Source organism: Dokdonella immobilis (assembly GCF_900115085.1).
In the GTDB taxonomy this organism is placed as follows: Bacteria; Pseudomonadota; Gammaproteobacteria; order Xanthomonadales; family Rhodanobacteraceae; genus Dokdonella; species Dokdonella immobilis.
This window is the reverse complement of record NZ_FOVF01000019.1, coordinates 35,669-81,547: the sequence shown is the minus strand read 5'-3', so window position 1 is coordinate 81,547 and position 45,879 is coordinate 35,669. Positions and strand designations below refer to the sequence as shown.

Annotated in this window: 41 protein-coding genes; 20 read left to right on the top strand and 21 right to left on the bottom strand. The window is 66.3% G+C overall.

Annotation, left to right across the window (positions count from 1 at the left end; all coding sequences use genetic code 11):
- The 6 genes from BM125_RS20455 to BM125_RS13135 form a co-directional block, all read left to right on the top strand.
- Positions 1-326 (top strand): hypothetical protein (locus BM125_RS20455; RefSeq protein WP_217647871.1); only part of this gene is annotated, 326 nt, incomplete at its 5' end.
- A 128-nt stretch (positions 327-454) separates the two neighbouring features.
- On the top strand, positions 455-1,000 hold the full coding sequence (locus BM125_RS13155; RefSeq protein WP_092408700.1) for an ester cyclase: 546 nt from the start codon (positions 455-457) through the stop codon (positions 998-1,000).
- Between the two features lie 48 nt (positions 1,001-1,048).
- On the top strand, positions 1,049-2,101 hold the full coding sequence (locus BM125_RS13150; RefSeq protein WP_092408698.1) for a sensor histidine kinase: 1,053 nt from the start codon (positions 1,049-1,051) through the stop codon (positions 2,099-2,101).
- Entirely contained in the window at positions 2,098-2,859 is a 762-nt protein-coding gene (locus BM125_RS13145) for a LytR/AlgR family response regulator transcription factor (protein ID WP_092408696.1), read from the top strand. The genes BM125_RS13150 and BM125_RS13145 overlap by 4 nt, the downstream gene beginning before the upstream one ends.
- A gap of 163 nt (positions 2,860-3,022) precedes the next feature.
- Positions 3,023-3,475, top strand: coding sequence for an energy transducer TonB (locus tag BM125_RS13140; RefSeq protein WP_092408694.1), 453 nt, complete (start codon positions 3,023-3,025; stop codon positions 3,473-3,475).
- A 178-nt stretch (positions 3,476-3,653) separates the two neighbouring features.
- Positions 3,654-4,664: a class I fructose-bisphosphate aldolase gene (locus tag BM125_RS13135; RefSeq protein ID WP_092408692.1), complete on the top strand. Its 1,011-nt coding sequence runs from the start codon at positions 3,654-3,656 to the stop codon at positions 4,662-4,664.
- 94 nt (positions 4,665-4,758) lie between these two features.
- Here BM125_RS13135 and BM125_RS13130 read toward each other — a convergent pair whose 3' ends face one another.
- The 8 genes from BM125_RS13130 to cysG form a co-directional block, all read right to left on the bottom strand.
- On the bottom strand, positions 4,759-6,150 hold the full coding sequence (locus BM125_RS13130; protein ID WP_092408690.1) for an aminotransferase class V-fold PLP-dependent enzyme: 1,392 nt from the start codon (positions 6,148-6,150) through the stop codon (positions 4,759-4,761).
- Positions 6,147-6,764, bottom strand: coding sequence for a rhodanese-like domain-containing protein (locus BM125_RS13125; protein WP_092408688.1), 618 nt, complete (start codon positions 6,762-6,764; stop codon positions 6,147-6,149). Before BM125_RS13125 ends, BM125_RS13130 begins: the two co-directional genes overlap by 4 nt.
- Positions 6,761-7,303: a YeeE/YedE thiosulfate transporter family protein gene (locus tag BM125_RS13120; protein ID WP_092408686.1), complete on the bottom strand. Its 543-nt coding sequence runs from the start codon at positions 7,301-7,303 to the stop codon at positions 6,761-6,763. The genes BM125_RS13125 and BM125_RS13120 overlap by 4 nt, the downstream gene beginning before the upstream one ends.
- On the bottom strand, positions 7,300-7,806 hold the full coding sequence (locus tag BM125_RS13115; RefSeq protein ID WP_217647870.1) for a YeeE/YedE thiosulfate transporter family protein: 507 nt from the start codon (positions 7,804-7,806) through the stop codon (positions 7,300-7,302). The genes BM125_RS13120 and BM125_RS13115 overlap by 4 nt, the downstream gene beginning before the upstream one ends.
- 1 nt (position 7,807) lies before the next feature.
- The gene (locus BM125_RS13110; protein ID WP_092408684.1) at positions 7,808-8,752 is read right to left on the bottom strand and encodes a sulfurtransferase; all 945 of its coding nucleotides are present in this window, start codon (positions 8,750-8,752) and stop codon (positions 7,808-7,810) included.
- 204 nt (positions 8,753-8,956) lie between these two features.
- Entirely contained in the window at positions 8,957-9,949 is a 993-nt protein-coding gene (locus tag BM125_RS13105; RefSeq protein ID WP_217647869.1) for a GlxA family transcriptional regulator, read from the bottom strand.
- 412 nt (positions 9,950-10,361) lie between these two features.
- Positions 10,362-11,318: a cysteine synthase A gene (cysK, locus tag BM125_RS13100; RefSeq protein ID WP_092408682.1), complete on the bottom strand. Its 957-nt coding sequence runs from the start codon at positions 11,316-11,318 to the stop codon at positions 10,362-10,364.
- Positions 11,319-11,340: 22 nt separating this feature from the next.
- Entirely contained in the window at positions 11,341-12,771 is a 1,431-nt protein-coding gene (gene cysG, locus BM125_RS13095; protein ID WP_092408681.1) for a siroheme synthase CysG, read from the bottom strand.
- 242 nt (positions 12,772-13,013) lie between these two features.
- Here cysG and BM125_RS13090 point away from each other — a divergent pair, with 242 nt between their 5' ends.
- The gene (locus BM125_RS13090; RefSeq protein WP_092408714.1) at positions 13,014-14,012 is read left to right on the top strand and encodes a LysR substrate-binding domain-containing protein; all 999 of its coding nucleotides are present in this window, start codon (positions 13,014-13,016) and stop codon (positions 14,010-14,012) included.
- 132 nt (positions 14,013-14,144) lie between these two features.
- Here the strand turns inward: BM125_RS13090 and BM125_RS13085 are convergent, their stop codons facing one another.
- The 4 genes from BM125_RS13085 to BM125_RS13070 all read right to left on the bottom strand — a co-directional run bounded on the left by BM125_RS13085 (position 14,145) and on the right by BM125_RS13070 (position 20,248).
- Positions 14,145-15,908, bottom strand: coding sequence for a bifunctional sulfate adenylyltransferase/adenylylsulfate kinase (locus BM125_RS13085; RefSeq protein ID WP_092408679.1), 1,764 nt, complete (start codon positions 15,906-15,908; stop codon positions 14,145-14,147).
- Between the two features lie 93 nt (positions 15,909-16,001).
- Complete coding sequence (locus BM125_RS13080; RefSeq protein ID WP_092408676.1) at positions 16,002-16,727, bottom strand: phosphoadenylyl-sulfate reductase; 726 nt, start codon at positions 16,725-16,727, stop codon at positions 16,002-16,004.
- Positions 16,724-18,415, bottom strand: a complete 1,692-nt coding sequence (cysI, locus tag BM125_RS13075) for an assimilatory sulfite reductase (NADPH) hemoprotein subunit (protein WP_092408674.1) — start codon at positions 18,413-18,415, stop codon at positions 16,724-16,726. Before cysI ends, BM125_RS13080 begins: the two co-directional genes overlap by 4 nt.
- Positions 18,416-18,448: 33 nt before the next feature.
- Entirely contained in the window at positions 18,449-20,248 is a 1,800-nt protein-coding gene (locus BM125_RS13070; protein WP_092408672.1) for an assimilatory sulfite reductase (NADPH) flavoprotein subunit, read from the bottom strand.
- A gap of 191 nt (positions 20,249-20,439) precedes the next feature.
- Between BM125_RS13070 and BM125_RS13065 the strand changes: the two genes are divergently transcribed.
- Positions 20,440-21,192: an NYN domain-containing protein gene (locus BM125_RS13065; RefSeq protein WP_092408670.1), complete on the top strand. Its 753-nt coding sequence runs from the start codon at positions 20,440-20,442 to the stop codon at positions 21,190-21,192.
- Positions 21,193-21,206: 14 nt separating this feature from the next.
- Here BM125_RS13065 and BM125_RS13060 read toward each other — a convergent pair whose 3' ends face one another.
- A complete protein-coding gene (locus BM125_RS13060) occupies positions 21,207-21,728 on the bottom strand; it encodes an O-acetyl-ADP-ribose deacetylase (RefSeq protein WP_092408668.1) in 522 nt (173 codons plus the stop codon).
- A gap of 147 nt (positions 21,729-21,875) precedes the next feature.
- Between BM125_RS13060 and BM125_RS13055 the strand changes: the two genes are divergently transcribed.
- The 7 genes from BM125_RS13055 (at position 21,876) to BM125_RS13025 (ending at position 30,901) form a co-directional block, all read left to right on the top strand.
- Positions 21,876-22,334, top strand: coding sequence for a MarR family winged helix-turn-helix transcriptional regulator (locus tag BM125_RS13055; protein ID WP_092408666.1), 459 nt, complete (start codon positions 21,876-21,878; stop codon positions 22,332-22,334).
- A gap of 13 nt (positions 22,335-22,347) precedes the next feature.
- The gene (locus BM125_RS13050) at positions 22,348-23,472 is read left to right on the top strand and encodes an HlyD family secretion protein (RefSeq protein WP_092408664.1); all 1,125 of its coding nucleotides are present in this window, start codon (positions 22,348-22,350) and stop codon (positions 23,470-23,472) included.
- Positions 23,473-23,635: 163 nt separating this feature from the next.
- Positions 23,636-25,168: a DHA2 family efflux MFS transporter permease subunit gene (locus BM125_RS13045; protein WP_217647868.1), complete on the top strand. Its 1,533-nt coding sequence runs from the start codon at positions 23,636-23,638 to the stop codon at positions 25,166-25,168.
- A 144-nt stretch (positions 25,169-25,312) separates the two neighbouring features.
- Positions 25,313-26,365 carry an efflux RND transporter periplasmic adaptor subunit gene (locus BM125_RS13040; protein ID WP_092408662.1) on the top strand — a complete coding sequence of 351 codons (1,053 nt, stop codon included), beginning with the start codon at positions 25,313-25,315 and terminating at the stop codon, positions 26,363-26,365.
- Positions 26,362-29,484, top strand: coding sequence for an efflux RND transporter permease subunit (locus BM125_RS13035; RefSeq protein ID WP_092408660.1), 3,123 nt, complete (start codon positions 26,362-26,364; stop codon positions 29,482-29,484). The genes BM125_RS13040 and BM125_RS13035 overlap by 4 nt, the downstream gene beginning before the upstream one ends.
- Positions 29,481-30,041: a GNAT family N-acetyltransferase gene (locus BM125_RS13030; RefSeq protein WP_092408658.1), complete on the top strand. Its 561-nt coding sequence runs from the start codon at positions 29,481-29,483 to the stop codon at positions 30,039-30,041. The genes BM125_RS13035 and BM125_RS13030 overlap by 4 nt, the downstream gene beginning before the upstream one ends.
- Positions 30,038-30,901 (top strand): TrmH family RNA methyltransferase, encoded by an 864-nt coding sequence (locus BM125_RS13025; RefSeq protein ID WP_245778918.1) that lies wholly within the window; start codon positions 30,038-30,040, stop codon positions 30,899-30,901. Before BM125_RS13030 ends, BM125_RS13025 begins: the two co-directional genes overlap by 4 nt.
- A gap of 59 nt (positions 30,902-30,960) precedes the next feature.
- Here BM125_RS13025 and BM125_RS13020 read toward each other — a convergent pair whose 3' ends face one another.
- The 8 genes from BM125_RS13020 to BM125_RS12985 all read right to left on the bottom strand — a co-directional run bounded on the left by BM125_RS13020 (position 30,961) and on the right by BM125_RS12985 (position 41,003).
- On the bottom strand, positions 30,961-33,864 hold the full coding sequence (locus tag BM125_RS13020; RefSeq protein WP_092408656.1) for a bifunctional diguanylate cyclase/phosphodiesterase: 2,904 nt from the start codon (positions 33,862-33,864) through the stop codon (positions 30,961-30,963).
- Positions 33,865-34,295: 431 nt separating this feature from the next.
- Entirely contained in the window at positions 34,296-35,738 is a 1,443-nt protein-coding gene (locus BM125_RS13015; RefSeq protein WP_092408654.1) for a M28 family peptidase, read from the bottom strand.
- A gap of 147 nt (positions 35,739-35,885) precedes the next feature.
- Positions 35,886-37,580 (bottom strand): flotillin family protein, encoded by a 1,695-nt coding sequence (locus BM125_RS13010; RefSeq protein WP_217647867.1) that lies wholly within the window; start codon positions 37,578-37,580, stop codon positions 35,886-35,888.
- An 8-nt stretch (positions 37,581-37,588) separates the two neighbouring features.
- A complete protein-coding gene (locus BM125_RS13005; protein ID WP_092408652.1) occupies positions 37,589-38,296 on the bottom strand; it encodes a YqiJ family protein in 708 nt (235 codons plus the stop codon).
- Positions 38,296-38,970, bottom strand: a complete 675-nt coding sequence (locus tag BM125_RS13000; protein ID WP_092408650.1) for a PspA/IM30 family protein — start codon at positions 38,968-38,970, stop codon at positions 38,296-38,298. Before BM125_RS13000 ends, BM125_RS13005 begins: the two co-directional genes overlap by 1 nt.
- Entirely contained in the window at positions 38,967-39,494 is a 528-nt protein-coding gene (locus BM125_RS12995; RefSeq protein ID WP_092408648.1) for a hypothetical protein, read from the bottom strand. The genes BM125_RS13000 and BM125_RS12995 overlap by 4 nt, the downstream gene beginning before the upstream one ends.
- Before the next feature lie 157 nt (positions 39,495-39,651).
- Positions 39,652-40,062, bottom strand: a complete 411-nt coding sequence (mscL, locus tag BM125_RS12990) for a large-conductance mechanosensitive channel protein MscL (RefSeq protein ID WP_092408646.1) — start codon at positions 40,060-40,062, stop codon at positions 39,652-39,654.
- A 254-nt stretch (positions 40,063-40,316) separates the two neighbouring features.
- Complete coding sequence (locus BM125_RS12985) at positions 40,317-41,003, bottom strand: fumarylacetoacetate hydrolase family protein (protein WP_092408644.1); 687 nt, start codon at positions 41,001-41,003, stop codon at positions 40,317-40,319.
- Positions 41,004-41,077: 74 nt separating this feature from the next.
- Here BM125_RS12985 and BM125_RS20255 point away from each other — a divergent pair, with 74 nt between their 5' ends.
- From BM125_RS20255 to BM125_RS12960, 5 genes are all read left to right on the top strand, one after another.
- Entirely contained in the window at positions 41,078-41,251 is a 174-nt protein-coding gene (locus BM125_RS20255) for a hypothetical protein (RefSeq protein ID WP_175498074.1), read from the top strand.
- A gap of 103 nt (positions 41,252-41,354) precedes the next feature.
- Positions 41,355-42,581, top strand: coding sequence for an efflux RND transporter periplasmic adaptor subunit (locus tag BM125_RS12975; RefSeq protein WP_092408640.1), 1,227 nt, complete (start codon positions 41,355-41,357; stop codon positions 42,579-42,581).
- 49 nt (positions 42,582-42,630) lie between these two features.
- The gene (locus BM125_RS12970) at positions 42,631-43,317 is read left to right on the top strand and encodes an ABC transporter ATP-binding protein (RefSeq protein WP_092408638.1); all 687 of its coding nucleotides are present in this window, start codon (positions 42,631-42,633) and stop codon (positions 43,315-43,317) included.
- Between the two features lie 16 nt (positions 43,318-43,333).
- Positions 43,334-44,497 (top strand): ABC transporter permease, encoded by a 1,164-nt coding sequence (locus BM125_RS12965; protein ID WP_092408636.1) that lies wholly within the window; start codon positions 43,334-43,336, stop codon positions 44,495-44,497.
- Between the two features lie 10 nt (positions 44,498-44,507).
- Positions 44,508-45,824 (top strand): ABC transporter permease, encoded by a 1,317-nt coding sequence (locus BM125_RS12960; RefSeq protein ID WP_092408706.1) that lies wholly within the window; start codon positions 44,508-44,510, stop codon positions 45,822-45,824.
- Positions 45,825-45,879 lie beyond the last annotated feature (55 nt).

Below are 45,879 nucleotides of genomic sequence, written 5' to 3'. Positions count from 1 at the left end.
CCGGGCTACGGGGGTTCGCTGACAGCACCTCCGTGTGCTGGCAGCGAACTGGGCGCAATCCATTGCGCCCACCCTGCGGGCCTTTCCTTCGCCCGTCCGCCACCGCTTACGGGGCCCGGGTAGCGCGCATCCTGCGCGCCAGAACGAAAAGCAATGGACAAGGCAACAGCCGGAGCAACAGCCAGGGCAACAGCCAGGGCAACGGCCAGGGCAACAGCCAGGGCAACAGCCAGGGCAACAGCCAGGGCCAGGGCCACTCGAATTTCGCCTGGATGGCGACTTTGTGGGAAACGACGTGTGCAGTGATGTCGCGCCCTGATGCCTGATCACGTTCGAGAAGCTGTTTACCCCGGCGATCTCTCCAGTCGTCACATTTCAATCGTGCACAGGGTGGCTTCGAGCCCAGGATGCGTCGCGAAGGAAGTCGGTGACTTTCAAAACGAGAGGCAAGTTCATGTTGGCGCAACTTCGAAACGCGGCCATTGCCGCCGGCCTGCTGGTGGCGTTACTCCCGATTGCGTGGGCGGCCCATGCCGCGCGTGAGTCGTCCTTGCCGGTGCGTTCGAACGAGGACGAATCCGGTCGCAACAAGCTGGTGGCACGACAGGTCTTTGAAGAAGGCTTGAGTCAGGGGCGTTTCAACGTACCCTATACCGATGATTTCGTCGGCCACGGTGGTGGAACGAAGACCTTCACGCACGATGCGGGCATGGCCGAGGCCCGGGGTTGGCGCATGGCGTTTCCCGATCTGAAGGTGAGTGTCGACCTGATCGTCGCCGAGCATGATCTGGTAGCGGTTCGCTGGACCGCGCGCGGCACCAATTCGGGCGTCGGGAACGGTATCCCCGCTACCGGAAAGCAGGTCCAAACCAGCGGAACGGCGATATTCCGTTTCGTGGATGGGGCGATTGCTGAAGAATGGACAGCCGGTGATTCATTGGGGTTGCTCAAACAGCTGGGACTGATGCCGCCACCTTCCGGCGCATCCCAGAACCGATAGGGTGGAAATGCGGTGTCTGCCAGAGTAGAGCGATCCCTTGGAAGCCGCGTGGCGCTGGTTCTCGTCGCGTGGATGCTTGCTGGCCTTCTGTTGGCGATACAGGCATGGGTATCGGGGGCACTGCGCGAAGAACCGGTTGCCTTGTCGCGGGCGACAGTGATCTGGCTCACGTGGGCGGGCCTTTGGGCGTTGCTGACGCCCATCGTGATCGCACTTGCCGCACGGTTCCCGTTCGAACGTCGACGGACTCTTCGTGCCGCCGTGATCCACCTGGCGTTCGGCGCCGCGCTGGCGGCGCTCAATCTGGCGGCCTTCTCCGCATTGGCTCCCTACATCGGCGCGATCAGCGCCGGGCAGACCTGGCTCGAAACCTTCGTGCGCCTGGTGCGAAGTGCGTTTCTGCTGAATGTCCCGGTGTACGGGCTGATCGTGGGTGCCGCACAGGCCCTGCGCCTCACCCGATCGGCTCGCGAGCGCGAGTTGCGCGCACTCCAATTGGAGGCGCAACTTGCCGACGCGCGGCTGCTGGCGTTGCGTGCGCAGCTGCAACCGCATTTCCTGTTCAACTCGCTCAACACGATCGCGGTGTTGATGCGGGAAGATGTCGATGCAGCCGAGCGTGTGCTGGTATTGCTCAGCAACCTGTTGCGAAGGGCCCTCGAGATCTCCGCCTCGCAGGAGGTGGAATTGGGTGAGGAGCTTGCCTTCCTGGAGGCCTACCTGGGCATCGAGAAGGCCCGATTCCCCGACCGTTTGACCTACTCGCTGGACGTCGACCCGAAACTGCTCGATGTGAAAGTCCCAAGCCTGATCCTGCAGCCCTTCGTCGAGAACGCGGTGCGGCATGGGTTGGCGACCTTGGGGCGAGCGGGGCGAATCGAGATCTCTGCCACGAGGTTCGGCGACATGCTTCGCCTGAGTGTGCTCGATAACGGCATCGGCATGGACCGGATGGCCGGTGAGGGTGTCGGACTTTCAAATACCCGGTCACGGCTTGCCCTGCTCCATGGCAACCGCCACTCATTGGTCCTGGCCAACGCGCCCGGGGGCGGTTTGCAGGCATCCATCACGATCCCGATCGGATCTCCGGAGGCTCGGTGAGCATTCGTACACTTCTTGTCGACGATGAGCCAGCCGCCCTTCGCGGGCTTGCAAAGCGCCTGCAGGGCGAAGCCGACGTCGAAATCATTGGCCATTGCGGGGATGGTGCCGCCGCCGTGGCCGCCATCACCCAGAACCAGCCGGATCTCGTTTTCCTCGATATCCAGATGCCCGAAATCAGCGGCTTCGATGTCGTGGAATCCGTTGGCCTCGAGCAGATGCCCGCGGTGATCTTCGTCACGGCCTTCGACCAGTTTGCCGTGCGTGCGTTCGACGTCCATGCGGTCGACTATGTGCTCAAGCCGATCGACAGCGAGCGACTTCGACTCGCGCTGGACAGGGCGCGCCGGCATCTCGGGGAATCGCGCGAGGAACCCAGGGATTCCCTCGCGGCTGCGCTCGAGGACCTCGGCCTGCGCGTATCACGTCGCTGGTCCCGTCGCCTGGCCGTCAAGCAGAACGGGCGCATCCTGTTGATCGACGTGAACGACGTGGACAAGGTGGAGTCCTCCGGAAACTACGTCGAAGTCTTCGCAGGCTCGCGCAAGCACGTGTTGCGGGAGACGCTCACCGGCCTGATGAGCCGCCTCGATCCCGCGCGGTTCGCGCAGGTGTCACGCTCATCCGCGGTCAACATCGAGCGCGTGAAGGAATTGCATCCGATGTTCAACGGAGATTTCGTGGTCGTGCTGCGCGACGGCACCGAAGTATCTGGATCCCGCCGCTATCGAAAGGCCTTCGAGCGCCTGCTGGAGTAAAAGGACCTGCCTGGCAGACAGTCGAGTCGACCGATTCGAACTGCCCCGGTTGCTCGGACAGTCGCTCCGCAATCCTTGGGCCGACGCGCCGCCACCCATCGAACGAAGACCCGCCGTTCCGGATTCGGTATCCTGAAGCATCCGCCAAACCGGAGTTCGAGCCATGGCCCTGCGCACGCTCTCGCTATTGATCACCTGCCTCGTGCTGACTTCGCTCGCTTTCGCGCAGAAGGTCCCGCGCTCGGTCAAGCCCGAGGATCTCGAGAAGTACTGGGTGATGATGAAGTCCTCGGTCGAGGGCAATGCGCCGCTCGGCGGCAAGAACATGGAACAGTCCGGATGCGCGGCGGTGTCGTTCATCGTCGAAGGCAATGGCCGGACCAGCAACATCACGATCGAGAAGGTCGAGCCGCCCGGTGGTCTCGGTGAGCTGGCGGCGAGCATCGCGTCCCACCTCGAATTCGAGCCGACCATCATCAACGCCGGCCGGGATCGCGTGTTCAGCTCGCTGATCTTCCCGTTCAACCTGCCGCCGGATCCCGAGGCGCGCAAGACGATCATGCAACGTTGCGTGATACCGGCGCGCAAGTGGGGCGCAAAAAGGCCTGCAAAATAACGGGTTGCGTCATTTTTCGCCGCTGGAGCGGGCTGCTTGGCCCGCCCCGGGGGCGACCAACGGCGGACTGCAGTCGCGCCCGAACTGGCCTATACTCCGCGCCCCTGAGCCTCCCAACCCTACCTGACCGGCACCTCGCGTGGCGGCACAACGCATTTGTTTCTGGAGTGGTCCATCCATGAGTATCGAGCAGCTTGAAAGCATCGCCCAGGCCATGGTTGCCCCGGGCAAGGGCATCATCGCCATCGACGAGTCGAACAATACGATCAAGAAGCGCTTCGACGCAGTCGGCGTGCCGAACACCGAAGAGAACCGTCGGGCCTACCGCGAGATGCTGCTGACCACGCCGGGCCTGAACCAGCATATTTCCGGTGCGATCCTCTATGACGAGACGATCCGCCAGTCGACCAAAGCCGGCGTGCCGTTCACCAAGCTCATGCTCGATGCCGGCATCCTGCCGGGCATCAAGGTCGACAAGGGCCCGTTCCCGCTGGCCGGTTTCCCGGGCGAACTCGTCACCGAAGGCCTCGACGGCCTGCGCGAGCGGCTCAATGAATACGCCAAGCTCGGCGCCAAATTCGCCAAGTGGCGCGCGGTCATCACGATCAGCGGCGACGCCCCGAGCGGCACCTGCATCGAGGCCAATTGCCATGCGCTCGCACGTTACGCCGCGCTGTGCCAGGAGGCCGGCATCGTGCCGATGGTCGAGCCCGAAGTGCTGATGGATGGCGCGCACGACATCGACGAGTGCTACGAGGTGACCGAGGCGACCCTGCGCAGCCTGTTCGCTTCGCTGTACGAGCAGAATGTGTATCTCGAAGGCACCATCCTCAAGGCGAGCATGGTCCTGGCCGGCAAGGATTGCCCCGAACAGTCCGACATCGACGACGTTGCCGACGCGACGATCCGCTGCCTCAAGGCCTCGGTGCCGGCTTCGCTGCCGGGCATCGTGTTCCTGTCGGGTGGTCAGTCCGACGAGCAGGCCACGGCCAACCTCAACGCGATGAACCAGCAGGGCCCGCATCCGTGGCCGCTGTCGTTCTCGTACGGTCGCGCGATGCAGCAGGCGGCGCTGAAGCTGTGGGGCAAGGACATGGCGGCCAATTTCGCCTCGGCGCAGAGCACCGTGGCCCAGCGCGCCAGGGAAAACGGCCTCGCCGCACTCGGCCAGTGGAAGAAGGGCGCCTGAGTTCGTTGTTGCACTGAGTGGCTGAAAAGAAACGGGCGCCTTCGGGCGCCCGTTTTTTGTTGGGCCTTCGTAGTTGGCCTGGTCGACGTGGCGCTCAGGCCCGCCGCGATGCGATCCGACGGCGCGCAGCGATCTCGGCAAACGAGGCGATCACGCTCAGCGCACGATCGATATCGCGCAGGCTGGTCGGCGCTCCGAACGACGCCCGCAGGGCGCCGACGGCGATGCCGGAGCCGAGGCAGGACGCGAAGCGCGGAAGGCTGAAGGCGTCGCCGAGCCGATCGAGGCAGCGAGCCACGGCAGTTGCCTGAAATCCGAATGCCGTCTCGGCACAGCCGGGATTGCAGAAGCAACCCCCACGCAGCGCCACGCCCGCCGCACTGGCGCGTTGTTCGACCTCGAGGAACGGTAGCGTGCGCCCTTGCGGATCGAGCACGTTGAAGGCCACGGTCGCGCCGCGCTCTGCGTTGTCATCGGGACCGTACTCGCACACCAGCGGCGCCCCGGAGGGATGCTGCAGCGCGACGAGTCCACGCAGGAAATGCGCGGTCAGATCCTGCAGCCGCCGCGACAGGCGCTCGTTGCCGATCGCCGCGATGAAGTCGAGTCCGACCGCGATCATGCCGATGTCGAGGAAATTCGGCGTGCCGTCCTCATGGCCCTGCGCACCTTCAGTGAGCCGGTGGCGGTCGAGCTGGACCGAGGCATGGTCGACCGTGCCGCCGGCGAACCACGGCCGCCGCAAACGGGCCAGTGCATCGCGACGCGCGACCAGGGCCCCGACGCCGGTCGGCAGGCCGAACATCTTGTAGAAGGAAACAGCCGTGAAATCGGCGCGACAATGACGCAGGTCGAGCCGGCCCGAGGGCACAAAGGCCGCGGCGTCGAGCAGCACGTCCCAGCCGCGGTCGTGGGCCGAAGCGATGAGGTCGAGCGGATGGCGCACTCCCGAGAAGTTCGATTGGGCGGGGAAGGCGAACAGGCCTGGACCTGAAGCCGAGGCGGCGCTCAGGTGGGCCAGCGGATCCCGCAGGCGCAATTGCGAATCGAGCGGAATGGTCCCGACCGCTGCGCCAGCGCGCCGCGCGAACTCGCGGATGCCATTGACCGAATTGTGGTTGTCCGCGCTCAGCATCAAGCCGCGCTGGCTCGAAAACGGATAACTCTCGGCGACGAGCTTGATCGCCGCGCTGGCGTTGGCGACGAAGCAGACGGCATGGCTGTCTGCGTCAACGTTGAACCAGGCCAGGACGGCGCGCCGTGCCGTTTCGATCAGTTCGGCCGAATGGCGCGAGGGGCGATGTTCGGAATGCGGATTGCCGAACATGCCGTCCGCGAGCAGGCGCGCCTGCGCCTCGACCTGGCTGGCACCGTAGAGCGCGCTGCCGGTGTAATCGAGATAGGCGCAGCCGTGCGCATCGAGGCGCGCGAATTCGCGACGACGCAGCTCGTCGAAGTAACCATCGAATGCGAGCGGCGCCTTCATCCGCACCCGCGTCGACGCAGGTGGGCGATGTCCGTGTCGACATCGTCCGTGGCCGGCATCGCTCTGCCGGCAGACGGGCTGCCGGGCGTGCCGATACGCGGCTGGCCGCCGAAGTAGCGGCTCAGTTCGGCGCGGGCCTCGATGCGCTGCCGGGCCCGGGGCGTGGTGCCGGCGCCCAGCACCGGATTGATCACCTCTTCGAGCCAGCCGCGCACGCCCTTGCGCAGGACAAGGATCTCGCGTGCCCCGCTGTTGCGAAGGTGCCTGCCGGCCTGCGCGGGAATCCTGCCGTCGGCAGACACGAGAACGAGCACGTCGCGATCCGAAGAGGCGAGGCGATCCAGTGATTCCGCATCATGGCGTCGCGCGCCGGGGATCCGGTAGGCCTCGAAGGCGTCGGCTGAACGCAAGTCGATGACGCGCAGGCCCGGTTCGCGACTTCGGATCCATTCGGCGAGCTGCGTGGCGGATACGGCGGGCAGGTCCGCTGTCGCATCCTCGAATCGATCGACACGTGCGCGTGGCACCGCACCGCCACGATGCGGGCTGCCGGCGAACGCTGCCGCCGTGCCGAGCACAAATGCCGCCCAGCCCAGTGCGCGGGACGCACTCATGCCGGCCGCTCGAAGCGGGCCAGCACGCGAAACGCGAGCAGGGCCATCGCGACCACGAGCAAGACGACCACGCCATAGGGAAGGTCGAACAGTCGAGGCAGGGTCACGGTCCCGTACGCGGTGCTGGTGTAGAACGGCTGCAAGCGGTCAAACAGCAAGCCGCAGCTGCCGATGCCGACAAGCAGACCGCCCATCACGGCCAGGCCATCGAGGCGACCGCTGGCGGCGGCCACGCAGGCGGTGCCCGGGCACAACCCGGCGAGGACGAAGCCGATGCCGAAGACGAGGCCGCCAACAAGCTGCGGCAGCAGGAAGGTTTCCGGCACGTAGAAGCCGGCGAGATCGACGAGGCCGAGGCGGGCGAGCCAGAAGCTGCCGAGCAGGGTGGTCAGGATCGCGCTGAACATGACCTTGAATACGCAGAAGTCGGTACCGTAGAACTGCCCGACGAGCTTGCGCGCACGGCCGAGTCCGGCCTGCTCGAGAACCACGCCAAAGGCGATGCCGATCAGCAGCGCGATGCCAAGCGAGGCGCTCATCGCCAGAGCCCGCGCAGGAGCGGTGCGACGAGGTAGGCGCTGGCGAACAGGGCGAGCATGAAGACCCAACTGCCGACACTGAGCAAGGCGCCGCCAGTCAGGGCCTGGCCGCTCGTGCAGCCGCGCGCCAGCATCGCGCCGGCGCCCATCAGGGCGCCGCCCGCGACGGCGAACAGCAGGCGTGGACCGCTCGACAGCTGCGGTCCGCGTTCGATTTCGGCGCGCCAGCGAGCCGACAGCAGGGCCGATGCACCCCCGCCGATGACGACGCCGAGCAGTTCGTAGACCAGCCAGTCCGACCCGAAACCTCCATCGGCGAGGTAGCGCGCGAAGTAGCGATTCGCCGTCGCCGCGTTCGCGTCGAACGCGGCCGCGACACTGGCCGCCGCGCTCGCGAAAGCGCCCGATGCGCCGAGGCCGCGCCCGCTCAAGACGAAGCTTGCGAGCAGGACGAGACCGAGCGCGACGCCGGCGAGGTACGGGTTGGCGTAGGCGCGTTGCACCTCAGTGGCCCTTCGACGCCGTCGCGATCGCCTCGACCGTCTCGACCGGCAGGCCGCGCTGCGACCAGTCCTCGAACGAGCCGTCGTAGAGCAGCACGGGATGGCCAAGCAGGCGCGCCGCGAACAGCATCGCCGTTGCCTGCTGGCCGATGTGGCAGTAGCCGATCACGGTGTCGCCGGGCTGGACGCCGGCTACCTCGAACAGCGTGCGCAGTGCGTCGGGTGACTTGACCGTCAGGTCGTCGTTGCCGATCGACGTGAACGGAATACTGCGTGCGCCGACGATGTGGCCGGTCTGGTGGGAAACGCCGTGCGCACCCCCCGTGTCGACGCCGTCGTAGAACGCGCGCGCGCGGCCGTCGACGAGCGCGTAGCCTGATGTCTTCGCGTGCGTCTGCACGAAAGCCGCGTCGACGATCAGCGGTTTCATGGTCAGTGGCGAGAGGGTCGAACTTGCCGTGGACTTTTCGACCTCTCGGGTTACCGCATGGCCCTCGCGTTGCCAGGCCGGCATGCCGCCGTCGAGCAGGGCGCTGCGATCGCCGAGTCCGGCCACATCGAGGGTGAACACGACACGCGTGGCCGGCGAGGCCCAGTCCTTGCCGAAATAGACGACGACGCGCGAGCGGTCGCCGATGCCGAGCGCGCCGAGACGATCGTGCAGATCGGCAGCCGACGGCATCTCGAGCATGAGTCCCTTGCCGCTGTGATCGGAAAGCGCGATATCGTCGAGCGTGACGAAGCGGGCATGCGGGATGTGCGCATCATCGTAGCCCTCGCGCTCGCCGATGTGCAGGAGCACGAGATCCGGATCGTCGAGATGCGCGGCCAGCCATGCTGGCGTGACCAGCGGACCCGGCAGCGCCGTCGATTGGTCAGCCGCTGCGGCACTTGCCATCGGCAGCAGGCAGGCGACGGCGGCCAGCAAACCTGGAATGCGGAACATGGAGCAGGCCCTCGTGTGTCGAAATCATCGTCGACCACGAGTATCGGCATCCCGCGCGCCGGCCGTCGGACCCGTAGCGTGCAGATTCGGACCTCGGTGTGCGCCGCAAGTCATGCTGACTTTCACCTCGGCTCGAACGGCAGGCTCGGCCCGAACGGAGAGTGACGGGGCGCGATGTCGCGTTTCGCCGTTCTTCCCAATCGCTCAGTCGAAGCCGAAGCGTTCCCGGTAGGCCTTGGGCGTGAGACCCAGCTGCTTTTCGAACGCGCGGCGGAATGAGTGCGCGCTGCCGAAGCCGAGCGAGCTTGCGATGCGATCGATATTGCTGCGCGGCAGGCTCAGGCGACGACGCGCCTCGGTCAGGCGCAGCGACAGCACGAAGTCGGCCGGCGTCTTGCCGAATACCGCCTTGAAACGACGGCTGAAATGCCGGACACCGAGGTTCGCGCGTTCGGCGAGGCGGTCGACGCAGAGATCCTCGCCGAGGTTCGCTAGCATCCAGGTGACCAGATCGCCGAAGGCATCGTTGGCGCGGGTCTGGTACTGCAGCGGTTCCGAATACTGGTTCTGGCCGCCGAAGCGCTTGACGTAGACGACCATCTCGCGCGCGGCTGCCAGCGCAACGCCGCTGCCGAAATCCTCCTCGATCAGGGCCAGGGCGAGGTCGATGCCGGCGGTGACGCCGGCGCCGGAATAGAACGGGCCGTCCCTGACGAACAGCGCGTCGGCGTCGACCGACACGGCCGGGAAGCGTCGGCGCAGGTCATCGGCGTGGCGCCAGTGCGTGGTCACGCGGCGGCCATCGAGCAGCCCGGTACGAGCGAGCGCATAGACACCCGTGCACACACTGGCAATGCGTCGCGTGTGCGCGGCACGGTCGGCCAGCCAGCGGTCGATCGCATGTTCGCGGCCTTCACGCACTCCGATGCCGCCCGGCACGATGATCGTGTCGACGGCTGGGGCGCCCGCGAAATCGACAGCAGGCTGGAAGACCACGCCCGATTCGGCGGTGAACGGCGCGCGTGAGGCGGCGATGACGAGCAATTCGTAGCACGGCCTGGTCCTGCCACGCGCGTCGCTCGTGAACGCACTTGCGAACGCTTCGGCCGGGCCGGTCAGGTCGAGCGCATTGATACCGTCATAACCGACGATACCGATGCGGCGCAGCGCTGGATTCATCGAGGCGGCTGCCTTCATTTCAGTGATTGCCTGGGAGCCTGTCGGACTGGAGCGATCGGGCTGCAAATCCGTCTGCGCGGTCCATGTTTCCACCGCTTCTTGGCCCATGGAACCACTATGGGCCTGCGAATCGTCGAAAACCTGTCCTCACTTCGCCTCGACCATTCAAGTCCGACAGTCTCCTAGACTAGGCCGTTGCCGGCGCGAGGCACAGTGTCGACTGGCCACTCACTCGGCGGATCGCAAGGGCCCGATCTGGCCGTTCGCGCCGCGGTTGCCGAAGTGCTTTCGGACTTCTCGCGAGGACCTCGACAGGCCGGGCCCGACCGGGTTTGCGAAGTTGAGGCTGCGACTGGGTCGGTCGGAACGGAGACGGAGAGGCGGGCGCCTTCAGTCGCCCCGCCCGCAACGGGTTCGGGCCATCCGGGGCCTATCCGAGCGAGGCCAGCCATTCGTCGTCGGAACCCTCGTTGACCCCTTCGAACAGGAAGGTCGACAGATAGCGCTCGCCGGTGTCGGGCAGCATGGCAAGGACGACCGAGCCGGCTTCCGCCTGGCGCGCGATGTCGAGCGCCGAGGCCAGCGTGGCGCCGGCCGAGATGCCGACGAAGATCCCCTCCTTGCTGGCCAGCAGGCGGGCCGTGTCGCGTGCCACCACGTCGTCGACCGTGACCACCTGGTGGGCGACGCTGCGGTCGAGCACGCCCGGTATGAAGTCGGGGGTCCAGCCCTGGATCTTGTGCGGCTTCCATTCCGCCCCGGACAGCAGTGCCGCGCCAGCCGGCTCGCTGGCGACGACCTTCACTTCAGGACGGGCGACGCGCAGGACTTCGCCGACGCCGGTCAGAGTGCCGCCGGTGCCCCAGCCGGTAACGAAATAGTCGAGCCGCTTGCCGGCGAAATCCCGCAGGATCTCGGCGGCCGTGGTGTTCCGATGCCAGGCCGGGTTGGCCGGGTTTTCGAACTGGCGGGTCAGGAACCAGCCGTGCTTCTGCGCCAGTTCCTCGGCCTTGCGCACCATGCCCGTGCCGCGTTCGGCGGCGGGTGTCAGGATGACCTTGCCGCCGTAGGCGCGGATCAGCTTGCGCCGCTCGATCGAGAACGATTCGGCCATGACCGCGACGAACGGATAGCCGCGCGCAGCGGCGACCATGGCCAGGGCCACGCCGGTGTTGCCCGAAGTGGCCTCGATGATGGTCTGGCCGGGCTTGAGCTTGCCCGACTTCTCGGCGTCGAGGACGACGGCGAGGGCGAGGCGGTCCTTGACCGAGCCACCCGGATTGAAGGACTCGACCTTGACGTGGACCTCGACGCCTTTCGGAGCCAGGCGCTGCAGTTTGACGATGGGTGTATTGCCGATCGTGTCGAGAATCGATTCGTAGGACATGGGGCTGGAACCTCCGTTGAATTCAGGCGGCGCGCAAGGCGTCCGCTGCAACGGGCTCAGCCGTCAGCGGTGTCGCGCCATACCAGTGTAGGCGATCGGCCAATGCGGCGACGGGCCCTACGATGAGCAAGGCCGGTGACTGCACCTCATGCGCCGCGGCACTTTCGGCGAGCGTGGCCAGCGTACCGCGGATGACCCGCTGGCCAGGGCGGGAGCCATTCTCGATCAGGGCGAACGGGGTGCCGGCCGCGCGGTCGTGCGCGATCAGCCGGTCGGCCACCCGCTCGAGACTGCCCAGGCCCATGTAGATCGCCAGGGTCTGGCGATCCGCGGCGAGTGCGCGCCAATCCAGCGTGTCGATGGAATCCCGATGCTGGGCGGTGACGAAGCGCACGCCCTGGGCATGTTCGCGATGGGTCAGCGGAATGCCCGCATAGGCCGCGCATGCGATCGCCGCGGTGATCCCCGGTACGACCGTGTAGTCGATGCCGTGCCCGCGCAGGAATTCGAGTTCTTCGCCGCCACGACCAAACACGAACGGGTCGCCGCCCTTGAGCCGCAACACGCGCCGGCCGGCCCGCGCATGTTCGAGCATCAGCGCATGGATGCATTCCTGGGATGTGTGTGCGCCACCGCCCTGCTTGCCGACATCGATGAAGGTCGCATCGCGGCGGGCGAGCTCGAGCACCTCGGCGGACACCAGCCGGTCGTGCAGGATCACGTCGGCTTCATTGAGCGCGCGCAGCGCATTGAGTGTGAGCAGTCCGGGGTCCCCCGGGCCGGCCCCGACCACGGCGACCGAACCGGGCGGTGCCCCGGATTGCGGAGCCTCGAGTGCATCGCGCAGCGCGCGTTCGGCCTCGAGCGGACGCTGGCGGCGCAGGTCGGCGGCAATCTTTCCACCGAACATCGATTCGAGAAAGCGTCGCCGCGGGCCAAGCTCGGGCCAGCGCTGGCGGATGCGCTGGCGGTAGCGCGCGGCCAGCGCCGCCAGCGGACCGAGCGAGGCATCGAATAGCGACTCGATGCGCTCGCGCACGAGGCGCGCCAGCACCGGCGCCGCGCCGCCGGTCGAGATCGCGATCATCAATGGGCTGCGGTCGACCACGGCGGGCACCTGGAACGTCGACAGCTCGGCATCGTCGACCACGTTGACGAACAGTCGGCGCGCCTCCGCCGCCGCGGCGATCTGCCGGTTCAGCGCGCGCTCGCCGGTCGCCGCGATGACCAGCCAGACATGGTCGAGCCAGGCGTCTTCGAAGGTGCCGTTGCGATGCGTGATCAGGCCACTGTCGACCAGCCGGGCGAGGCGGGCCGTGATCTGCGGTGCGCCGACCTCGATTCGTGCCCCGGTCCTGCTCAGGGCCAACACCTTGCGTTCGCCGACGCTGCCGCCACCTACTACGAGGACGCGGCGACCGCTGAGATTGGCGAACAGGGGATACAGGCTCATCGGCCAAGCCTAGGATCCCGCTGGTTCGAACTGAAATACCCAAAGCCTCTGGGCTTATGCGATTCGGTGATGAAAGCAACGCAGCCGTCTAGACGTCCAGAGTGGACGCTGACCTGCCGAGCGCCTATGCTGCGGGGCAGCAAATGCGGTACGGCCAGGCCATCGACAATCGCTGCGGCCGACGCCCGCTGGCGCCGACAAGGTCCGCACCGCTGCAGCCGTATTCTCGCGAATCGATCGAAATGACCCTGACCCAACTGCGCTACATCGTTGCCATCGCCGATGCCGGCCTCAACATCACGCTGGCCGCGGAGCGCTTGCACGCAACCCAGCCCGGCGTCTCGCGCCAGCTCAAGCAGCTCGAGGACGAGCTCGGCTTCCAGGTGTTCCTGCGCAAGGGCAAGAGTCTCGATTCGATCACTGCAGCCGGCGCCCAGGTCATTGCCCGGGCCCGGGTCATCCTGGCCGAGGCGGCCAACATCCGCGCGCTCGCGGCCAACCTGCGCAGCGACGTCGATGGCGAGCTGGTCATCGTCACCACGCATACCCAGGCGCGTTTCGTCTTGCCCGGCGCGGTCGCCGCGCTCAAGCAGCGTTTCGCCAATGTCAGTGTCCGCCTGGAACCGCATGGCGACACCGAGTTGATGGACCTGCTTGGCAAGGGCATGGCCGACCTGGCCATCGTCAGCACGGCCGGCACGCCGCCGAATGCCGACCTGGCGATCCCGATCTATCGATGGGATCGACGGATCCTCGTGCCGCAGTCGCATCCATTGGCGGCCTTGGGCCGGGCGCCGCGTATCGACGAGCTGGCCCGATACGCGCTGGTCAGCTACGAATCCTCGCTGGCCGCCGAGTCTTCGCTGCGCCGCGCCTTCGATGCGGCCGGTTGCGAGCTCAGGCTGGCGGTCACGGCGCGTGATGCCGACCTGATCAAGACCTATGTGCGGGCCGGCCTCGGTGTTGGCGTATTGGCCGAAATGGCCCTTGGCGAAGACGATCGCGGCGATCTCTGCGTGTTGCCTGCCGATCGCCTTCTGCCGACCTGCACGACCTGGGTCGTGCTCAAGCGCGATCGCGTCCAACGCGACTACGCGCTCGACCTGATCGCCGCATTGGCTCCGCATATCGACCGTCGCGACCTCGTGCGTGTCGTGCAGGGTGCGGCCGCCGCGGAATGGCCCGAGCCTCCGCACTGGCGCGCGACGACCCGCGCTGCGGCCACGATGCGGGCGGCCTGAAAATCGGTGTCCCCCACCTACGATCTGCCGCACACGGCGGGAGCGCCCTCGGGCGTGCTGCTCTTCTGCAACATGAATGAAGAGCATCGCGCCTGAAAGCGATCCTACGACGAAGCGACAACGCGTGATCGGTCATCGAAGCCCACGCGACGTATCGCCAATGAGTCCGCGATTGCGCAGCAGGGCGATGATGCGACCGGCCAGGGTAGCCGGATCGGCGGCCGCGCCATCGAGGTGCAGTTCGGGGTTTTCCGGAGCCTCGTAGGGATCGCTGATGCCCGTGAACCGGGCGATCTTGCCGGCCCGGGCCTGGGCATAGAGTCCCTTGCGATCCCGCGCTTCGCAGGCTTCCAGGGCGGTATCGACGTGGATCTCGATGAACGCGCCATGCGCTTCGACCAGGCGACGCACCTGCGCGCGGCTGTCGCGATACGGCGCGATCGGGGCGCAGATCGCGATGCCACCGTGGCGGACGACCTCGCTGGCGACATAGCCGATGCGGGTCACGTTGGCGGCGCGGTCCTCGCGCGAGAAACCGAGCCCCTTCGACAGGTGCTTGCGCACCTCGTCGCCGTCGAGCAACGTGATCGGTCGCGCCGAGCGCTCAAGCAGGCGCGCGATCACGGCCTGGGCGATGGTCGACTTGCCCGAGCCCGAGAGTCCGGTGAAGAACAGGGCGAATCCCTTCGGGGCCTTGGCCGGATAACGCTCGCGCAGGATCTCGACGACTTCGGGGTAGGTGAACCAGGCCGGGATCTCCTCGCCGTCGGCCAGGCGCCGGCGCAGTTCGGTGCCCGAAATGTCGCGCACCTCGTCGCCGGCCTGCACTTCATTGGAAGGAAGGTAGACGTCGCGGTTGGCGACGTAGACCATGGCCGGAAACGGCACGACCTCGATGCCGAGTTCCTGCTGGTGACTGGCAACGAGTTCCTGTGCCGCGAACGGCTCGTAGAACGGAATGCCCCTGGCGTCCTTGCCCGGCCCGGCATGATCGCGGCCGATGATGAAATGCGTAGCGCCGTAGTTCTTGCGGATGATCGCGTGCCAGAGCGCCTCGCGCGGCCCGGCCATGCGCATGGCCAGTGGCAGCAGCGATAGTTGGGCGGAATTCGCCGGATAGTGCGAAAGCAAGGCCTGGTAGCAGCGCACCCGCGTGTAATGATCGACATCACCAGGTTTGGTCAGGCCGACCACGGGCTGGATCAGGACGTTTGCGTTCGCCTGCTCGGCCGCGCGCACGGTCAGTTCGCGGTGGGCCCGATGCATCGGGTTGCGAGTCTGGAAGGCGACGACGCGCTGCCAGCCGAGCGCACCCAGACGCTCACGCAGTGAACGCGGGCTGTCACGCAGCGCCATGAAGTCGTGGTGCTGCGGAGCCTGGATGCCGCGCACGCGACCGCCGAGATGGACACGTCGACGCCGTTCGAGCAATTCGAGTACGCCGGGATGCAGGCGGTCGGTGGTGCCGTAGACCTGGTGCGCCTCCTGCAGCGGGTCGACGAAGTAGATGTCTTCGACCGTCAGCACGGCCAGCGGCACGCCTTCGCGATCACGCAGGGCCACCTCATCGCCGACGCTGATCGAGGCGGCGAAGGCATCGTCGACATCGAGCACGATCGGGATCGGCCACAGCGTGCCGTCGGCCAGGCGCATGTCGTCGAGCACGCGCGTGTAGTCGCGACGTGTCATGAATCCATCGAGTGGCGAGAACGCGCCATTGAGCAGCAGTTCGAGATCGCAGAGCTGGCGGGCGTCGAGATCCCAGCCGGGCAGGCTGGCGCTGCGTTGCTTGAGCGCGAACGCCTCGGCAGCGGGCAGGTAGAGTTCCCTGAGTACACGGCCGTGCGGCGGGTTCAGCGGGTCGGCGTGGTGCGAGGCGAGTGCGGACTGGGACATGGGAGTTTGCTTCGGTGGGGTGGGAGTTGCGTGCGCCAGGGCGACGGATCGGGGGTGCGGAATGAACGTGCGCATGGCGCCGTCCTCCGTGAATCAGACTTCCAGATGGATGCCGCATTCGCGCTTGAGCCCGAAGTAGCGCGTGTCCTCCTCGCGCATGCCGGGCTGCCAGCGCGCCGTCGTGTGCACGTCGCCGATCGAGACATAGCCTTCGTGCCAGAGCGGGTGGTAGGGCAGGTCATGCCGGCTCAGGTACTGCCAGATGTCGCGGTCGCTCCAGTCGATCAGCGGATGGACCTTCCAGCGGCCGTGCTTGAGTTCGAGCACCGGCGTCGACGCCCGCGTGCTGGCCTGGCTACGGCGTAGTCCGGCGAACCAGGTGCGCGCGCCGAGTTCGTCGAGCGCGCGCCGCAGCGGCTCGACCTTGCGCAGGGCGTCGTAGCGCTGCAGGCCTTCGAGGCCCTGTTCCCAGAGCCGGCCATGGCGAGCCTCCATCCAGGCCCGACCGATTCTTGGCCGGTAGACGCGCAGGTCGAGCCCGAGGCGCTCGGTCAGTGCGTCGGCGAACTGGTAGGTTTCCTCGAACAGGTAGCCGGTATCGATCAGGATCACCGGAATGTCGCTTCGCTGCCGACTGACCAGATGCAGGGAGACGGCCGATTGCGCGCCGAAGCTCGACGACAGCACCTGTTCGCCGGGCAAGGTCTCGAGGGCCCAGTCGACACGCTCTTCTGCGCTGCGCGATTCCAGCCAGTCGTTGAGCGTGCCGAGCGCGCGCGTGTCTTCGGCCGCGGAAACCAGGTCGGGTAGTGCGTTCATACCATCACCTTCAGGGGAATCTCCACGGCGGCAGGAACGACGCCGCTGCGGAGCAGGAAATCGCCGAAATCCTCGGCTTCGCTTCGCTCGGTGGAAAAACGTGCGAACAACGCATCGAGCGTGTCGAGAATGTCGGCCTCCGCGATGTTTTCGCGGTACAGCCGGTTCAGGCGCTGGCCGCGGCGGTCGGCGCCGAGCATCAGGTTGTAGCGACCCGGTGCCTTGCCGACCAGGGCAATTTCGCCGAGATAGGGCCGCGAGCAGCCGTTCGGGCAGCCCGAGATGCGCAGATGGATCGGGGTGTCGGCCAGGCCGTGCCGATGCAGGCGCTGTTCGAGCTTCGCCAGGAGATCGGGCAGGTAACGCTCTGCTTCGGCCATGGCCAGCGAGCAGGTCGGCAAGGCGACGCAGGCCAGCGCGTTCAGACGCAGTGGTCCGGCCGTTCGATGCAGGTCGAGGCCGTGCGCCACCATCAGGGCATCGATGGCGCCGCGGTCGTCGACTTCTACATTGGCGATGATCAGGTTCTGATTCGGGGTCAGGCGAAAATCGCCGCGATGCACGCGCGCGATCTCGCGCAGTCCGCTCAGGTGGGAGACGCCGTTGCGATCGGCGATGCGCCCGGCCTCGATGCGCAAGGTCAGGTGCCAGCGACCATCATGGCCTTCGTTCCAGCCGAAACGGTCGCCGTTGTGCTCGAAGGCGAACGCACGCGCCGCAGCGATGACGAATCCGCAGCGACGCTCGATTTCGCTCCGGAACCAGTCGAGTCCGCGATCCTCGATCGTGTATTTCAGGCGCGCACGCTTGCGCAGCGCGCGGTTGCCGAAATCGCGCTGCGTGGTCAGCACAGCCTCGGCAGTGGCGAAGAGCTGGTCCGGCGTGATGAAGCCGAGGGTCCGGGCCAGCAGCGGGTAGGTCTCGGCATCGCCATGCGTTGCGCCCATGCCGCCGCCGACGGTGACATTGAAGCCGGCGAGGACACCGTCCTCGACGATCGCGATGAAACCGAGATCGTGGGCGAATACATCGACATCGTTGTGCGGCGGCACCGCGAAGGCGATCTTGAACTTGCGCGGCAGATAGGTATCGCCGTACAGCGGCTCGTTTTCAGACTCGCCGCCGGCAACACGTTCCTCGTCGAGCCAGAGCTCGTAGTAGGCGCGGCTGTTCGGCTTCAGATGCTCGGAAAGGCGCGCGGCCTGCTCATGGACCGTGGCGTGCACGCGCGACTCGACCGGATTCGGCGACACCAGCACGTTGCGATTGACGTCGCCGCATGCAGCCACGGTGTCGATCAGGCTGGCGTTGATCGCCTGCATCGTTGCCTTGAGCTCGCGTTTGATCACGCCGTGGAACTGGAAGGCCTGGCGCGTGGTGATGCGCAACGAACCATTGGCGTAGCGCGTGGCGATCGCGTCGAGGGCCAGCCACTGCGAAGGCGTGACCACGCCGCCCGGGGTGCGCGTGCGGATCATGAAGCTGTAGGCCGGTTCGAGTTTCTGCTGGCGACGTTCCTCTCGCAGGTCGCGGTCGTCCTGCTGGTAGCTGCCGTGGAACTTGATCAACACCGTGTCGTCCTCGCGGATCGCGCCGGTGTGCGCGTCGCCGAGGCTCTCGGCGAGGCTGCCGCGCAGGTGGCGACTGTCGCGCTTGATGTGTTCGACCGGGGTCGTGGTGCTGCTCATGATCGGATTCGGGTGGCTGGAGGGTGTGGCGGATCAGTAGACGTCGCGCGCATAACGACCCTCGCGACGCAGCGCCTCGAGGCGTTCGCTGGCGCCGTCGTGGTCGGTGGCGGCGTGTTCGGCGAGGATCGCGAGCAGTGCCTTCTCCACGTCGCGGGCCATGCGCGAGGCGTCGCCGCAGACATACAGGTGGGCGCCGCCTTCGAGCCAGGCATGCAGTTCGCGGCCGTGCTCGCGCAGGCGGTCCTGGACGTAGATCTTGTCCGCCTGGTCGCGCGAGAAGGCCAGATCGAGGCGGTCGAGTCGGCCTTCGCGCAAGGCTTCCTGCCATTCGACCTGGTAGAGAAAATCGCTGCGGAAATGCGGGTTGCCGAACAGCAGCCAGTGGCGCCCGCTCGCGCCGATCGCAGCGCGCTCCTGGAGGAACCCGCGAAACGGTGCGACACCGGTGCCGGGGCCGATCATGATCACGTCGCGACTGGCATCGGCCGGCAGGCGGAAGCGTTCGTTGCGTTCGATGAAGACCGGGATGCGGCTGTCTTCGCCGGCAGCGGCGAGAAAGCCCGAAGCAGCGCCGACGTGCGAACGGCCGAATGCGTCCCAGGCCGTGCGCGCAACGGTCAGGTGCGCTTCCTCGCCGACCAGCTTGCGGCTCGAGGCGATCGAGTAGAGCCTTGGCGTCAGCGGTCGCAACGCAGCAACGAGGTCATCGGCGTCCCAGCGCGCCGGCCAGGCGCGCAGCAGGTCGATGACCTGGTGGCTTTCGAGCAGGCCACGCAGGCTTTCCGCCTGCTCGGGTGCGAGCAGGCGGTTCAGCGCGCCCTGGCCGGATACCGCGGCATGCCGGGCCACGAACGGGCGTGCCAGACGGGTCAGTTCGCGCCGCGATTCGAGCCAGGTGCGCAGGGTCAGGGTCTCATCCGAGACAGTGACCGGGGATTCGCCGTCGAGCTCGAGCGTATCGAGCACGTCGTCGACCAGTGCCGGCGCATTACGCGGCCAGACGCCGAGTGCGTCGCCTGGCTCGTAGTCGAGGCCGGAGCCCTCCAGCGACAGTTCGACATGGCGCACGTCGCGGTCGCTGTCGCGTGCGGTGATGCGCTGGTTGGCCAGCAGTTCGGCGGCGAACGGGTGATCGCGGTCGTGGACCTTGACCGCGGCGTGGCGCAGCGGCACGACGCTGGCTCGCTGTACCGGCTTCGGTTCGAGTTCACGCGCACGCTCGACGGCCTGCTGCAGCCACGGGTCGGCGACTGTCCCGATGTCGAGATCGGCCTCGCCGCGCGCAAACAGGCGCTGCGCGCCGAGCGCAGCCAGGCGCTGGTCGAGCAGGCGACCGACCGCGTTGAATTGCGGATAGCTCGAATCGCCGAGTCCGAGCACGGCAAAGCGCAGGTCGTCCAGCCGCGGCGCGCGCTTGCCGGCCAGGTGTTCGACGAAGGCGCGCGCATCGTCGGGCGGATCGCCCTCGCCCTGGGTACTGATGACCACGTAGAGAAGCCGTTCGGTTTTCAGTTCGCGCAGCGGATAGGCGTCGGCGCGCACCAGGCGTACTGCGCCGCCGCTGCGCTCGATATCGGCAGCGAGGCGTTCGGCGATGCGTCGGGCATTGCCGGTCTGGCTCCCGAACACGATCGTGGCAAGCGCCGCTGGCGATTGCTGCGGCGCGCTGGTCGCTACCCCGTGCTGGGCCGGCTTCGCCGCGAGTCCGGCGCTGTAGCCCGACAGCCACCACAAGGCATGGCTGTCGAGTCCGTCGACCAGGCGCGCCAGCAGCTGGCCCTTGTCTGCGGGCAGCGGCATCGGCGGCGGGCTGGCGAACTGGGCGGACATGGGCGGCGCGTGGATCCGGATATGGACGGCCATTTGGCCGGATGCAATGCACGCTACGGAGTCGCTGCCGCGGCGAGAAGGTAGATTTGCTCATGCCGATATGCGCAGGCGGCATGTGCACCGCGACTTGCCCGTGTCGAGGCGGTATGCTGGTCCTTGCCATGCCATCCCGGGAAAAGGACCACGACCCGATGAACAGCCCCGCGTCGAGCAAGCTCGCGGTACTCATCGACGCCGACAACGCGCAGCCGTCGATCGTCGATGGCCTGCTCGCCGAGGTCGGCAAGTACGGCACGGCGAGCGTCAAGCGCATCTACGGCGACTGGACCAGCCCGCAACTGAAGGGCTGGAAGGAAGTGCTGCTCTCGCATTCGATCCAGCCGATCCAGCAGTTCCGTTATACGACCGGCAAGAACGCGACTGATTCGGCGATGATCATCGACGCCATGGACCTGCTCTACAGCGAACGCTTCGATGGCTTCTGCATCGTCTCCAGCGACAGCGACTTCACCCGCATCGCGATGCGGGTGCGTGAGTCGGGGCTGACCGTCTACGGCTTCGGCGAGCGCAAGACACCGACCCCGTTCGTCGCCGCCTGTGACAAGTTCATCTACACCGATATCCTCATCGACAAGGAGGACGAGGCCGACGCTCCGGCGCGCCAGACCAGGGCGGCCAGCCAGATCGGCAAGGACCGCAAGCTGGCCAGCTTGTTGCGCAAGGCGGTCGAAGCGTCGTCCGACGACAGCGGCTGGGCCAACCTCTCCCCGGTCGGCAGTTACATCGCCAAGCAGACGCCCGATTTCGACCCACGCAACTACGGCTTCCGCAAGCTGCGCGAGCTGGTCGCCGCGAGCAAGCTGTTCGATATCGAGGAGCGCGTGGTCGGCGCCGGGCCCGGCAAGTCGGTCTACCTGCGCGAGCGGCGCAAGGGCTCAGGCTGAAGGGAGCCGCCCGGTCAGTCGATGTCGCGTGCTCCCGCGGCACGGCGGTAGCTCTCGAGGATGCGCGATCCGAAGCAGCAGACGGTGATTTCGAGCCCGCTCCAGGCATGCGCGTCGATTTCGCGCAGGGCGATGCGTGCGGCCAGCTCCGGCGGATAGCCGAACACGCCGCAGCTGATCGCCGGGAACGCGATCGTGGCCAGCGCCTTTTGCCGGGCCAGTTCGAGGCAGTTCCGATAGCACGCGGCGAGCAGGCCGGGCTCGCCGGCATCGCCACCGTTCCAGACGGGTCCGACCGTATGGATGACGTAGCGTGCGGGCAGGGCATAGCCTCCGGTCAGTCTGGCCTCGCCGGTCGGGCAGCGTATTCCGGGTCGGACCTCGGGCAGGGCCCGGCAGGCGCGCAACAGGTCCGGCCCCGCCGCACGGTGGATGGCGCCGTCCACGCCGCCGCCACCGAGCAAGGTCTCGTTGGCGGCGTTGACGATGGCGTCGACGCGCTGTTCGGTGAGGTCGGCTTCGAGGATCCGGATCATGCGTCCACTATCGGTCCGCGCGCCCTGCATGCCAAGCCTTCGAGGAGCGCCGTACCGTCGCGGCAGCCTGCCGGATGAACGAGGCCGGAATAATGAACCCTCGGGTATTGTAATTTACCTGCCTAGGACATAATATCCACGGCAGCCATGAAATCGACCCCTGACTCCTCGTTCGCCTACGACCTCCACGACGTCACCTGCCTGTTCCGCAAGCACTTCGACCGTCGCGCGCTTCGTCTTGGCCTGACCCGTGCGCAATGGCGCGCGCTCAAATCGATACGCCGCCGCGAGGGGCTGAGCCAGAGCGAACTGGCCGAGTTTCTCGAAATGGAGCCGATCGCGGTTGGCCGTGTCATCGATCGCCTGGCCGTGGCCGGGTTCGTCGAGCGCCGCGCCGACCCGAACGATCGCCGTCGCTGGCGTCTGTACCTGACTGTCAAGGCGCACGGTGTCACCGACGACATGGAAGTCATCGCCGCGGAGTTGCGCCGGGAATCCCTGGTCAACATCGACGACGGCGATTTTGGCGCCTTCCAACGCGTCCTCAAGCAGCTTCGCGCGAATCTTTCCGCGATCGAGTCTGCCAACGAGTCCCACGAATCCTGAGCCCGAGCCTGCCATGACTAGCCAACAGCCCACCGAAATTGCCGCCCGCGTCGAGACCGATACCGCCAGGCCCCGCGGTCGACTCCGCAACCGCGTGCTCTGGATCGCCGGGCCGCTCGTCGTCGCCCTCGTGGCGGGCTGGTTCTACATCACGGCCGGGCGCTACACCTCGACCGACAATGCCTACGTGCAGGCCGACCAGGTCACGATCGCACCGCAGATCGGCGGCCGCGTGGTCGAGGTTGCCGTGCACGAGAACCAGGCCGTGCACAAGGGCGACCTGCTGTTCCGCATCGACCCGGAGCCGCTGCAGATCGCGGTCGAGCAGATGCAGGCGCAGATCGCAGCGGCTGGCGACTATCTGAATGCGTCGCGCGATACCTATCGTTCGGCCAGCGCCGACCTGCGCTCGTCCGAAGCGACCCTGCGCAACAACGAGGCCCAGCTCAAGCGTGTGCAGGAGCTGCGCGCCAAGGGCCTGGTCGCGCAGAAGGCGCTCGACGACGCGGCCGCCGAAGTCGCCACGGCCCGCGGCACGCGCGACAGCGATGCGGCCACCCTGGCCAAGGCCCGCACCATGCTCGGCGGCGCCGTCGACACGCCGCTCGAGGATCTGTCCGGCTACCGCGTGGCCATGGCCCAGTTGGCCAAGGCCAGGCTCGATCTTTCGCATGCCGAAGTGCGCGCGCCGATCGACGGCACGATCGGCAAGATGCACCTGCAGCCGGGCGACTATCTGAATGTCGGCCAGGCGGCGATGCCGCTGGTCTCGAACACGCTCTGGGTCGAGGGCAACTTCAAGGAAACCGACCTGACCAACGTGCGCGTCGGCCAGCCGGCGACGATCGAGGTCGACACCTTCCCGGGCCACAAGTGGACCGCGACCGTGGCCTCGATCAGCCCGGCCTCGGGCTCGCAGTTCTCGATCCTGCCGGCACAGAACGCGACCGGCAACTGGGTCAAGATCGTGCAGCGCATCCCGGTGCGACTGGCCATCGAGACGGCCAGCCAGGACGGCATGGTTCTGCGCGCCGGCATGAGTGCCGATGTCGAAATCGATACCGGCAGGCAGAACTCACTGCTCGGTCGCTGGACAGGCAGTGATGCGGGCGAGCCGCGCGTGGCGTTGAGCCGTTGAGAAGCGGGATTCGAGATTCGGGATTCGGGATTCGGTAAGCCAAGAGCCGCTTCTCCCTTCGCGTATCGGAAACCCTTTTTTTCATCATCGGAATAGCCGGTATACCCCTTTTCAAACAGCCGAAAGGCCGGTCATCGCGAACCGCCGATATCCCGGAACCCACATGAGCACGATCCCTTCACATCGCGAGGTTCCCAACCTGCCGCTGCTGGTCGTTTCGATCATGCTGGCGACACTGATGCAGGTGATCGATTCGACGATCGCCAATGTCGCCCTGCCCGACATGCAGGGTTCGCTGTCGGCCACCCAGGACCAGGCGGCCTGGATCCTGACGTCCTACATCGTCGCCGCCGCGATTGCCACGCCGGCGACCGGCTGGCTGGCCTCGCGCTTCGGCCGCCGCCACCTGCTGGTCGTTGCGATCGCCGGGTTCACCGTGGCCTCGGTGCTTTGCGGAATGGCCACGGGCATCGGCGAAATGGTCGCTTTCCGCATACTGCAGGGCCTGTTCGGAGCGGCGCTGGTGCCGATCTCGCAATCGTCCCTGCTCGATGCGTTCCCACCCGAGAAGCATGGCGCGGCCATGGCCCTGTGGGGTATGGGCGTGATGGTCGGGCCGATCGTCGGGCCCCCGCTGGGCGGCTGGCTGACCGACAACTACAGCTGGCACTGGGTCTTCCTGATCAACGTGCCAGTGGGCATCGTCGCCTTGCTCGGCGTGCTCGCCAGCGTGCCGAAGGACGAGGTCGAACCGAGCCGCTTCGACTGGCGCGGCTTCGCCTTCCTCGCCATCGGCATCGCCGCCCTGCAGCTGATGCTCGACCGCGGCAACGAGAAGGACTGGTTTTCCTCGATCGAGATCCAGATCGACCTGGCCCTGGCCTTCCTCGGCTTCTACCTGTACTGGGTGCACTGGCGCAGCAGCGAGCGGACCTTCGTCAACCTTGCCCTGCTGCGCGACCGCAATTTCGGTGTCGCCACGCTGTTCATCTTCATCGTGGGCGTGTTGCTGTTCGCGACCATGGCCCTGATGCCGCCGTACCTGCAGAACCTCATGAACTACCCGGTGGTGACCACCGGCCTGCTGCTTGCGCCGCGCGGCGTCGGCACCCTGGTCGCGATGACCACGGTTGGCCGCCTGCTGGCCCGTGGCATCGATCCGCGCCTGCCGATGGCGACCGGCATCGTGCTGATCGCGGTGTCGCTCGGCATGAGCGCGCAATTCGGACCCGACGTTCCGATCTGGCCGATCATCAATGTCGGCGTGATCCAGGGGCTCGGGCTGGGTCTGGTTTTCGTGCCGGTCTCGACCCTGGCCTATGCGACCCTGCCCGGTCGTTCGCGCACCGAGGCGGCCGGCATCTTCAGCCTGGCTCGTAATATCGGTTCCAGCTTCGGCATATCGATCATGTTCACCCTGATCGCCCGCGGTACCCAGCTCAACCATGCCGAACTGGCCTCGCGGATCACGCCGTATTCGCTCAACGTCCCGGGCGGTATCCTGAATCCGGATTCGTTGCAGGGACTGGCCGCGCTGAACGCCGAGGTGACCCGCCAGGCGGCCGCCATTGCCTACATCAATGACTTCTGGCTGATGATGTGGCTTACCCTTGGCGCGTTACCCTTCCTGCTTCTGTTCCGCATTCCGCGGCGCCAGATGGCGAAGCCGGCGCCCGAGCTGGCAATGGACCACTGACGCAGGCCCGGTCGCCACCATGCGGCGCTGGGACGCGTCATCACCAACCCGATCGACCGGCAGCCAACGCCGGTCCGGCCGGGCACCCCCTCCGTCCGCAAACGGGACGGGATCGCGAAACAATCCACGGGACCACGCACACCGATGCAGAAATCGAACGCCACCTTGCTCGCCGCGCTCTTGCTCACGCTGGCCGCTTGCTCCGAGCCGGATAGCGGAGCGGCAGGAAAAGGCGCCGCGGCCATTCCGGTAACGACGGCCCTCGTGCAACCCGTGGACTGGGTCGACACGATCGAGGCGGTCGGCACGACCAAGGCGCGCGAATCGGTGACCCTGACCGCCAAGATCACCGAGACCGTGCGCAAGGTGAATTTCACCGATGGCCAGCGCGTCGACGCCGGCGACGTGCTGGTCGAGCTGACTTCGGGCCAGCAGGTGGCCGCCCTCGCCGAGGCGCAGGCCACCTACAAGGATGCCGAGCGCCTGATGAACCGCAACGACGACCTGGTTCGCCAGGGCACCGTGTCCAAGCAGGTCGCCGATACCGCGCGTGCCACCCACGATTCGGCCCAGGCCCGGGTCGCCCTGCTGCGCGCCCAGCTCGCCGATCGCGTGGTGACCGCGCCATTCTCGGGCGTGCTTGGGCTACGCCAGGTCAGTGTCGGCGCCCTGGTCACGCCGGGTACCGTCATCACCACCCTCGACGACATCGACACGATCAAGCTCGATTTCTCGCTGCCCGAACGCTACCTGGCCGCCCTGGGTCCGGGTCTGCAGCTGACCGCGACCAGCATCGCCTTTCCGGGCCGCGAATTCAGCGGCAAGGTGCTGTCGGTCGATTCGCGGGTCGATCCGATGACCCGATCGGTCGTGGTCCGTGCCGAGCTGCCGAATGCCGACCATGCGCTGCGACCCGGCATGCTCATGACCGTGCATGTCCTGAGGCCCGAGAGACGCGTGCTGGCCGTGCCCGAGATCGCCATCGAACAGATCGGACCTGATTCCTTCGTCTATCGGGTCAAGGACGACGACACGGTCGAGCGGGTAAAGGTCACGCTCGGCGCACGTCAGTTCGGCAAGGTGGAGATCGTCGACGGCATCGATGCCGATGCGCGCATCGTGGTCGACGGCACCGTCAAGGTCCGCGAAGGCTCGAAGATCACCGATGCCGGCAAGCCGAAGGATGCCTCCTCATGAACCTCTCCGACATCTCGATACGGCGGCCGGTCTTCGCGGCCGTGGTCAGCCTGTTGCTGATCGTGCTCGGCGTCATGTCGTTCTCGCGGCTCACCCTGCGCGAGCTGCCGGCCATCGATCCGCCGGTGGTTTCGGTCGAGGTGAACTATCCCGGTGCGTCGGCGGCCGTCGTCGAGACCCGCATCACCCAGGTCCTCGAGGATGCTCTGGCTGGCATCGAGGGTGTCGACGTGGTCGAGTCAAGCAGCCGCAATGGCAGCGCCGATGTGTCGATGGAATTCAACCTGAGCCGCGACATCGAAGCCGCCGCCAATGACGTGCGCGACGCCGTCAGCCGCGTCCAGGACCGCCTTCCGGAAGAAGCCGATCCACCCGAGATATCCAAGGTCGAGAGCGACTCCGATGCGATCCTCTGGCTCAACATGCGCTCCGATCGCATGGATGCCCTCGAACTGAGCGACTACGCCGAACGCTACGTGACCGACCGCCTGTCGGCGATCGAGGGCGTCGCCCGCGTCTATGTCGGTGGCGGCCAGCGTTATGCAATGCGCATCTGGCTCGATCGCGAGGCCCTGGCCGCGCGCGGTCTGGCCGTTTCCGATGTCGAGGCCGCCCTGCGCCGCGAGAACGTCGAGCTGCCGGCTGGCCAGATCGAGTCTGAAAATCGGGATTTCACCCTGCGCGTGCAGCGCAACTATGCCAAGTCCGAGGACTTCGCCAAGCTCGCCCTGGCCAAGGGCAGCGATGGCTATGTCGTGCGTCTCGGTGACGTGGCGCGGATCGAGCGCGCGGCCGAGGAGCGGCGTTCCTACCTGCGCAGCAACGGCCAGCCAAATGTCGGCCTCGGCATCGTCAAGACCTCGACCGCCAACAGCCTCGATGTCGCCCGCGCCGCGCGCGCCGAGGCCGAGCGCGTGCAGAAAACCTTGCCGGAAGGCACCGTGATCTTTGTCGCCTACGATTCGACCCTGTTCATCGAATCGGCGGTCGAGCGCGTCTACGCGACCCTGATCGAGGGTGGCGTGCTGGTCGTGCTGGTCATCTTCCTTTTCCTCGGCAGTGCGCGCTCGGCCCTGATTCCGGCCGTGACCGTGCCGGTCTGCCTGATCTCGGCGTTCATCGGACTCTACGCGTTCGGCTACTCGATCAACCTGCTGACCCTGCTCGCCCTGGTCCTCTGCATCGGCCTCGTCGTCGACGATGCGATCGTCGTCCTCGAGAACATCCAGCGTCGCGCCGATCTCGGCGAGCCGGCCCTGGTCGCGGCCAAGCGCGGGGCCCGCCAAGTTGCCTTTGCCGTCATCGCGACCACCGCCGTGCTGGTCTCGGTATTCCTGCCGATCGGTTTCATGGAAGGCAACACCGGTCGCCTGTTCCGCGAACTTTCGGTGACCCTGGCGACCGCGGTCGCGCTGTCCGCCTTCGTCGCCCTGACCCTGACCCCGATGATGGCCTCGAAGCTGGTCCGTCCGCATCGCGAGAAGCGTGGCTTCAATGCCTTCATCCATGGGCATCTCGAGCGCCTGACCGCACGCTACCGGAACCTGGTCACGCGCAGCAGCGGCAAGCCGGTGCTGTTCGGCCTGCTCATGCTCGGTGCCCTGGTCGCCAGCGGACTGCTGTTGCGCGTGGTTCCGGCCGAACTCGCGCCAACGGAAGACCGCGGCGTCTTCTTCGTGTCGGTGACGGGCCCGGAGGGCGCCGGCTACGACTACACGGTCGAGCAGATGCAGCAGGTCGAGAAGAAGTTCAGCGGGCTGATCGGCGAGGGCGGCCCGATCGAGCGCATCAATTCGCGCGTGCCCGGCAGCTACGGGGCCAGCCAGGAAATGCACACCGGCCGTTTGACGGTATTCCTCAAGGACTGGCGCCAGCGCAACGAGTCGACCTCCGAAGTGGCCGACGGTCTGCGCAAGGACCTGGCCACGCTGCCCGGCGTGCGCGCCGTGCCGTTCGTGCGCACCGGGCTGATCCGCGGCGGCGGCCAGCCCTTGAACGTCGTGCTCGGCGGGCCCGACTACAAGGAGCTGGCCCAGTGGCGCGACCGCATGCTCGCGCGCATGGAAGCGAACCCGGGGCTTTTCAGTCCCGATTCCGACTACAAGGAAACCCAGCCGCAGATGCGCATCGACATCGATCACGGGCGCGCCGCCGATCTCGGCGTTTCTGCGCAGGAGATCGGGCGCACGCTCGAAACCATGATGGGCGGCCGTCAGGTCACCACGTTCGTCGAAGGGGGCGAGGAGTACGACGTGATCATGCAGGCGCAGCGTGACGATCGCGCATCGCCGGCGGACCTCGACAACCTCTACGTGCGTTCGCAGCGCAGCGGCGAACTGATCCCGCTGTCCAACCTGGTCAGCGTGCATGAACTGGCCGAGCCGGGACGGCTGAACCGCTTCAACCGTCTGCGCGGCATCACCCTGTCGGCCGGCCTGGCACCAGGCTACACCCTCGGCGAGGCGCTGGACTGGGTGCAGAAGACCGCGGCCGAGGAACTGCCGCCCTCGGCGCAAATCGATTACAAGGGCGACTCGCGCGAATACCTCAAGGCCGGTGGCGCGGTCGTGCTGACCTTTACCCTGGCCCTGCTCGTCGTCTACCTCGTGCTGGCCGCCCAGTTCGAAAGCTTCATCCATCCGTTCGTGATCATGCTGACCGTGCCGCTGGCCATCCTCGGCGCCCTGATCGGCCTGTGGCTGACCGGCAATTCACTGAACCTGTTCAGCCAGATCGGCATCGTCATGCTGATCGGTCTCGCCGCCAAGAACGGCATCCTGATCGTCGAGTTCGCCAACCAGCTGCGCGACGAAGGCATGAGCATCGCCGACGCCATCGCCGAATCGGCCGCGGTGCGCCTGCGCCCGATCCTGATGACCTCGGTGGCGACCATTGCCGGCGCCGTGCCCCTGGTCCTGGCCGGTGGCCCGGGCTCGGCCAGCCGCGCCGCGATCGGCGTGGTCGTCATCTTCGGCGTTGCCTTTTCGACCCTGCTTTCGCTGTTCGTCGTGCCGTCGTTCTATTCGCTGCTGGCGCCATACACGCGTTCGCCCGACGCGCTGGCGCGCCGCATCGACGAACTCGACGCGGAGACGCCGGCCGTCGGCGGCCATGCATGAGCGTTCCCTCGTTGCCTATCCGGGGCGAGGGGTTCGTTTTACGCCCGTGGCGAACGACAGACGCCGCAGCGCTGGTCCTGCACGCGAACGATGAGGCGGTTTCCGCGCGCCTGTCGGACCGCTTTCCGTTTCCCTATACGATGGTCGATGCAACGCGCTTCCTCGAGCAGACCGTCGAGCCGCCTGCACTGAACCTGGCCATCGAGATCGAGGGTGCTGCGGTCGGCGGCATCGGTTTGCGTCCGGGCAAGGGTGAGCTGCGCATCGGGGCGCACTTCGGCTACTGGCTCGGCCGCCGTTACTGGGGGCAGGGGATCATGAGTCGGATCGTGCCGCCCTGGTGCGAACACGTGTTCGCCAATTTTGGCTATGAGCGCCTGCACACGACCGTATTCGTCAACAATCCGGCTTCCGCGCGGGTGCTGGAAAAAAGTGGATTCGTGCGTGAGGGCACGCTGCGCCGGGCCGCGATCAAGGGCAGCGAGGTCTTCGACCTGTGGTTGTATGCCATGATCCGGCCGGACTTCCCGATCCGCCGGCAGGGCTGCGCTCAGTGACCGATCATCCACGCAAGGGCGGCAAGCCGCCATCACCCTGGAAGACGAAGACGCCTGCGCGCGAGCGCAGTCATGACATCGGCGCGGAGGATGCGGATCCGGCCCGGCTGCCGTTCGTGCGACCGAGCGGCGAGATGCGACTGTATGGATACAACGCCTGCCTGGCGGCCTATGCGAAACGGCCACAGGATCTGCGCAAGGTCTACCTGACCGAGGCCCGGCTCGACGCGTTCAGGCCGGTCCTGGCCTGGTGCGCAAGAAACCGCCTCGGCTATCGCATCGTGGAAAGCGGCGATCTCGACAAGCTGACCGGCTCGCGGCACCACGAAGGCGTCTGTTTCGAAATGCTGCGTCCGCCGCCACTCGGACTTGCGGCCTTGCTCGAGACCCAGCCTGCCGCGCCGCAGGCCTCGCTGCTGATCTGGCTCGACGGCGTCGGCAATCCGCACAACCTCGGCGCCGTGCTGCGCAGCGCCGCACATTTCGGAGCGGCCGGAGTGATCGTGCCGATGGCCTCTTCACTTGACCTGTCCGGCGCCGCTGCACGCGTTGCCGAAGGCGGCGCGGAAGCTGTGCCGCTGGTTCGCGTGGACGATGAGCCGACGGCGATAGCCGCCCTGCGACGCGCCGGCTATGCGCTTGCGGCAACCGTGCCGAGGCAGGGCGCCGCCCTCTACGCGACGAATCTCCCGTCGAGGATCGTGCTGGTGTTCGGTGCCGAGGGCGAGGGGATGGGGCAGTCACTGCTTGAAGCGACCGATCTGCGCGTCAGCATTCCGGGCAGCGGCGCGGTCGAAAGCCTCAATATTGCAGCCAGCGCGGCGACCATCCTGGGCGAGTACTGGCGGCAGAACCACTGACGGCCGCGCCGCCCGGGACCAGAGTCGGTTGGCGCTGATCGATCCGTTCGTACCGCCGTTCAGCTGGCCAGGGTCAATTCCAATGCCGGTCGCGGCAGGGCGAACAGGAAGCCCTGGCCGATGCTGCAGTCGAGCCGCATCAGGGCATCGCATTGCGCGGTCGTCTCGATACCCTCGGCGATGACTTCCATGCCGAGCGAGCCGGCCAGGGCCCGGATCGCACGCACCACCGCCGCCGCGCTGCCGCTTAGATCGGATTTCAGCTCGGCGACGAAGGAGCGGTCGATCTTCAGCGAATGCAACGGAAACCGATGCAGGTAGGAGAGCGACGAATAGCCGGTGCCGAAGTCGTCGAGCGAGGTCAGCACGCCGGCATCCCTCAGGCTCAGCATGGTGCGGGCCGCCTGTTCGGGGTCCTGCAGGAGCGCGCCCTCGGTCACCTCGATGCGGACCCGGGAGGGATGCACCTGATACGCCCGCAGCAGGTCGAGCAGGCTCGCGGTCAGGTTGGGCGCGCGGAAGTGGCGGGCGGATACATTGATGCTGACATAGGCCTGCGCGTCCTCGAGACCCGGAATCGCGCTGAAAACCTGCTCATAGATCTGCCAGTCGATCTGCTCGATATTGCCGGTGTCTTCGGCTACGGCAAGGAAATCCGCCGGCAACAGCAGGCCCCGGGACGCATGTCGCCAGCGCAGCAGCGCCTCGTAGCCGAGCACGGCCCCGTCGGCGAGGCGAACGATCGGTTGCAGGAAGGGTTCGAACTCGCTGCGGGTCAGCGCCCGGCGCATCTCGCTTTCGAGATCGAGCATGTTCAGCGCCTCCAGGCGCAGTTGCTCGTCGAACAGTTCGTAGCGCTGCCGGCCGCGCGCCTTGGCGCGATACATGGCAACGTCGGCGTCGCGCAGGAGTTCCTCGGGCCGCGTGTAGCGCTCGTGGGCGAGGGCGATGCCGATGCTGGCCGAGGAATAGATCTCCTTGTCGCCGAGCCGAATCGGGTCGACCAGCGCGTTCAGGACCCTGCGCGCGACCTCGCAGGCATCCTCGGGTCCGCCGATATCCTCGAGCAGGATCGTGAATTCGTCTCCCCCGAGCCGCGAGATCAGTCCGCCTGCGCCCACGCAGCCGGCGATGCGATGCCCCGCCTCGATCAGTAATTCGTCGCCCAGCAGATGGCCAACCGAATCGTTGACGACCTTGAATCGGTCGAGATCCAGGAACAGCACGGCGAACAGACGGGCGTGGTCCTTGCGGTAGCGCGCGAGGACCACCCGCAGGCGCTCCAGCAGCGAAGTCCGGTTGGGCAGGCCGGTCAGCGCATCGTGCAGGGTTTCATGCTTGAGCAGTGATTCGGTCATCTCGCGTACCTGGATCTGCTCGCGCAGGTCCTGGTTGGCCAGCCGCAGTTCCTCCGTACGCTCCTCGACACGTCGCTCGAGTTCGGCGTAGGCGCTGCGCAGGCGATTCTGGGCCTGCTTGCGCTCCAGGGCGGTGGCGATGTGCAGCGAGGCGAACTGCAGGACGTCCTGTTCGGCCGGGCCGTAATCGTCCTCGGCGTCGTAGCTCTGTACGACCATCACCCCGACCGCGTGCTCTTCGAGCAGCAGTGGCACGCCGAGCCAGCATTCGGGCAGCGTGCCGAAGACCATGAGCCCCTGTTCTGCCGCGAGGGTGCGAATGGTCGTCTGCGTCGCCAGCAAGGGGCGCCTCTGCTGCAGCACCCATTCGGTAATGCCATTGGTCAGCCGGCGCGTCTGCAGGGGGCGATCGCGCTCATCGACGAAATACGGAAAGCTCAGTTCGCTGCCGTCGTCCGAAACCATCGCGATGAAGAAATTGCGTGCGTTGAGCAGTTCCGCGACGACCTCGTGCACGCCGGCAAAGAAGGCCTCGATGCTGCCGTGCTCGCTGGCCAGTTCGGCGATGCGGAACAGCGCCGCCTGCAGACGTTGTCCGCGCTGGCGCTCGCGCACTTCCTCGCGCAAGGTCCGGTTGGCATCGGCCAGCTCGGCGGTCCGGCGCTTGACTTCCTGTTCCAGCCGGTCGTGGGCCTGCTTGCGCGTTACCGCGGACAGGGTCTGCTGGGCGACGAAGGTCAGCAGGGCGCGATCGGCTTCGCTGTAGCGGCGTTTCTCGTCGTAGCTCTGGATGACGACGGTGCCACGCACGCGGTCGCCTTCGAGCATCGGGACGCCGAGCCAGTCGACGCACTCCGGGCCGAGTCGCTCGTCGGGGAAAAGGCCCAGCCCTGCGCGCAGCTCCGCGCTCGGCCCGAGCAGGGACTTGCCACTGTGCACGACCGCGAAGGTCAGGCTGTTTGGAAAGTCCCTGGCCTTCAGGTGGGTGGACGCGGTCGAATTGTTCGGATCGTCGATTCCGGCGTAGTAGGGGAAATAGACGACATCGAGAACGTCGTCGTACAGGGCGACGTAGAAGTTTTCGGCATAGGTCAGGCTGCCGACGACCTCATGTACGCGGGCGAGCATCTCCGGGACGCTGATGTCCGCGTAGGAAAGGTCGGCAATCGTGTACAGCGCACGCTGCAGAAGTTCGTTGTATCGGGCCGCGGCAATTTCCTCGTCGCGATCCTGGAAACGGAGGATTTCCTCGAGGCGCAGATCGACCAGGTCGATCCACGCGCAGTCCTGCTCCAACCACTCCCTGTCGGTCATTGCGTCCGCATCGAAGGTCAGATGCAAGCTCGCCCGGCCATGGGCGAGCGCGACGGCACATTCGGCCGGGCCCGGATCGATGTCGCGTGGGCGGGTGCCTGCGCCGGCGTCGTTCAGGCGAAGCCTGGCCGTGCGGCAATGCAGGAACTCGAGCGAAAAGCGCTCGGCAATGGCGGCCAGCCCTTGGAGGTCCGGGGCTTCGGTGGCAAGGACCAGCGCGCAGGCTGCAGCCGCCGGTCCGATGTTGCGCACCGGCGACCGAGGACGCAGCAGCCCGATCAGCGTTTCCACATTCTTCCCCCTGCGGCACTCACCCTAGCATTCGATCGCGGACCTGTCGAAGCATCCGATGCCCGACGAATTGCCTGCGATGGCAGGCCAGCCCGTGACATCGGTGCCGGCCCGTTTCCAGCCTGAAGGTCGGTCTTTCCGGGTGCCTGCTACGCGCACCCGGAAGCCCGGCCATCAATCTGGCCGATGGCTAAAGTACCCCTGCAAGTTTCGCGCCGCCGGCATGGGCGGTAAGCAGGCCGGACTCCCTCTCGTTGGCCGCCAGATCAGGCCAGCGTCGATGCCGAGCACCGGGCGGGACGACAGCCGGGCCTGTGGGCTGGGGAATCGCGCCCCGGATTGCGCGGGCGGCGTGCCAGCAGACCCTCCCACGCCGGCCAGCTCATGTCAGGCGACCCCCGCTGTGCGTCCCGTCGGCTTTGCAGCAGGGTTCAGTGCGAGTCCTTTTCGGTCGCGAACGCTCCCGGCGCGGAGCCGAAGTCGCCTTCGGCCTCGGCGGCAAGGTACATCGATACGGCATAAGCGGCCACATTCTGGCGCAGTTGCCCGGGGTCGACCTTGTCGAGGGTGTCATTGGCAGTGTGATGCCACTCGAAATAGCGCGAGGTGTCCTGATGCAGCGAGAGGCCGGCCATGCCGACCGCATGCACGGCGCTGAGGTCCGAGCCGCCACTGCCGCCCGCCGCGGGGTCGTATTCGATGCCGAGCGGCTTCAGTGCAGCGGCGATCTGGTCGATGGCGCCACGGGCTTCGGGCTTGACCGATGCGGTGACCTTGAGGATGCGGTCGGCACCGCCATCGGACTCCGCGCCGAGCACCGCCTTGCCGATCTCAAGGTGGTGCTGGGCGGCATAGGCGAATCCGCCGAAAAGTCCCGATTCCTCGTTGGCGAATGCCACCACGCGGATGCTGCGCGCGGGCCGCTTGGGCAACTGGCCGATCAGGTTTGCTGCAGCCGTGGTGATGGCCACCCCGGCGGCATCATCGATGGCGCCGGTACCGGGGTCCCAGGAATCGAGATGGCCGCCGGTGAGGAAGTACTCGTTCGGCCGCCGGCTGCCGGTGATCTCGGCGATCACGTTGGCGCCCGTGTAGCGACCCTCGACGCCGCAATCGAGGGCGAGGTGGATCTTCACCGGCTTGCCGCGCTTGAGGATGCGTTCGAGCTGGTCGGCATCCGGGTTCGAAAGGGCGGCGGCCGGAATCGCCTTGGCCGGGTCGGAGAATTTCGTCATGCCGGTGTGCGCGAGCCGGTTCTCGTCGGACCCGACCGAACGCAACAGGAAGGCCGCCGCGCCCTTGGCCGCAGCCAGTTCCGGCCCCTGCACGCGCACGCTCGATCCCGGCCCGTAGTCGCGACCATCGGGCAGTGCGTGCATGCGCGGAATCCCGACGTAGACGATCTTGCCGCGCACCTTGTAGTCCTCCGCGGCCTTCATCGCATCGAGCGAATCGAAGGCGACCACCTCGGTGGTGAGGCCATCGACCGGCGTGGCCGCCGAGCCGCCCAATGCCGTCAGGACCAGTGGCTGCGCGAACGGTTCGACGATTTCAGCGCTCTCGCTGCGGCGCACCCATTTCGGATAGCTGACCGGCTCGGTCCAGACCTTGTCGAAGCCGAGCGCCTTGAATTTCGCGATCATCCACTCGCGCGCCTTGAGATCGTTTTCGCTGCCGGCGAGCCGCTGCCCGACTTCGGTGGTCAGGCCTTCGATGATGGCGTAGGCGACATTGTCGTTGAGCGCCTGTTCTCGCAGGAGCGACGCTTGCTCGATCGCGGGCTGCGGAATAAGCGTGGGCGCACTTTCCTGCGCGGCGTGCAGCGTCGAGGCGGTGAGAAGGAATAGCGATGTGAGCACAACGAATCGGGGCATGGTCGATCTCTGCCGAGGCAAACGCCGATCATGCCAGAAGCGCCCCGATCGGGACCATGGCAAAGGTCACCGGCATGCGCAGCCGGCAACGCGAAGTGCAACCCTCAAGCGAGGCACGTCATCCGGCGGGCCTCGCTCATGGCCGGATCAGGACTGATCGGCAGGCTTTTGCGCCTTCGTAGGGCCATGTGCGTCTTTTGGCGCTTCGGGCTCCGGCTTTTGTTCCGCGGCAAGTCCGCTCAGATCGGAAAGATCATTGAGTCCGACTTCCTTCAGCAATGAGTCGATCAGCGGCCGCTGGGCGCGATAGCGCAGGGCATGGTCGACCACGGAGCGCGCCAGGTTGCCGTCGCCCGAGCCATTGCCGTCGCCACCACTCCCGCCGCCACCATTCATGCCGCGCACGTCGACGATCTTGATGCCCTCGATGCGCTCCATTGGCTTGACCGCCTGCTCAATGATCGAGGGTAGCTGGCGCAGAAGTTCGAGCTTGATCTCGAGACGTATCTGCTCTTCGCTGAGTGCATTGCGCGCCTCGTTGATGCTGCGCTTGCCTTCGGCCTCGACCCGATAGCGTTCCTCGTCCGCCTGGGCTCGAATGCGCACTGCGTCGGCCTCACCCGTCGCGCTGACGCGTTGCGCCTCGGCGCGGTCGTCGGATGCCTTCTTTTCCGCCTCGGCGGCCACCGTTATGCCAATGGCGTCCTGTTCGGCGTGTTCGCGGGCCTGGACCAGTTTGACTGCCTTGGCGCGCTCGGCCACGGCCGTCTCGCGGACTTTCTTGACCTCTTCCTCGGCTTCCACCGCCTTGGCCAGCGCGCGATCGGCCTCGGCCTTGGCCGCTGACTCCTCCTGCGATTTCTGCGAGATCGCGATCTCGCGCTCCTGCTGGGCGATGCGGATAATGCGTTCGCGCTCGATCTCGCGTTGCTCGATCGAGCGGCGCTTGTCGATTTCACTCTCGGCGATCGCGCGATCGGAGCTGATCTTGGCCTGCTCGGCTTCGCGATGGCGATCCGCTTCCTGCTGGGCGATCATCGACGCGGCCTCGGCGGCACGTACCTTGATTTCCTGGTCCTGCGAGAGGCGCGCATATTCCTGGTCGCGAGCGATCTCGAGCGATTGGCGCTCGGTCTGCAGGTTCTTCAATTCCACCTGGATCTTCGTGTCGCGCTCGATATCGTTGCGTTCCTTGCGCCGGAGTTCGATTTCCTGGGTCAGCTTGGTCAGGCCCTGAGCGTCGAAGGCGTTCTGCGGGTTGAAGAAATCAGCCGCGGTCTGGTCGAGCCCGGTCAGCGACACCGACTCGAGTTCCAGGCCGTTCTTGTGCAGATCCTCGGATACCGCGACCTGGACCTTCTGGGCGAAATCCGATCGATTCTCGTGCAGTTCCTCCATGCTCATGCCGGCGGCCACAGCGCGCAGGGCGTCGACGAATTTGCCTTCGACCAGCTCCTTGAGCGCCGCCGGATCCATCGTGCGCCGACCGAGGGTCTGCGCTGCTGTCGAAATGGCCTGTGCATCGGGCTTCACGCGCACATAGAACTCGGCCTGCACATCGACGCGCATGCGATCGCGGGTGATCAGGGCGGCCTCGCGGGCGCGCAGCACTTCGAGCTTGAGCGTGTTCATGTTGACCGGGATCGTCTCGTGCAGCACCGGCAGCACGAGCACGCCACCATCGCGCACGACCTTCTCGCCGCCGAGACCGGTGCGCACGAACGCGATTTCCTTGCTCGAACGCCGGTACAGGCGGGCGAAGACCATGCCGAGCGCGAACAGGGCGACCAGGATGACGCCGGCCGGAAGCAGTATCGACATGTAGGGAAAGTTCAGATCCATGGTGGGACTCACTCCGTATCGATAAGGGCGTCGTTGGGATTGGGGATGGCGGAGAAGCGGCCGGCGCCGACCTGGCGGACGAGCAGGACGAGTGTCCCGGCGGCGAAGGTCTGTCCGGCTTCCTCTGGCTCGACCAGCACATGGTGTTCGGTGCCGAACTGGTCGCGCAATCTGGCATCGGCTGGCAGGCCCGTCCGCGCGGTACCGTTGGTGATCGTGGCCGTGCGTCCGACGAAGGTCGATGGATCGACGGCATTGCTCTCATCCTGGGGCAGGATACTGTGCAGGCCGGCCGTGCAGGCGCGCACGATCGGTAATGAGGCGACCAGCACGAGTGGCGCGGCGACGATGCCCGGCGCATTGAAGCCTGTCAGCGATTTCAGGATGCCCTGGCCGATCAGGCCGCATAGTCCGAATACCGTGAGCAGCACAATCAGCACCATCAGCACCGGCACCCTGCCGATATAGAGCCAGGCGAGGAAGCGCGCGACCATGCCCGGCCCTTCGACGCTGACCGAATCGAGACCGTGCGAAGCGTGGCCGGGACCGTCGACATCGGGCGCGTCGAGTTCGGTGTGCGGAACGACGAACTCATCGACCATGTCGTTGAGGCTGAATCCGACGAGCAGGGCGATCACCTCGACGGCGGTCAACCCGAACATGACGAGCAGGGCGACGACGAACGGCTGGTTGCCGGGAGCGCCGATCCAGTCCATCAGGAGCGCGCCTTGAGTTCCGCAAGCCGCTCCTGGATTCTGTTTCTGCGCGCAAGCTCCTCGAGTTCAGCGAGCTGGGCGACGTTGCGGTCGGATGCACCGCGCGTGGCGCTCAGTCCGCTCTGGCGCTGGAAGATGCGATCGAAAGCATCCGTGGCGCGTTCGGCGCGGGCCGAGGCGGCATCCTTCCTGGCTGTCGCACCGCCACTCGTCGATGCCGCGCCGGCCTGCTCCTGGGCCTTGCGGAAGTCGGCCATGGCCTCGCGCATCTCGCGCTTCTTGGCCAGCAGCGCGGTGACGTAGCCTTCCAGGCGCGCCTTTTCCTCGGCCAGCTCGGTCATGCGCGATTCGAGGATCGGCAATTGCGACTCGATGTCGATCTGGCGTTCGACGGCGGCGCTGGCGAGGTCTTCGCGGCCCTGCTCGAGGGCCAGTTGGGCCTGTTCGGTCAGGGTCTCGTGGCGCGATCCTTCCTCGGCCAGGCGCTTGGCGCTCAGATGCCGTTGCGCCTCGACCTTGCCGAGGTCCGCGCGCACGTCGGCAATGGCCGACTCGATCTCACGGATAGCCTGTTCCATGACGCTTTCGGGGGCCGCATTTTCGACCGCATCGACGAGGGCATGGAAGCCTCCGGCGATGATCCTGCCGACCCGACTTGCGAGTGACTCGCTCATGATGGGTTTACCTCTTCGTTGAGGGTGGGGGTCGCCTGCATTGCGAGGGCGCGCAGTGCAGGTTGGGCGCGGCGATTCAGGGCTTCCGGCTCGTAACAGCCGGGGAAGCCGGCCAACGACATCTGCACGATCGAGTCGACCAGGCTCAGCACGCGCTCGCCGAGCGAGCGCTCGAGCTTGCGCAGGCTTTCGGATCGTTCGCGCGGGCTGGCCGCATGCGCCGGCGCACCGGCAAGGACCAGCGCCGAGACGTCCGGCAGCCAGCCGGTGATGCGCGCGATCAATTCGGAGCGCATCTGTGCCTGGAGTTCCGCTTCGCGAATGCCGCGTTCGGGGCCGGCGAAAAGGCGTCGCGTGAAATCCCAGGCCAAACCGGAATCCTGCATGCCATCCCTCTGCGCGCGTGCCTCGGCCAGCAATGCACGGATCTTTTCACTGAGATTCGCTGCCCCGTTGAGCTCGACCGACGACAGATAGGTCAGGTCGTCCTCATCCAGCCGGATCGTAATCGTTTGTTTGGCCACTGTCAGGTCCCGGTGGGGCAGTGCATGCAGCCTAACTCAAACGTCTTACAATCGCAAGACGTTTGCGATCGATCTGTGCCAAATCGCTTTCGCGCCGTCCCACTCGCCCAGGTCCGTATGCCCCCGGGCGGGCCCATCCAGCACTGCGGATGGACGGCTAGCCGGTGGTCTGCTTTCCTTGCTTCAGCAGATCGCGGATTTCGGTGAGCAGGACGACGTCGGCCGGCGGCGGGGCCGGCGCGGCTTCCTCCTTCCGGTTCAGGCGATTGATCGCCTTGACCACGAGGAAGATCGCGAAGGCAATGATGGCGAACTGGATCATCGTGTTGAGGAAGGCGCCGTACATGATCGCGACTTCGCCCTTGCCGTCCGCACCGGCCGGGGTCAGCACGAACTTGTAGGCGGAAAAATCGATGCCGCCGATCAGGTTGCCGATCGGCGGCATGATGACGTCGTTGACCAGCGAAGTGACGATCTTGCCGAATGCCGCGCCGATGACGACGCCGACCGCCAGGTCGACAACGTTGCCACGCATGGCAAAGCTCTTGAACTCGGAAATCATGCCCATGACTGGTTCCCTCTCTGTGAAAGAAGACGTCAGCATCGCGGCTGGCGCGGCGCTACTTTAGGGAGTAGCCGACCATCCTGTGCTGGCTTTGCATTGTTTCACGTTGTGGGCATGTAACGGCGCCCCCGATCACCCGTCTGCGCGTTGATCAGTGTTGCGCCGCCTTGAAAGACGGCCAGCATGTCTGCGCCGGCGTGCCGCGATATGCCCGCAGGCAGGTGGCGTGACGGTTGTGCCACTGGCTCAGAGCCTCCCTAGATGATGCGGCCCTCCAGGTTCGCGATACCGGCCAGCTCGGCGTGGAAGCGGTCGCCCCGGGCCAGCGCGGCGACGCCGGCCGGCGTTCCGGTGAAGATCAGGTCGCCGGATTTGAGGGTGTAGAGCTTCGACAGCCGATGGATGATTTCGGCCACGCTGAAGATCATGTCGTCGATGTCGGCCTGCTGGCGCAGCGTGCCATTCACGCTCAGGCTGAGCTGGCGATGGGCGGGGTGGCCGATATCGTTGACCCGATGCAGGGCCGAGACGGGTGCGGAGTCGTCGAAGCCCTTGGCCACGTCCCAGGGATTGCCCTTGTTCTTGGCCGCCAGCTGCAGGTCCCGACGGGTCAGGTCGAGGCCGACGCCGTAGGCATAGACGCGATCAAGGGCATGCTCGGTCGGGATGTCGCGGCCGCCATCGGCCAGGGCGACGATCATCTCGACTTCGTGGTGCAGGTCGCTGGTCGCCGGCGGATACGGCACGTCGTCGTTGTCGATGACGATGGCATCGGCAGGCTTGGAAAAGAAGATCGGGTTCGTCCGTTCAACCTCCGAGCCCATTTCCTTCGCGTGCTCGGCGTAGTTGCGCCCGATGCAGTAGATGCGGTGCAGCGGAAAGCGCAGGTCGGTGCCGGCAACCGGAATGCAGGGCTGGGCATGCGGTGCTATGGCATAGGTCACGGGCGGAATTCCTCGGCGGACGGGGCAGGGCGCATTTTCGCACGTTGTTCCTTGCGCGATACCAGCCGGCGTCGATGGCGCACACCTTGACCTCGACCAGGTCCGGGCAACTGCAGGTCGATGATCGCAAGTCCGACCATGCCGGCGTGGTCAGCCGGCGGATCCACGGCCAGGACGGCTTGTCCACAGCGCAGCCCGAGCTTCTGCCAGGTTGGAGTCCCGGAGTACCCGGCGCCGCCATTGCCTGACATTCGTCACCTGCCCGCCATTACTCGGGTGCGTTGTGGGAAATCGGAACAGTGCGCAGTCTATGGCAGACTCAGCGCCCTCGCAGGCGACCGGAACCGAAGAATGGAGAACAAGGGCGAATTGCTCAACCAGCTGCGCATCGACCGCAACAAGGTCGAACCGATGTCGCGCACCCCATGGATCATCGCCCTGGTCGTTGTCGTCGCGCTGGCCGCGGGTGGCGTCTACTGGTGGATGTCGACCTCGGCCAGGGCATTCGAGGTCTCGGCGGTGAGCGCGGTTGCGCCCTCGGCCGCGGGCGGCTCCCCGGAAACGGTCCTGCAGGCGACCGGTTACGTCACCGCACGCCGCCAGGCCACCGTCTCCGCCCAGATCACGGGCACGCTTTCCGAGGTCCTGATCGAGGAGGGCGAGCATGTCGATGCCGGCCAGGTGCTGGCCCGCCTCGAGGATACCGCCCAACAGGCCGCCCTGGCCCAGGCCACGGCGCAACTTGCCCAGGCCCGCGCGCTGGTCGGACAGAACGAGGCGCAACTGGCCCAGGCCGAACGGGACCTGTCCCGCCAGCAGGACCTGATCGAGCGAAAGCTGGTTTCCCAACAGGCTCTCGAGAATGCGCGCACCCAGGTCGACAGCCTGCGCGCCCAGCTGAATTCGCAGCGACGCACGATCGACCTCGCCGCCGCGCAGTTGCGCAGCGCCCAGGTCCAGCTCGACTACACCACGGTCAGGGCGCCGTTCGCCGGCGTCATCATCGCCAAGGCCGCCCAGGTCGGCGAGATCGTCTCGCCGCTGTCCGCCGGCGGCGGTTTCACGCGCACCGGCGTCGGCACCATCGTCGACATGGATTCGCTGGAAATCGAGGTCGATGTCAACGAGTCCTACATCAACCGTGTCACGCCGGGTGCGCCGGCCGAGGCTGTTCTCGATGCCTATCCGGACTGGACCATTCCGGCCCGCGTGATCGCGATCATTCCCACCGCCGATCGCGGCAAGGCCACGGTCAAGGTGAGGGTCGGGCTCGAGCAGAAGGATCCGCGCGTATTGCCGGACATGGGCGCGCGGGTCTCGTTCATGGAGCAGGCGTCGCAGCCGGCGTCCGCGCGTGAAGTGCCGAAGGGCGTCTTGCTGCCGGCTTCGGCCATCGTCCAGCGTGACGGTCGCAGCGTGGTTTTCGAGATCGACGGCGAGCGCGCGAGGTCGCGTCCCGTCGTCCCTGGGCAGAGCGTCGGCGACCTGCGCCTGGTCGAGGGCATCGCCAATGCCACGCGTGTCGTCCGCGAGCCGCCGGCCGAGTTGGCGGACGGCGCCCGGATCACCATCAAATAATTTGCATGCCATCCGCGAAATTCACGATACAGCCAAGCGAGGAAACGCCATGAGCACACTGGTTGAAATCCGCGACGTCAGCAAGACGTACGAGCGCGGCAAGCAGAAGGTCGAGGTTCTGCATCACATCGACCTCGACATCCAGAGAGGCGACTTTCTCGCCCTGATGGGACCGTCCGGTTCGGGCAAGACGACCCTGCTCAACCTGATCGGCGGCCTCGATGCGCCGAGCGCCGGCTCGATCGGCGTGGCCGGTGAGCGCATCGACCGGCTCGGCGGCGGGGCCCTGGCCAAGTGGCGCGCGGCCAACGTCGGCTTCATCTTCCAGTTCTACAACCTGTTGCCGATGCTTTCGGCGCAGAAGAATGTCGAAGTGCCGCTGCTGCTGACCCGCCTGTCGGCGGCCGAGCGCAAGCGCAATGCCTCGATCGCACTGCAACTGGTCGGCCTGTCCGACCGTGCCAGCCACAAGCCGAACGAGCTATCGGGTGGCCAGCAGCAGCGCGTGGCGATCGCGCGCGCGATCGTCTCGGACCCGACCTTGCTGGTCTGCGACGAGCCGACCGGCGATCTCGACCGCCAGTCGGCGGAAGAAGTACTGGGGCTGCTCCAACAGCTCAACCGCGAGCACGGCAAGACCATCATCATGGTCACCCACGATCCCAAGGCGGCCGAATACGCCTCGCATACCCTGCATCTGGACAAGGGCACCCTGGTCGAGCAAACGGCCGCTTGAGGCGGAGGACGCAGCGATGAAATATTTCCATCTAATCTGGGCCGCGCTGTTCCGGCGCAAGACCCGCACGATGCTGACCCTGCTGTCGGTGCTGGCCGCCTTCCTGCTGTTCGGCCTGCTCGATGCGGTGCGCGTGGCATTCAATGCCGGCAGCGATGCGGCCGGCGTCGACCGCATGGTCGTGTCGTCCAAGTATTCGATCATCCAGGGCTTGCCACAGAGCCTGATTCCGCGCATCCAGGCCACGCCCGGGGTAAAGAACCTGACCTGGGCGAACTGGTTCGGCGGCTACTACCAGGACCGCAAGAACCAGGGCATCAATATCGCGATCGATCCGGGTTATTTCGACATCTATCCGGAGATCAGCGTGGCACCAGATCAGCTAGCGGCCTTCAGGCAGACGCGCACCGGTGCGATCGTCGGCGAGATGCTGGCCAAACGCTTCGGCTGGAAGGTCGGCGACAAGGTGCCGATCGCCGGCGCGATCTATCCGAACAAAGCCACCGGCGAGACCACCTGGACCTTTGACATCGTTGGCATTTACAAGGTTGAGGAGGAAAAGCTCAAGGGTCTGGAGCAGCAGTTCTTCTTCCGCTGGGACTATTTCGACGAAGCCAACAGCTACGGTACGCACGAGGTGGGCTGGTACATCGTCCAGGTCACCGACCCGAAGCAGTCCGATGCGGTGGCCAAGGCGATCGATGCGATCTCGGCCAATTCGGACCATGAAACCAAGACGCAAACGGAGCAGGCCTTCAATCTGTCCTTCGCCAAGCAGCTCGGCGACATCGGTCTGATCGTCAGCGCGATCATGGGCGCGGTCTTCTTCACCCTGCTGTTGCTGACCGGCAACACGATGGCCCAGGCCGTGCGCGAGCGCATCCCGGAACTGGCCACGTTGAAGACGATCGGATTCTCGGACGTCTCCCTGCTCGCCCTGGTCTTCGCCGAGGCCGTGCTGCTGATCGTGATCGGCGGAGTGCTCGGCATGGTCCTCGTCTCGCTGCTGCTGCCGGTCATAGGCGATGCCACCGGCGGACGCATGCAGCTGCCGCCTGTGGGGGCAGCAACCTGGGGAATCGGCCTTGGTCTGATGATCCTGATCGGACTCCTGGTCGGCGTGCTGCCGGCACTGCGGGCGATGCGCCTGAATATCGTCGATGCACTGGCCGGACGCTGAGGAAACCACCATGCGCAAACTGAAATCGTTCCTGTTCTGCCTGATGTTGCTGGCGATCATCCTCGTCTCGGTATTCGCCTGGGTCGTCTTGCCCTGGCAGGTGCTGCTCGGACTCGCCGTGCTGCTCGGCCTGTGGATGCTGCTGACCCGTACGGGAGGCCAGGCGGCCTCGGTGACCTGGGTCGGTGTGTCGACGCTCGGCCAGCGCCTCGGCGCATCCTCGGTCATCGTCGTCGGCATCGCCGGCGTGGTTGGTGTCCTGGTCGCAATGCTGGCCATGGGCGATGGCCTGCAGAAGACCCTGCGCAGCACCGGTGACACCGAAACCGCGATCATCCTGCGTGGCGGCGCCACTGCCGAACTGAGTTCCGGGGTTTCACGCGAGGATGCCACCCTGATCGCCCAGCAGCCCGGCATCCTCAAGGACGCCGAAGGCAAGCCGATCGCTTCGCCCGAACTCGTGGTGGTTGCCAACCTGCCGAAGAAGTCGACCGGCACCGACGCCAACGTCGAAGTTCGCGGGATCGGGACGCAGGCCTGGGCGGCGCGGCCGAACATTCGCATCGTCGAGGGCCGCAAGTTCACCCCGGGGCTGCGCGAAATGGTGGTCGGCGTCGGCGCTCGCCAACAATTTGCCGGCCTCGAGGTCGGCTCCAGGATCAAGCTCAACAACCAGGAATGGACGATCGTCGGCGCCTTCGAATCGGGCGATGCGCATGAATCGGAACTGCTCGGCGATGTCGAAACGATCTCGACCGCCTACCGGCGCCAGGGTTTCCAGTCGATTACCGTGCGCCTGACCTCACCCGAGGCGCTCGATACGCTGAAGGCCGCGCTGGCCAGCGATCCGCGCATGAAGGTCGAAGCCAAGACCACGCTCGACTACTACACCGCGCAGTCCGAGCAGCTCAGCAAGGTCATCCGCATCGTCGGCATCGTGATCGCGACGATCATGGCGATCGGCGCGATCTTCGGCGCGCTCAATTCGATGTACGCCGCCGTCGCCACCCGTGCCCGCGAGATCGCCACCTTGCGCGCGATCGGCTTCCGCGCGCCGCCGGTGGTGATTTCGGTGATGCTCGAAACCATGCTGCTGGCCCTGATCGGCGGCCTGCTCGGCGCCCTCATCGCCTGGCTGCTGTTCAACAACTACACGGTCTCGACCCTCGGCGCCAACTTCAGCCAGGTGGTGTTCCGCTTCTCGGTGTCGCCGGCGTTGCTATGGACCGGCATCAAGTGGGCCTTGGCCATCGGCTTTGTCGGCGGACTGCTGCCTGCGGTGCGTGCCGCGCGGCTGCCGGTGACGACGGCGTTGCGGGAGTCCTAGAAGCTGGGATTCGGGATTCGGGATTCGGGATTCGGGATTCGGGATTCGGGATTCG

Bases quoted from the DNA above. Each gene is read 5' to 3' on its own strand.
- BM125_RS13155 (WP_092408700.1), top strand. From the start codon at position 455: ATGTTGGCGCAACTTCGAAACGCGGCCATTGCCGCCGGCCTGCTGGTG.
- BM125_RS13140 (WP_092408694.1), top strand. From the start codon at position 3,023: ATGGCCCTGCGCACGCTCTCGCTATTGATCACCTGCCTCGTGCTGACT.
- BM125_RS13135 (WP_092408692.1), top strand. From the start codon at position 3,654: ATGAGTATCGAGCAGCTTGAAAGCATCGCCCAGGCCATGGTTGCCCCG.
- BM125_RS13130 (WP_092408690.1), bottom strand. From the start codon at position 6,150: ATGAAGGCGCCGCTCGCATTCGATGGTTACTTCGACGAGCTGCGTCGT.
- BM125_RS13125 (WP_092408688.1), bottom strand. From the start codon at position 6,764: ATGAGTGCGTCCCGCGCACTGGGCTGGGCGGCATTTGTGCTCGGCACG.
- BM125_RS13120 (WP_092408686.1), bottom strand. From the start codon at position 7,303: ATGAGCGCCTCGCTTGGCATCGCGCTGCTGATCGGCATCGCCTTTGGC.
- BM125_RS13110 (WP_092408684.1), bottom strand. From the start codon at position 8,752: ATGTTCCGCATTCCAGGTTTGCTGGCCGCCGTCGCCTGCCTGCTGCCG.
- BM125_RS13105 (WP_217647869.1), bottom strand. From the start codon at position 9,949: ATGAAGGCAGCCGCCTCGATGAATCCAGCGCTGCGCCGCATCGGTATC.
- cysK (WP_092408682.1), bottom strand. From the start codon at position 11,318: ATGTCCTACGAATCGATTCTCGACACGATCGGCAATACACCCATCGTC.
- cysG (WP_092408681.1), bottom strand. From the start codon at position 12,771: ATGAGCCTGTATCCCCTGTTCGCCAATCTCAGCGGTCGCCGCGTCCTC.
- BM125_RS13090 (WP_092408714.1), top strand. From the start codon at position 13,014: ATGACCCTGACCCAACTGCGCTACATCGTTGCCATCGCCGATGCCGGC.
- BM125_RS13085 (WP_092408679.1), bottom strand. From the start codon at position 15,908: ATGTCCCAGTCCGCACTCGCCTCGCACCACGCCGACCCGCTGAACCCG.
- BM125_RS13080 (WP_092408676.1), bottom strand. From the start codon at position 16,727: ATGAACGCACTACCCGACCTGGTTTCCGCGGCCGAAGACACGCGCGCG.
- cysI (WP_092408674.1), bottom strand. From the start codon at position 18,415: ATGAGCAGCACCACGACCCCGGTCGAACACATCAAGCGCGACAGTCGC.
- BM125_RS13070 (WP_092408672.1), bottom strand. From the start codon at position 20,248: ATGTCCGCCCAGTTCGCCAGCCCGCCGCCGATGCCGCTGCCCGCAGAC.
- BM125_RS13065 (WP_092408670.1), top strand. From the start codon at position 20,440: ATGAACAGCCCCGCGTCGAGCAAGCTCGCGGTACTCATCGACGCCGAC.
- BM125_RS13060 (WP_092408668.1), bottom strand. From the start codon at position 21,728: ATGATCCGGATCCTCGAAGCCGACCTCACCGAACAGCGCGTCGACGCC.
- BM125_RS13055 (WP_092408666.1), top strand. From the start codon at position 21,876: ATGAAATCGACCCCTGACTCCTCGTTCGCCTACGACCTCCACGACGTC.
- BM125_RS13050 (WP_092408664.1), top strand. From the start codon at position 22,348: ATGACTAGCCAACAGCCCACCGAAATTGCCGCCCGCGTCGAGACCGAT.
- BM125_RS13045 (WP_217647868.1), top strand. From the start codon at position 23,636: ATGAGCACGATCCCTTCACATCGCGAGGTTCCCAACCTGCCGCTGCTG.
- BM125_RS13040 (WP_092408662.1), top strand. From the start codon at position 25,313: ATGCAGAAATCGAACGCCACCTTGCTCGCCGCGCTCTTGCTCACGCTG.
- BM125_RS13035 (WP_092408660.1), top strand. From the start codon at position 26,362: ATGAACCTCTCCGACATCTCGATACGGCGGCCGGTCTTCGCGGCCGTG.
- BM125_RS13030 (WP_092408658.1), top strand. From the start codon at position 29,481: ATGAGCGTTCCCTCGTTGCCTATCCGGGGCGAGGGGTTCGTTTTACGC.
- BM125_RS13015 (WP_092408654.1), bottom strand. From the start codon at position 35,738: ATGCCCCGATTCGTTGTGCTCACATCGCTATTCCTTCTCACCGCCTCG.
- BM125_RS13010 (WP_217647867.1), bottom strand. From the start codon at position 37,580: ATGGATCTGAACTTTCCCTACATGTCGATACTGCTTCCGGCCGGCGTC.
- BM125_RS13005 (WP_092408652.1), bottom strand. From the start codon at position 38,296: ATGGACTGGATCGGCGCTCCCGGCAACCAGCCGTTCGTCGTCGCCCTG.
- BM125_RS13000 (WP_092408650.1), bottom strand. From the start codon at position 38,970: ATGAGCGAGTCACTCGCAAGTCGGGTCGGCAGGATCATCGCCGGAGGC.
- mscL (WP_092408646.1), bottom strand. From the start codon at position 40,062: ATGGGCATGATTTCCGAGTTCAAGAGCTTTGCCATGCGTGGCAACGTT.
- BM125_RS20255 (WP_175498074.1), top strand. From the start codon at position 41,078: ATGGCGCACACCTTGACCTCGACCAGGTCCGGGCAACTGCAGGTCGAT.
- BM125_RS12975 (WP_092408640.1), top strand. From the start codon at position 41,355: ATGGAGAACAAGGGCGAATTGCTCAACCAGCTGCGCATCGACCGCAAC.
- BM125_RS12970 (WP_092408638.1), top strand. From the start codon at position 42,631: ATGAGCACACTGGTTGAAATCCGCGACGTCAGCAAGACGTACGAGCGC.
- BM125_RS12965 (WP_092408636.1), top strand. From the start codon at position 43,334: ATGAAATATTTCCATCTAATCTGGGCCGCGCTGTTCCGGCGCAAGACC.
- BM125_RS12960 (WP_092408706.1), top strand. From the start codon at position 44,508: ATGCGCAAACTGAAATCGTTCCTGTTCTGCCTGATGTTGCTGGCGATC.